The following is a 51,750-nucleotide window of genomic DNA, read 5'->3' as shown; positions in this document are numbered from 1 at the left end:
CGCCTGAAGCAGTCTTGTCTCACCGAGCTTGACACCCTCCGCCGCCGCCCGCCGTGGTCGTCGCCTCAGTTGTCCTCGGTCAGCGTGACGTGCAGCCCGCCCACCAGCCGCGCTGACACGTTGTAGAGGAACGCCCCGATCGTGCTCAGCGCCGTGATCAGGACCGCGTCGACCGCCGCCAGGATCAGCGCGGCGACCATGACCCGCTGCAGCGACAGCACGCTCGACAGGTCGGTGCCCTCGCCGGAGGAGTCGCTCGTGATGTCACCGACGGTGGTCGTGACCGCCTCGAACACGCCCATCTGGTTCAGCACGGACCACAGTGCGAACACCGCGACGACCAGCATGATCCCGAGCGCGATCGAGGCGAGAGCCGCGAGCTTCATCACGGACCACGGGTCGACCCGGGACAGCACCAGCCGCGCCCGGCGTGCGGGGCGAGCGCCCGGGGCCGGCTGCTGCGCCGGCTGCCCTGCGGCGCCACGGCCCAGGAAGCCTCCCGGCCGCCGCTGCTCGGCGCCCGAGGGGCCCGTCTGCTGGCCGGCCTGCTGCTTCGGAGCCGGCGACGCGGCACCGCCGTAGTAGCGGGTCTCGGAGGTGCTCACTCCCCACCGTCCTCGGTCTGCGCGGCGCCCGACGGGTCGGCCGGCTCGTCATTGCGGGCCGCGGTCTCCGGCTCCTCCTCGGCAACGGTACCCTGCGCCGCCCCCGCGAAGCCCGTGGACGCGTCGTCGGGAGCCGTGCTCTCGGCCCCGGCCGTGCCCGCCTCCTCCTCGGCGCGCTCGACCGCGGCGTCCAGCTCGGCCTCGTCCTCGGCGTCCGCCTCGGCGTTCCGGGCAACGGACAGGACGGTCTCGCCGTTCCCGACCGCGACGAGGGTGACCCCCATCGTGTCGCGCCCGGTCGCCCGCAGGTCCGCCACGCGGGTGCGGATGACCGTGCCGCCGCTGGTGATCGCGAACACCTCGTCGCTCTCGTCGACGACGAGGGCGCCGACCAGCACGCCGCGCTCCGACGTCACGCGGTGGGCGCGCAGCCCGAGCCCGCCGCGGCCCTGGATGCGGTACTCACCGACCGGCGTGCGCTTGGCGAACCCGTTCTCCGTCGCGGTCAGGACGTACGCGTCGGCTCCCTCACGCACGACGGACATGCTGAGCAGCTCGTCGTCCTCCCGGAAGCGCATGCCGGTGACGCCGCTCGTCGCGCGGCCCATCGGGCGGAGCGCGGAGTCCTCGTTGCGGAAGCGCACGGCCATCGCGCCGCGGCTGACGAGCAGCAGGTCGTCGTCGGCCGACGCCAGCGCCGCGCTGATGAGCTCGTCGTCCTCGCGCAGGTTGATCGCGATGACGCCGCCGGCGCGCGGGGAGTCGTACTCGGTGAGCCGCGTCTTCTTCACCATGCCGGTCTTGGTGGCGAGGACGAGGTACGGCGACACGTCGTAGTCGCGCAGGTCGAGCACCTGCGCGATCCGCTCGTCGGGCTGGAACGCGAGCAGGTTCGCCACGTGCTGGCCGCGGGCGTCGCGGGCCGCCTCCGGCAGCTCGTACGCCTTCACCCGGTAGACCCGGCCCTTGTTGGTGAAGAACAGGATCCAGTGGTGCGTCGTCGTCACGAAGAAGTGCTCGACGATGTCGTCCTCGCGCAGCTGGGCACCGCGCACGCCACGGCCGCCACGCCGCTGGGAGCGGTAGAGCTGGGCCTGGGTGCGCTTGGCGTACCCGCCGCGGGTGATCGTGACGACCACCGGCTCCTCGGCGATGAGGTCCTCCATCGACATCTCGCCCTCGGCCGCCACCACCTGCGTGCGCCGCTCGTCGCCGTACTTGTCGACGATCTCGCGCAGCTCGTCGCCCACGATCTGGCGCTGGCGCTCCTCGCTGGCGAGGATCGCGCGGTACTCGGCGATCTCGGCCTCGATCTCGGCGAGCTCGTCGAAGATCTTCTGCCGCTCGAGGGCCGCGAGCCGGCGCAGCTGCATGCCGAGGATCGCGTCGGCCTGCTCGGTGTCGACGTCGAGCAGCTCCATGAGGCCGGTCCGCGCGGCGTCCGCGGAGGCGCTGGCCCGGATGAGGGCGATGACCTCGTCGAGGTGGTCGAGCGCCTTGACCAGGCCGCGCAACAGGTGCGCGCGCTCCTCGGCCTTGCGCAGCCGGTAGCGCGTCCGCCGGACGACGACCTCGATCTGGTGCGCGACGTAGTGCTTGACGAACTCGTCGAGCCGCAGCGTGCGCGGGACGCCGTCGACCAGCGCGAGCATGTTCGCGCCGAACGTCTCCTGCAGCTGGGTGTGCTTGTAGAGGTTGTTGAGCACGACCTTCGCGACGGCGTCCCGCTTGAGCACGATGACCAGGCGCTGGCCGAGCCGCTCGTTGCCCTCGTCGCGCACGTCGGCGATGCCCTGGACACGGCCGTCCTTGACGAGCTCGGCGATCTTCTGCGCGAGGTTGTCCGGGTTGACCTGGTAGGGCAGCTCGGTGACGACGAGGCAGGTGCGGTTGTTGATCTCCTCGACGTTCACCACCGCGCGCATCGTGATCGAGCCGCGCCCGGTGCGGTACGCGTCCTCGATGCCGCGGCGGCCGACCACCAGTCCGCGGGTGGGGAAGTCCGGGCCCTTGATGCGCTGCATCAGCGCCTCGAGCAGCTCGTCGCTCGTGGCCTCCGGGTTGGCCAGCGCCCACTGCACGCCGTCGGCGACCTCGCGCAGGTTGTGCGGCGGGATGTTGGTCGCCATGCCGACCGCGATGCCCGCACTGCCGTTCACCAACAGGTTGGGGAAACGGCTGGGGAGAACGTCGGGCTCCTGCGTGCGCCCGTCGTAGTTCGGCGACATGTCGACGGTGTCCTCGTCGATGTCGCGCACCATCTGCATGGCGAGCGGCGCCATGCGGCACTCGGTGTAGCGCATGGCGGCCGCCGGGTCGTTGCCGGGCGAGCCGAAGTTGCCGTTGCCGTCGACGAGCGGGTAGCGCAGTGACCAGGACTGGGCGAGCCGGACGAGGGTGTCGTAGATCGCCGAGTCGCCGTGGGGGTGGTACTGCCCCATGACGTCCCCGACGACGCGCGAGCACTTGGAGTAGCCGCGGTCGGGCCGGTAGCCCCCGTCGTACATCGCGTAGAGCACGCGGCGGTGCACGGGCTTGAGCCCGTCGCGCACGTCGGGCAGCGCACGCCCGACGATGACGCTCATCGCGTAGTCGAGGTACGACTGCTGCATCTCGACGTTGATGTCGCGCAGCTCGATCCGGTCGCCGGGCGGCGGCGTCGTCGGCGTCTCAGTCACCAGAAGTCCTTCTCACGAGTACGACTGCAGCTATGGGAATCGCGCGGCCGTACGCGCTAGATGTCGAGGAAGCGGACGTCCTTGGCGTTGCGCTGGATGAAGGAACGTCGCTGCTCGACGTCCTCGCCCATCAGGACGGAGAAGAGCTCGTCGGCCGCGGCCGCGTCGTCCAGCGTCACCTGCAGCAGGACGCGGGCGTCCGGGTCCATCGTGGTCTCCCACAGCTCCTTGGCCGGCATCTCGCCGAGGCCCTTGAAGCGCTGGATGCCCTCCTCCTTGGGCAGCCGCTTGCCCGACTCCTGCCCGAGCTTGATGAGGCCGTCGCGCTCGCGGTCGGAGTAGGCGTACTGCACCGGCTCCTTGCCCGCCCACTTGATCTTGTAGAGCGGTGGCTGTGCGAGGTAGACGTGGCCGGCCTCGACCAGCGGCCGCATGAACCGGAAGAAGAACGTCAGAAGCAGGGTGCGGATGTGCTGGCCGTCGACGTCGGCGTCCGCCATGAGGATGATCTTGTGGTAGCGGAGCTTCTCGAGGTCGAAGTCGTCGTGGATCCCGGTGCCCGCCGCGGAGATGAGCGCCTGCACCTCGTTGTTCTGCAGGATGCGGTCGATCCGCGCCTTCTCGACGTTGAGGATCTTGCCGCGGATGGGCAGGATCGCCTGGAAGCGGGAGTCGCGGCCGCCCTTGGCCGAGCCGCCGGCCGAGTCCCCCTCCACGATGTAGAGCTCGCACTTGTCCGGCTCGCGCCACTGGCAGTCGGCCAGCTTGCCCGGAAGGCCTCCGGACTCGAGCAGCCCCTTGCGGTTGCGGGCCAGCTCGCGGGCCTTGCGCGCGGCGACGCGCGCCGTCTGGGCCGAGATCGCCTTGCGGACGATGTCCTTGCCCTCGTTGGGGTTCTTCTCGAACCACTCGCCGAGCCGGTCGTTGCACACGGTCTGCACGAAGGACCGGGCCTCGGTGTTGCCGAGCTTGGTCTTCGTCTGCCCCTCGAACTGCGGCTCGCCCAGCTTGATCGAGACGATCGCCGTCAGGCCCTCGCGAATGTCGTCACCGGTGAGGTTGGTGTCCTTGTCCTTGAGCAGGTTCCACTGCCGCGCGAACTTGTTGACCGTCGAGGTCAGCGCGGACCGGAAGCCTTCTTCGTGCGTCCCGCCCTCGTGGGTGTTGATGGTGTTGGCGAAGGTGTAGACCGACTCGGTGTAGGTCGGGTTCCACTGCATCGCGACCTCGAGCGAGAGCTTCTTCTCCGTGTCCTCGGACTCGAAGTCGATGACCGTGCGGTGCACCTCGCCCTTGCTCGAGTTGAGGTGCGTCACGAAGTCGATCAGGCCACCCTCGTAGAAGTAGGTGACGTTGCGCTGCTCGGCGACCTGCTCGGCCACCTCTTCGCTGTCGGTCTCGACCGGGCGCTCGTCGCGCAGGCGGAGGGTGAGCCCCTTGTTCAGGAACGCCATCTCCCGGAAGCGCGCCGACAGCGTCTCGAACGAGTAGTCCGTCGTCTCGAAGATCTCGTCGTCGGCCCAGAAGGTGACGGTCGTGCCGGTCCGGTCGGTCTGCTCGCCGCGCTCAAGGTCGGCGACGGGGGCGCCGCGCAGGAAGGCCTGGCGCCACACGTATCCGTCGCGGTGCACCTCCACCTCGACCCGCGTCGACAGCGCGTTGACGACGGAGACGCCGACGCCGTGCAGGCCACCGGAGACCGCGTAGCCGCCACCGCCGAACTTGCCGCCCGCGTGCAGGACGGTGAGGACGACGGTGACCGCCGGCTTGCCCTCCGAGGCGACGATGTCGACCGGGATGCCGCGGCCGTTGTCCTCCACGCGCACCCCGCCGTCCGGCAGCAGGGCGACCTTGATCGTGTCGCAGTAGCCGGCCAGTGCCTCGTCGACGGAGTTGTCGACGACCTCGTAGACCAGGTGGTGCAGGCCGCGCTCGCCGGTGGAGCCGATGTACATGCCCGGGCGCTTGCGCACCGCCTCGAGGCCCTCGAGCACGGTGATGGCGCTGGCGTCGTACGCCACCGCGTCCCCCGTGCCCGGCGTGGCGCTGCCGCCGGCGGAGCCGGTGCCGACGGCGGGCCCGTTGCTCGCGGCGGCGCCGTCATCGCCGGCGAGGGCCGGCCCCGGGTTGCTTCCGTTGTCCTGCGCGGTGGGCTGGATGTCGGTCACGAGCACCCTTCGGGGGCACGCGGCACCGTTCCCGGGGAGGGACCGGACGGCCGCTGTCGAGCGGAGCCCGGGAGCGGAGCTAGCACCCCCGGGCGGAACCGGACCAGTCTACCCGTCTCCGCCTTCTGCAGGGGCTCGTGCACGCCCCTGGGACGCGCTCTGGCGCCGGAACGGAGGTGGGGACAGGTCCCCCCACACGACGCAGGGCGTCACCGGGCCTCGTAGCGGGCCAGGGAGGTGGACGCGGGCGCCCGTCCGAGGCCCGGGCGGGGGTCAGCCGTAGGTGTCGCGCGGGCCGCGGCCGCGGACCGACAGCGGGCCGCGCCGCCACGACGGGGCGGCCGGGCCCTGCACCGAGATCGCCCGGCAGACGCCCCGGCCGAGCTCGGCGTCGATGCGCGCGCGCAGCGCCGGGACGAGCAGCCGTAGCTGGGTGGCCCAGGCCGTGGAGTCCGCCCTGACCACGAGGACGCCGTCGTCGAAGCGCTCCGGGGTCGCGTGCGCCGCCACCTCCGGGCCGACCAGCTCGGGCCAGCGGCCGAGCAGCCCGCTGACCGCGGCCTCGACCTCCCACCCGCGCTCGGCCAGCAGCCGCCGCACCGCCGAGCCCACCGGCTGCGGGTCCCGGTCGTCGGGCCCGGGGCCGCTGCGCAGCTCCTCGCCACGGGCGTACGCACGCCTGCTGCCCGGCGTCGCCGGCTCGCCGCGCATCCCGACAGGACGCGCTCCGCCGCGTCGCGCGGCCAGGCGGGCCGCCGCGAGCGCCTCCCGGGCGATCTCGACGCCCGTACGCCGGGGCGCGGCCGCCTCCCCGGGGCGGTCCGCCGCGCTCGGCTCCTCGGTCACCGGCCTGTCACCGCACCCGACGGGCCGAGCCCTCGGCGACGTCGAACCGGGCGCCGGCCAGCGCCTCCGGCACGTCACCGGGGACGGCCGCGGTGACGAGCACCTGCTCGGCGGGGGCGATCCGGGCCGCGAGCCGCTCGCGCCGGTCGGTGTCGAGCTCGGCGAACACGTCGTCCAGCACCAGCACCGGCTCACCGCCGTCGGCGCGCAGCAGGTCGTACGAGGCCAGCCGCAGGGCCAGCGCGTACGACCAGGACTCACCGTGGCTCGCGTAGCCCTTGGCGGGGGCGGCGCCCAGCCGCAGGACGAGGTCGTCGCGGTGCGGCCCGACCAGTGACACCCCGCGCTCGAGCTCGGAGCGGCGCAGCCGGCGTACGGCCTCCAGCAGCGCCTCGGCCAGGGTCTCTCGGTCCTGAGCCGGGACCTCCTGGCCCAGTGCGCCCTCCAGCGACGAGCGGTAGTCCAGACCCGTCGGCCCCTTGCCGCGGGAGACCTCGTCGTAGGCCTTGTCGACGAGCGGGCGCAGCGCGTCGACCAGCTCGAGGCGTGCGGCGAGCAGGTCGGCGCCGGTGCGGGCCAGGTGGGCGTCCCACACGTCGAGCGTGGCGACGTCCCCGCCCCCGGACCGGACCTTGGCCCCCGCGGACTTCAGCAGCGCGTTGCGCTGCTTGAGCACCCGCTCGTAGTCGGCGCGTACCCCGGCGAAACGGGGGGCTCGGGAGACGAGCAGGTCGTCGAGGAAGCGCCGCCTCTCACCGGGGTCGCCCTTGACGAGCGCGAGGTCCTCCGGGGCGAACAGGACCGTGCGCAGCAGCCCCAGCACCTCGCGCGGGCGGGGGACGGGGGAGCGGTTGATGCGGGCGCGGTTGGCGCGGCCCGGGTTGACCTCGATCTCCACCAGGACCGGGCGGCCCTCGCGGACCACGCTGGCGCGGACCACCGCCCGCTCGGCGCCGATGCGCACCAGCGGCGCGTCGGCCGGCACCCGGTGCGAGCCCAGCGTCGCGACGTAGCCGACGGCCTCGACGAGGTTGGTCTTGCCCTGCCCGTTGGGGCCCACGAAGGCCGTGGTCCCGGGCTCGAGGGGCACCTCGACCTCCGGGTAGGACCGGAAGTCGGTGAGCGAGAGGTGCGCGACGTGCACGCTGCAGGGTACGGCGCCTCCGGGCCGGGGCGCAGGCAGCGACACCGGCCCGGACGCGACGGGGCCTTCGGGGAGCGGCTAGGCCGGGGCCTCGGCCTCGCCCTTGGCGATGGACTTGACGGCGTGGCCGCCGAACTGGTTGCGCAGCGCCGCGACGGCCTTCATGGCGGGGGAGTCGTCCTGCCGGGAGACGAACCGGGCGAACAGCGAGGCGGCGATCACCGGCGTCGCGACGCGGTGGTTGATGGCCTCCTCGACCGTCCAGCGCCCCTCGCCCGAGTCCTCGACGTAGCCGGTGATCTCGGCGAGCTCGGGGTCCTCCTCCAGCGCGCGCACGAGCAGGTCCAGCAGCCAGGAGCGGATGACCGTGCCCTGGGTCCAGGACTTGATGACACCGGGGACGTCCTGCACCACGTCGGAGGCCGCGAGCAGCTCGTAGCCCTCGGCGTACGCCTGCATCATCCCGTACTCGATGCCGTTGTGGACCATCTTGGCGAAGTGGCCGGCGCCGACCGGGCCGGCGTGGACGAAGCCCGCCTCGCCCTCGGGCTTGAGCGTGTCGAAGACCGGCTGGACCTTGGCGACGTCGTCCTTGTCGCCGCCGACCATGAGGGCGTAGCCGTTCTCCAGCCCCCAGACGCCGCCGGAGACGCCGGCGTCGACGTAGCCGATCCCCTTCTGGCCGAGCAGCTCGGCGTGGACCAGGTCGTCGGTGTAGCGCGAGTTGCCGCCGTCGATGACGACGTCGCCCTCGGAGAGCAGGTCCCCCAGCTCACGGACGGTCGCCCGCGTCGGGTCGCCGGCCGGCACCATCACCCAGACCGCCCGGGGGGCGCTCAGCCGCTCGACGAGCTCGCCGAGGCTGGAGACGTCGCGCGCCGACTGCGGCCCCTGGTCGTAGCCGACGACGGTGTGGCCGCCGCGCCGCAGGCGCTCGGCCATGTTGCCGCCCATCTTGCCCAGGCCGATGATGCCGATCTCCATGCGCCCCTCCCGGGGGATAGCTCTGTTGTGCGACTGATGTGGTGTCTGTGCCGACGTAGCGGCTTATGCCCGAACGAGGCGGGTCATGCCCCCGAGAGCCGCACGGGCATCAGCAGGTAGCGGTAGTCCCCGCTGGGCTCGGTGTCGGCCGTGGCCCGGCCGGTCACGACGGCCGGCTTGGTCGAGGTCGTGAACGACAGCTGGGCGTACGGCGCGTCGATCGCCTGCAGGCCGTCGAGGAGGTACTGGGGGTTGAAGGCGATCGCGATGTCGTCGCCCTCGAGCGCCGCGTCGATGGACTCCGAGGCCGAGGCCTCCTCGCCGCTGCCGGCCTCCAGCGTCAGCGAGCCGTCGGTGAACGACAGCCGGATGGGGGTGTTGCGCTCGGCGACGAGCGCGACGCGCTTGACGGCGTCCACGAACGGGCCGGTCTCGACGACCGCGATGCTGGCCGAGGTGGTCGGCAGCAGCGACTGGTACTTCGGGAACTCCCCGTCCAGCAGCCGGGTCGTGGTCCGGCGGCGGCCGCCCTCGAACCCGACCAGCCCCTCGCCGGCCCCGCCCGACGCGAGCGCGACGACGACCTTCTCGCCGGCCTGCAGCGAGCGGGCGCTCTCGGACAGCGTGCGAGCCGGCACCAGGGCCACGGCGGACAGCCCGGCCTCCTCCGGCGTCCAGGCCAGCTCGCGCACCGCGAGCCGGTAGCGGTCGGTCGCCGCGAGGACGACCTTCTCGCCGTCGATCTCGACGCGTACGCCGGTCAGCACCGGAAGCGTGTCGTCGCGCCCGGCGGCCAGCGACACCTGGGCCACGGCGGCGGCGAAGACGTCACCGGGCAGCGACCCGGACGCGGTCGGCATCACCGGCAGCGCGGGGTACTCCTCGACGGGCAGCGTGAGCAGCGTGAACCGGGCGCTGCCGCAGCGGACGACGACCTTGGCCCCGTCGGTGGCGATCTCCACCGGCTGCGGCGGCAGGCTGCGGCAGATGTCGGCGAGCAGGCGGCCGCTGACCAGGACGCGCCCGGGCTCGACGACCTCGGCGTCCAGGCCCACCCGGGCGCTGACCTCGTAGTCGAAGCCGGCCAGGACCACGCCGTCGTCGCCGGCCTCGACCAGCAGGCCGGCCAGCACGGGCACCGGAGGCCGCGCGGGCAGGCTCCGTGCGGCCCACGCCACGGCCTCGGCCAGGACCTCTCGCTGAACCCGGAACCTCACGGCCACCCGCCCTTCACGTCCGCGCACCTACCCGTGTCGGGGTGCCGCGTCTCTCGATCGTTCCCGCCGCGCCGTCCGCCGCGCCCTGGCCCGACGCAGTCGAGCCGGCCGGGCGAGGAGGGCCGACGGCCCACCCGAGCATGTCAGGCCGACGCTAGCGGGCGGGTGTGACCGTACCGCTCCCGGCGGCTCTCCACAGTGGCCCGGGGGCCCTTGCTCGTGCGTTGGAGAAGGAGAGAGAGAACTCTGGGGGTCGTAGTAGGGGCTGTGGGCCCTGTGGGCCCGCGCCCTGCGACCACGCCGGCTCGTGTCATTCCCACAGGTCACCGGCGGTCGGCCGCGCCCGGTCGGGGCCCGGCGCGGGCCCACATCGGCGTGGGGACGGGCCCGGGGACGGGCGCACCGACCTGGGGGCCCGGCGGGGTTGTCCCGGCAACCCCACCGTCCTTCCCCGCGGGGCCCCCAACAATCCACAGGGTTGTCCCCATCTTGTGTACGCAGGGGTCGCGGGTGTAGGCGGCGCTTTCCCGGTGCTTCCGGCAGGCCGCTGGCGTCCTGGGGCCGAGGTGCGGCTGGGCGGGCCGTGGTGGTGCGGGCCTCCCCTGCACGGCAGCGGCGGGGCAGCGCCGGCAGGGGCGCGTACGGGAACGGGCGGTAGGCCTGGGCGCGTGCCCCGGCCTGCCGCCCGTCCGGAGCGCCAGGAGCCTGCTCAGCCCTTGCGGGACTGGCTCTTGATGCGGTTGGTCAGCTCGTGGACCTGGTTGTAGAGCGACCGGCGCTCCCCGAGCTGCTGGCGGATCTTGCGGTCGGCGTGCATGACCGTCGTGTGGTCGCGGCCGCCGAACTGCTGGCCGATCTTGGGCAGCGAGAGGTCGGTGAGCTCGCGGCAGAGGTACATCGCGATCTGCCGGGCCTGCACGAGGACCCGTGAGCGCGACTGGCCGCACAGGTCGTCCATCGTCAGCCCGAAGTACGCCGCGGTCTGGGCCATGATCGTCGCGGCGGTGATCTCGGGCCCCGAGTCGTCGGGGATGAGGTCCTTGAGGACGATCTCGGCCAGCGCCAGGTCGACACCCTGGCGGTTGAGGCTGGCGAACGCCGTGACCCGGATCAGCGCGCCCTCGAGCTCGCGGATGTTGGTCGAGATCTTGCTGGCGATGTACTCCAGCACCTCCGGCGGGGCCGCCAGGCCGTCCTGAGCCGCCTTCTTGCGCAGGATCGCGATCCGCGTCTCAAGGTCCGGCGGCTGGACGTCGGTGATGAGGCCCCACTCGAAGCGGCTGCGCAGCCGGTCCTCCAGCGTGACCAGCTGCTTGGGCGGCCGGTCACTGGACAGCACGATCTGCTTGCTCGCGTTGTAGAGAGTGTTGAAGGTGTGGAAGAACTCTTCCTGGGTCCCTTCCTTGTTCTCCAGGAACTGGATGTCGTCGACGAGCAGGATGTCCACGTCGCGGTAGCGATCACGGAAGGCCGACTGCCGGTCGTCGCGGATCGAGTTGATGAAGTCGTTGGTGAACTCCTCGGAGCTCACGTAGCGCACGCGGACGCCGGGGTAGAGGTGCGGGGCGTAGTGCCCGATCGCGTGCAGCAGGTGGGTCTTGCCGAGCCCGGACTCCCCGTAGACGAAGAGCGGGTTGTACGCCTTGGCCGGCGCTTCGGCGACCGCGACGGCAGCCGCGTGGGCGAAGCGGTTGCTCGCGCCGATGACGAAGGTCTCGAAGACGTAGCGCGGGTTCAGCCGTGGGGGCTCGGCCTCGCGGCGCACGCCCGGCTCGCGCCCGGTGCCGGGCCGGAAGGGGTCCGGGGGGATCGGCCCGGCCACCGCGCCGGGGCCGGGCGCCGGTGTGCCCGACGCGTTGCGGCCCTCGTGGCCGACGACGCCGTTGTGCCGGTCCGCGGGGGCGGGGACGGCGACCGGTGGCGCGGGCATGCCCGTGGAGTCCGCAGGCTCGGGGTAGGGCGGCGCGAGGGGGCCGTCGGCCGTGGCGTCGCCGGGCTCGCCGTCCTCGCCCAGGGTGAGGTCCGGGTCCACCGTCACCGCCACGCGCACGTCCTGGCCGAGCGCGCGGGCCAGGGTGGTCGCGAGCAGGCCGCGCAGCTCGGTCTCGAGCTGGTGCTTGGTGAAGTCGTTGGGCGCCGCGATCAGGGCGGTGCCGTCCAGCAGCCCGACCGCGCGGGTGAGCCGCAGGAAGGAGCGCGACCGCGGGGCGAGATCGGCCTCGACGACCAGCTCTTCCAGGGCCCGTCGCCACACAGCGGCCAGGTTCAGCGACTCGTCGGCCACCGGTCCTCCTCGTCATCCTGCACGCCCGGTAGCGCGCCGGCCGGCGTCCCTGTTTCCACAGCCGTGTCCACAGGTTGGGGACGGGCGGTACGGCGGACGACGCTAACAACGCGGGGCGGGTCGTTCAACCGCTCCTGGTCATCGGCGTCCGTCCGGGTGGCGGCGCTTCCTGCCCATGTCCAGCCCCTCGTTCCCGAGGAATCGTGCCCCGCTCCCAGCGTGTCGCCGGGGCGGTGCGGACCGTGCCGGGAGAGACTATGCGGCTGCCGTCGTCGCCGTGCGGCCGGTCCCCCTGTGGAGGACCGGTTTGACCGGCTGCGAGCAGCCCCCGTACCGTGGGTAGGTCGAGCAGTGCCTGACGGCTGCCCGAATCCTTCCGCTGTCCCGACGTTCTCGTCGGGTGCCGCGGGTGGACAGCTCCACCCGTCAGGCATCGGCCTTCCCCGGATCGGACGCAGGAGCCTCTACCCGTGAGCAAGCGCACGTACCAGCCGAACAACCGGCGCCGCAGCAAGACCCATGGCTTCCGGCTGCGCATGCGCACCCGTGCGGGGCGCGCGATCCTCGCCGCGCGGCGCGCCAAGGGCCGCGAGCGTCTCTCCGCCTGACGAGCCGTAGCGCCCGTCCGTGCTTCCGGCCGCTGCGCGTCTGCGCTCCCGCTCCGACTTCGCCCTCGCCCTGAGGCGCGGGCCCGGCAGTGGGCGCGGCGCGAGCCGCTGTGTCGTCGTCCACGTCCGGCTCCCGGACGCGGAGACGGCCGCGGCCGGCCCTGCGGACGCGTCCCGCGCGGTCGAGCATCCCAGCCAGCCGACGAGCGATGCGCTCGTCGGCTTCGCTGTGTCCAAGGCCGTGGGCAACGCCGTCGTCCGCAACGGCGTACGCCGGCGGCTGCGCGCGCTCGTCCGCGACCGGCTCGAGACGCTCCCGCAGGGGTCGCGCGTGGTCGTGCGCGCCCTGCCGGCCGCCGCGGCCGTGCGCTTCTCCGTGCTGGCCGAGGAGCTGGACCGGGCGCTGGGCCAGGCGATCCGGTCGGCGGGCCGCCCGGCACGGAGCGTCACGTGAGGACGTTGCTGCTGGGGGCGGTGCGGTTCTATCAGCGGTGGGTCTCGCCGATGACTCCGCCGCAGTGCCGCTACTACCCCTCGTGCTCCAACTACGCTTACACCGCTGTCGCGACCCACGGCGCACTGCGCGGGTCGTGGCTCGCAGCACGGCGCCTGGGCCGGTGCCATCCGTTCACGTCGGGGGGGTACGACCCGGTGCCGCCACGCTCGGCGGTGTCGCAGGACGCTCCGGCCTGACGGCCGGCACCGCACGCCCTCCCGCAGCCCCGACCCGCGCCAGCGCGCGATAGCCACCAGGAGACCCAGCACGTGGGCCAGATCCTCGCCCCGCTCGAGTACGTCGTCTCGAAGATCCTTCAGGCGTGGCACTCGGTGCTCACCGCCGCCGGGCTGCCCGAGGCGTCCGGTGTCACCTGGGCGCTGTCGATCGTCGGGCTCGTGATCGTCATGCGGATCCTGCTGATCCCGCTCTTCGTGCGCCAGATCAAGGCCCAGCGCGGCCTCCAGGTGCTGCAGCCGGAGATCAAGAAGATCCAGGAGAAGTACAAGAACGACCGCGAGCGGCAGAGCAAGGAGCTCATGGAGCTCTACAAGCGCACGGGCACGAACCCGTTCGCGAGCTGCCTGCCGATCCTGCTGCAGGCCCCCATCTTCTTCTCGCTGTTCCGGGTGCTGAACGGTGTCGCCCACGAGAACACGCCGCCGGGCTTCCCGCCCGAGCTGGTGGAGCCGGCGTACAACGCGGCGCTCTTCGGTGCCCGCATCTCCGACACCTTCCTCGGCACGAGCGACGCCTCGTCGCGGGTCCTGACCATCGTCCTGATCGTGCTCATGTCGGTGACGACGTTCCTGACCCAGCGCCAGGTCATGACGAAGAACATGCCGCCGTCGAGCATGGACAGCCCGTTCGCGCAGCAGCAGAAGATCCTGCTCTACGTCTTCCCGCTGGTCTTCGCCGTCTCCGGCGTCAACTTCCCGATCGGCGTGCTCATCTACTGGCTCACGACCAACGTGTGGTCGCTGGGGCAGCAGCTCTACGTGATCCAGCGCAACCCGACCCCCGGCTCGCCGGCCGCCATCGCCCTGGAGAAGCGCCGGGCCGAGCACGCCGGCCGAGCGACGGGCCCGTTCGGCTGGATCGGGCGGTTGTTCGGCCGTGGCCGCGACGAGGCGCCGTCCCTGCGCAAGGGGCCGGACGACGGCGGGTCGAGCGTCCCGGGCACGCCGGGGTCCCCGGCTCCGGCCGGTGGGCCTGCCGCCGGCGGTGCGAGCCGGACGGGCCAGCGACAGCAGCCGAAGCGCAACCAGCCCAAGCGGCAGCCGCGCAACAAGCGTTGATCCGGCGCCTTCGGCCGGCATCGGAAGAACTGGGAGCTTCTACGTGACCGAGACCACCAGCCCGACGGCGGGCGCCTCCGACGTCGAGGCGCAGCCCACCGACGACCGCGACCCGGCAGCGCCGGTCGGGCAGGACCGCCCGCGGTCCCTCGTGGAGCGCCTCGAGGAGGAGGGGGACATCGCCGCCGACTACCTCGAGGGCCTGCTGGACATCGCCGACCTGGACGGCGACATCGACATGGACGTGGAGGCGGACCGTGCCTCCGTGGCGATCGTCGGCCAGGACCTCGAGCACCTCATCGGCCGGGACGGCAAGGTCCTCGACGCACTGCAGGAGCTGACCCGGCTCGCGGTGCAGACGCGGACCGGGGACCGGAGCAGGCTGCTGCTCGACATCGGCAGCTACCGCGCCAAGCGGCGCGAGGAGCTCACCCAGGTGGGCAAGGAGGCTGCGGAGCGGGCCCGGTCCACCGGCCAGCGAGTCGCCCTTCCGGCGATGTCACCCTTCGAGCGCAAGGTGGTGCACGACGCCGTCGCCGCTGCCGGGCTCAGCTCCGAGTCGGAGGGCGTCGAGCCTGCGCGGCACGTGGTCGTCCTGCCGCTGGGCGCGTGAGCTCCCCGTCGGACGGTCTCACGTCGGCGCCCGTTCCACGTGGAACGGGCGCTCCCGTTTGGGCCGAGGGCGTCTTCGGGGAGCGCTTGGCGCTGGCCGCGCGGTACGTGGATCTGCTGGTCGGGCCCGGGATCGAGCGCGGCCTGCTCGGCCCGCGGGAAGCCGACCGGGTCTGGGACCGTCACGTCGGCAACTCGGCCCTCGTCGCCGACGTGCTGCCGACGACAGGTCGCCTGGTGGATATCGGCTCGGGCGCCGGCCTGCCGGGGCTGCCCATCGCGCTGCGCCGTCCCGATCTCGAGGTCGTCCTGCTGGAGCCGCTGCTCCGCCGCTCCCAGTTCCTCACCGAGGTCGTGACGGACCTCGGGCTGGCCAACGTGGTGGTGCTGCGCGGACGCGCCGAGGAGCAGAAGAAGCGGACGTACGACCTGGCAACCGCGCGTGCAGTGGCCCCGCTCGCAAAGCTCTCCCAATGGGCGCTCCCCCTTCTGCGCCGCGGTGGTGAGCTGGTGGCCCTGAAGGGGCAGTCCGCCGCGGAGGAGGTCGAGCAGGCCGGGTCGGTACTGACCCGGCTCGGCGCCACGGGATGGACGATCGAGCAGCTCGGTCAGCCGGAGGGCGACCTCGCGGCAACGGTGGTCCGGGTACGTAAGGGGGACCCGGGCGGCCCGTCGGGAAGCGAGAAGCGGGAGGAGCGCGCATGACGAGGCAGACCGGCCTGGGCTGGCCTTCCGCCGGCACCGGCACTACCGCGACTCCCGGGCTCGGCTGGCCCGTCCTGCTGGCCGCCGAGGCCGAGCTGCCGCCCAGCGGCGCGGCGGCATCGGGCGCGGAGGCACCGGGCGTGGAGTTCGCCGGCGAGGTAGCGGGCGCGGAGTTCGCTGGCGCGGAAGCGGCCGGGTCAGCCGCTGAGCCTGCTACCGCCCCCGAAGCGCACGACGAGGATGCCGGCACCGGCCCGCCGGTGGGGAGCGGGTCCCGGGCAGGTGACCCGTTGCGCGAGGAGACCGCCACCGTCGTCGAGGACGCTGCGGTCGACGCCGTGCCGCTCGGTGTCGTTTCGGTGGAGACGGGAAGGGCGCAGCCGCGCATCGGCCAGTCGACCGGGCGACTGCCCCGTGGTGGGCAGCCCGCCGTCGCCGGGGCGTCTGCTCAGCCCGAAGGGGATCCCTTTGGGGTTTCCCTCGCGGCAGAGCCGGCCGTTCCACGTGAAACTGAGAGCGAGGACGAGGACAGCACGGTGGAGGACCTGGAGTCGGTACCGCTCTACGCGGAGCTGGAGGCGGAGCGGCGGGGCAAGACGCCCTCGAAGCCTCCGCTGTACGGCGCCCCGCTGCCGTCGCCACCGAAGACCCGTGTCCTGACCATCGCCAACCAGAAGGGCGGGGTCGGCAAGACGACCTCCACGGTGAACCTGGCCGCGGCGCTCGCCTCCCAGGGCCTCGCCGTGGTCGTTCTCGACCTGGACCCGCAGGGGAACGCATCCACCGCTCTCGGTGTCGACCACCGGGCCGACGTCCCGAGCATCTACGACGTCCTGATCGAGGACCGCCCGCTGGCCGAGGTCGTCGTTCCGGTGGCCGAGATCCCGACCCTGCTCTGCGCGCCGGCGACCATCGACCTCGCCGGTGCCGAGATCGAGCTCGTCTCCCTCGTCGCGCGCGAGTCGCGGCTGCGCCGTGCCCTCGACGCGTACCTCGAGGCCCGCGCCGCCGCCGGTGCCCGGGTGGACTACGTGCTCATCGACTGCCCACCGAGCCTGGGTCTGCTCACCGTCAACGCGCTCGTCGCCGCCCGCGAGGTGCTCATCCCGATCCAGTGCGAGTACTACGCACTGGAGGGGCTCGGCATGCTGCTGCGGAACGTCGAGCTGATCCAGGCCCACCTGAACCCGACGCTCCACGTGTCGACGATCCTGCTGACGATGTACGACGGTCGTACCCGTCTCGCCGCCCAGGTGGCGGACGAGGTGCGCAAGCACTTCGAGGCACTGGTACTCGACACCGCGATCCCGCGCTCGGTGCGCATCTCCGAGGCCCCCAGCTACGGGCAGACGGTGCTGACCTACGATCCGGGGTCGAGCGGAGCACTCGCCTACCTCGAGGCGGCCCGAGAGGTCGCCCGGCGGGCTGCGCGACAGGAGGAGTCTGCGTGAGCGACCGTCGTCGCGGTCTCGGGCGAGGTCTGGGCGCGCTGATCCCCACGTCGGCACGACCGGAGCCGGTTGCCGCCGGCTCCGGCGAGTCCCCCGGCCCGCCCACGGACGGGTCCGCGCCCTCCGGGGCCGGCGTGGGCACGCCGGACGCCGCGGGTGGAGCCTCGGAGGGGAAGCCAGGCCGGCCAGCGGCTCCCGCCGACCCGCAGGCGGGTGAGCAGGCCAGCTCGCGGCCCGCTGGAACGGCCGAGGACGGCCAGCAGGAGCCTGACGCGACCGGTGCCCACTATGCCGAGCTGCCGATCTCCTCGATCAGCCCCAACCCGCGTCAGCCCCGACAGGTCTTCGACGAGGACGAGCTGGCCGAGCTGGCCGAGTCGATCTCGGTCGTCGGCCTGCTGCAGCCGGTCGTGGTACGCCCCGTGGGCGACGGGCGCTACGAGCTGGTCATGGGCGAGCGCCGGTGGCGGGCGTCCCAGCGCGCCGGTGTCGACGCGATCCCGGCGATCGTGCGCACGACCTCCGACGGCGATTTGCTGCGGGACGCCCTGCTCGAGAACCTGCACCGCAGCCAGCTGAACCCGCTGGAGGAGGCGGCGGCGTACGGCCAGCTGCTCGAGGACTTCGGGTGCACCCACGAGGAGCTGTCGAAGCGGCTCGGCCGCTCGCGCCCGCAGATCTCCAACACCCTGCGCCTGCTCAAGCTGCCGGCGGTGGTGCAGCGGCGCGTCGCCGCCGGGGTGCTCAGCGCCGGGCACGCTCGTGCGCTGCTCGGGCTCAGCGACCCAGCCGCGCAGGAGCGGCTGGCCCAGCGCATCGTCGCGGAGGGCTTGTCCGTGCGTGCGGTGGAGGAGATCGTCGCGCTCGGCAAGCGGGAGCCGGAGACGACGCCGCGGCGACGGCTCCGTCAGCCGGTCTCCCCGCGGCTCAGCGAGCTCAGCGACCGGCTGTCGGACAAGTTCGAGACCCGGGTCCGTGTCGACCTGGGTCGGCGCAAGGGCAAGATCGTGCTGGAGTTCGCCTCGCTCGACGACCTCGAGCGGATCGTGGGGATCCTGGAGCCAGGGGCGGAGTCCCCGCCAGGAGGCTGAGAAGGGGCGCGTGTCCGCTGCTGCGGCGGGCGCGCGCGAGCTGGACGGACGGAGTGCTTTCGTCGATGACGTACGTACTGCGCACCATGGCCACGGGCTCGTCGGTCACCGCCTGCCCTGTCCTCCCGCTCGTCGGGGGGAGGTGAGCCGATGTCCCGTCGCCTCGTCGCCGTCACGCTGGACAACCTCGACGACCTGCCGCTGCGCTGCCGGTCTTGCGTCTTCTGGGAGCTGGACCCGGTGGCCGCCGAGCGTGCCGTCCACTCGGGGGACACCGGGCTGGAGAAGGAGGCATGGGTGTCCGCGGCGCTGCTCGAGTGGGGCTCCTGCGGGAAGATCCTGTACGTCGACTCGGTCCCGGCCGGGTTCGCGCTGTACGCCCCGCCCGCCTACGTCCCGCGCTCCGTGGCCTTCCCGACCTCGCCCGTCTCGGCCGACGCGGTGCTGCTGGCCTCGGCCTTCGTGCTGCCGGAGTTCAGTGGCGGGGGGCTGGGCCGGATGCTCGTGCAGGGGGTGGCCAAGGACGTGGCCCGCCGCGGCGTACGCGCGATCGAGGCGTTCGGGGACGCCCGTCACGAGGGGCCGCACTGCCTGATCCCCGCCGACTTCCTGCTGTCGGTCGGGTTCAAGACGGTCCGCCCGCACCCGCGCTTCCCCCGGCTGCGCCTGGAGCTGCGCAACGCGCTCTCGTGGCGCGAGGACGTCGAAGTGGCTCTGGAGCGGCTGCTCGGGTCGATGGCGCCGGAGCCGGCCTTCCGCCCCGTCTAGCGGGGCGCCCCCCGCTCAGGCGGAGGCGGAGCCGAGCAGCTCGTCCAGGCGGAGGGTGCCGGTCGGGGCGTCGTCCTCCTGCGCCAGGTAGAGGCGCTGGACGGCGACCACGACGGCTTCGGCCACGGCGTCGCGGAAGGCGGGGTCGGAGAGCCGGGCCGCGTCGCCCGGGTTGCTGAGGTAGCCGACCTCGATGCGGACCGCCGGCATGCGCGTGAGCCGCAGCAGGTCCCAGGTCTTCGCGTGGGCGCGGCAGTCGAGCAGGTCGGTGCGGGCGACGATCTCGCGCTGCACGAGCCCGGCGAAGCGCTCGCCGACGGCGGAGAACGAGCCGCCGTGGGCGACGCCGTAGTAGTAGGTCGCGACGCCGGACGCCAGCGGGTTGCGCGCGGAGTCCACGTGGAGCGAGATGAGCAGGTCGGCCTGCAGCCCGTTCGCGAACGCCGCCCGGCCCGCCTCGTCGACCTCCCAGTCGACGCCGCGGGAGAGGTAGGCCACCACTCCGGTGGCGGTGAGCCGGCCCTCGATGCGCGCCGCGAGGTCCTCGACCACGGTCGCCTCGTCCAGTGCACCGGCGGAGGCGCCGCGGTCGGCACCGCCGTGGCCCGGGTCGATGACGACGACCTTCCCGGAGAGCCGGGGGCCGCGCGCCGCGATGTCGAGGTCCTCTCGCAGCGCGTCCGGCCGTCCCCCGCGGACCGTGCGGCTGAGCCGGTCGAGCGCCTTGAACGTCTTGGGCCCGCACGTGCCGTCGGGGACGAGCCCGACGTTGCGCTGGAACTCCCGCAGGGCGGCCTCGGTGCGCCGTCCGAAGATGCCGTCGACACGGCCGCAGTCGAACCCGAGCTCGAGCAGGCGCTGCTGCAGGGTCACGACGTCGTCGCCGGCGAGCAGGTGGCTGACGGCGTGGGTCAGGATGCGGTCCCCGAGCCGCCACCGCGCCTCGTCCAGGGCGCGGTAGGTCTGCGGGCCGACGATCCCGTCGACCGTGACGCCGCGCTGCTGCTGGAACGCGCGGACCGCGGCGTCGACCGCGCCGTCGAAGCGGGCGGACTCGAGGTCCGCCAGCCGGCCCTCGGCGCCGGGGGCCGGGGCCCCGGTGTCGGAGAGGAGGCCCAGCAGGGTGAGCTTGTGCCGGATCTCGGCGACCGCCGGCCCCGTGCTCCCCAGACGCAGCAGCGAACTCATACACGGCTCCGAAGGTCTCGCCGAAGGCATGTGCCTGCGGGGGAAAGCGGCATCCTAACCGGGGGCAGCAGGGGTCCTCGGGGTGCACACGCCGCGGTCGCGCGACCGTTCGGCGGCGCGCACTACCGGCGCACATCTGCGTACGCAGTGCTGCCGGAACGGGCGTCAGCGGCCGCCTGCGGGCGGCAGCGCCGCACAGACGACGGCGCCCCTTCCCCCCAGGGAAGAGGCGCCGCGGGCACAGGGGGAGGTCAGATGACGCCCTCGAGGTCCTTGAGGAGCAGGCGCTTCGGCTTCGCCCCCACGATGGTCTTGACGACCTCGCCGCCGGCGTAGACGTTCATCGTCGGGATCGAGACGATCCCGTACTGCGCCGCGATCGCAGGGTTCTCGTCGATGTTGAGCTTGACGACCTCGATCTTGTCGGCGTACTCCGTCGCGATCTCCTCGAGGATCGGGGCGACCTGGCGGCACGGCCCGCACCACTCGGCCCAGAAGTCGACGAGCACCGGCTTGTCGCTGCCGAGTACGTCGGTGGCGAAGGACGCGTCGGTGACGGTCTTCGTGGCGTTGCCCATAGGAGTCCTCCAGAAGGAATGTGCGGAAGCGGGCTCAGAAGGTGACGACGGCCTGCGCCGGGTCACCGGTCAGCTCGGCGTCCTCGAGGGACGTCAGGTAGCGCTCGGCGTCCAGCGCGGCGGCACAGCCGGAGCCGGCGGCCGTGATCGCCTGGCGGTAGGTGTGGTCGACGAGGTCGCCGCAGGCGAAGACGCCGGGCAGGTTGGTCCGGGTGGACCGGCCCTCGACCAGGACGTAGCCGTCCTCGTCGAGGCGGACCTGGCCGCGCAGCAGCTCGCTCCGCGGGTCGTGGCCGATCGCGACGAACACGCCGGTGACGTCGAGGGTGCGCTCGGCGCCGGTCTGGGTGTCGCGCAGCCGCACGCCCGAGACCTTGTCCTCGCCCAGGATGTCCACGACCTCGGAGTTGAGCGCCCACACGATCTTCTCGTTGCTGCGCGCCCGCTCCTGCATGATCTTGCTGGCCCGCAGCTCGGACCGCCGGTGCACGAGCGTCACGGTGCGCGCGAAGCGGGTGAGGAACGTCGCCTCCTCCATCGCGGAGTCGCCGCCGCCCACGACCACGATGTCCTGGTCCTTGAAGAAGAACCCGTCACACGTGGCACACCAGGACACGCCGTGCCCGGAGAGCCGCTTCTCGTTGGCCAGCCCGATCTCCCGGTAGCCGGAACCGGTGGCGAGGATGACCGCGCGCGCCCGGTGCTCGAGGCCCTCGCCGTCCACGACGGTCTTGATCTGCCCGGTGAGGTCGACCGAGACGGCGTCCTCGAGCTTGAGCTCGGCGCCGAACCGCTCGGCCTGCTTCTGCAGCATCTGCATCAGGTCCGGGCCCTGCACCCCGTCGGGGAAGCCGGGGTAGTTCTCGACCTCGGTCGTGTTCATCAGCGCGCCGCCCTGGGTCACGGCGCCCTCGAGCACGAGGGGCTTCAGCCCGGCGCGGGCCGCGTAGATCGCGGCCGTGTAGCCGGACGGGCCCGACCCGATGATGATGACGTCCCGCACGTCGCCCACAGTCTTCCGCCCCTCGTTCGTCCTCGCGCCGCGGCCACGCCGCGGAACGGGCCCCACGGCGTCGCCGGGAGGCTCTTGCTCGAACTGATCGTAGGGCTGGAGCATTCCCGGGGGTGCGCGCTCCCGCACGGCGTGGTGACGGGATCACTGGTCGATCGGCACGCTCAGCAACGGAGTGCGTACGGCCGACGGGGTGCACGGGGCGGCGACGACCGTCCCGGCCAGCCCGCCGGAGGACCGGGTCACGACGAGGAGCGCGGGACGGCCCTGCCACGTCCCCTCGTCGACCGCGACCACGGCGTTCCCGGCGGTGAGCATGGCGACGCACTCGGCGGACGGGGCGCGGCGCAGGGCCGCCTCCGGCAGGGTGCCGGCGGCGAGCTGCGGGGCCAGCCGGCGTACGCGCTGCTCGGTGTAGGCGGCGCCCGAGACGGTCGTGCGGCCGAGCGGCGCCGGTCCGGGCACCGCGGCGGCCACGTCCTCCCCACCCCCCGCCGAGTCGCGCGGGCCGTCGGGCGCCGTGCCCGCCGCTGCGCTCGGCGCGCCCGGCGCGGCGAGCGTCCCGGCGGGCCCGGTGGCACGTGCCTCCTGATCGGCCTTGAGCTGGGCCTGCGTCTGCGGGGCGACCGCCGAGCCCGCGTCGTCGCTGCCGCCGCCGCCCGGCGAGAGCACGGTCCCGAGGGCGAGCACGGCGACGGCGGCCACGCCCGCGGCGGCGGCCAGCGCGCCGACCCGCTGCCGGGAGGGCCGTGGGCGGCCCGGGCGCGCCGTCCCTGTCCGGCCGGCCGCGCGGTGCCGCCCTCGGGCCTGCAGCGGGACCGCGGCCGGCTCCTCGCCCGCGAGCGGGCCCGCGGCCTCGGCGGCGAGCGCCGCGTCGAGGCGGGCGGCCACGCCGGGCGGCATCTCCACCTCGGCGCCCAGCGCGTGCAGCCCCGTGTCGACCGCGGCCAGCTGCTCCTGTCGCTGCCGGCACGTCGCGCAGCCGGCCAGGTGGGACGAGGCGTACGCCGCCTGCTCCGCCTCGAGCAGCCCGGCGTCGAGGTCGGCGAGGTCGTTCAGGCCCAGGTGCCCGGGCCGTCGTTCGGTCGTCACCTGGCCCTCTCCTCCTCGACGTGGTCGCTCGTGCTTCTCTGGGACGCGGCGGGTGGTGCCGTCGTTCCGTCCCTGCCCGGTCCGGCGTCCGCGCTCCGGCCCGGCGCCAGCAGCACGGCGAGCCGGGCCCGCCCGCGCGAGCACCGGCTCTTCACCGTCCCCTCCGCGACGCCGAGCAGCTCGGCCGCGTCGCGGACGGCGATGCCCTGCACGTCGACCAGCACGATGGCGGCCCGCTGGTCCGGTGGGAGGGTCGCCAGCGCGGTGGCGATGTCGACCGCGTCCTCGCGCGCCCCCACCGGGTCTCCGGGCGCGGGGACGAGGTCCTCGCCGCTCTCCGCCGTGGGGAGCGGGACGGTGTCGCGGGCCCGGCGGCGGCGCGCCCGGTCCAGGCAGGCGTTCACGACGACCCGGTGCAGCCAGGTCGTGACCGCGGCTTCCCCGCGGTAGCCGCTCGCGCTCGATCCGCGCCCGGCGCGGAAGGCGGACACCAGGGCGTCCTGCAGCGCGTCGGCGGCCTCCTCCGGGTCGCCGGCGGTGCGCAGCGCGACCGCCCAGAGCCGGTTGCGGTGCCGGCGGACGACCTCGCCGAAGGCGTCCGGGTCGCCCTGACGGTGCCGGTCGAGCAGCTCCCGGTCGCTGGGTGCGTCGAGGACGTCGTCCGGGCTGCTGCCGGGGGTGTTGCCGGGGCCCACGGCCGCCTCCTCTCGTCTGCCCCATCCCACCAGGGCGGCGCCTGCTCGGCACCCGCCTTCGGCGGAACGCTCAGCCCGGCGGCCCGCTCGCCCCGGCGGCGACGGGCCAGCCGGTCACGGTCACCTCGCGGACGACGCCCCGGTAGTTCGTCGGGTCCTCGGCGGCGGGAGGCAGCCGGGTCAGCCATAGCAGGACGTAGCGGGCCGGGGGCGAGCCCGCGACCTCGACCGTGAGCCGCTCGCCGGCGCCCGTCACGGCGGCCACCGGCTCATCGACGGGCTCCTGCGCGGGCGGCTCCTCGGCGAAGAGGAAGACCTCGACGTCGGCCCCGGGCGCCAGGTCGGCCACGACCCGGGCGACCCGGGCGGGCGTTCCCAGGTCGACGAGGAGCCCGACACCGGGCTTGAGCCCGCCGAGGTCCGGGCGGCGGAAGTACGTCGCGGTGTCCCACGTCGTGTCCGGGTCCCCGTCGACCGCCCGGCTGCCGACCCCCTCGACCCCGTCACCGAGCGGGTCGAACCCGGAGGCGCCGGCTGCGCGCAGCAGGACCGGGGTGGGGGTGGGTGACGGCTCCGGTGGCGCCGCCCGTCGCGGGGCCGGCGGCGGGTCCGAGCGGGCGAGGTCCACGACCTGCCAGCCGAGCAGGGCCAGCCCGGCCGCGAGGACGGCCGCCGGGGCCAGGCGCAGGGCACGCACCCACCGGCTCGGCCGGTCGGGGGCGTGCGCCGGCCCTGCAGCGGGCAGGGCAGGCACGTCGAGGCCGGGCGCGTGGATGGTGTGCAGCGCGGCGACGACCTCGTCGGCCGAACGCAGCGGGGGCGCCCCGCGCCGGCCCGGAGGCAGCCCCAGCGCCCGGCAGGCCACGTCGTCCAGGTCCGGGGAGAGCCCGGCCCTGACCTGCCGGGGCGCCCACGCGGCTCCGTCGGCCGCCGGGGCGCGTTCGAGCCCGACGTCCTCGGGCCCGGGCCAGCGGGCGGTCAGGGCGGCGTAGAGCAGCGCCCCGCACACCTGGGCGGCGGTCGGCGAGCCCCCGGCGTGCGCCCGCGGGTCGGCCGCGGCCCAGTGGGCGTCGAGGCGTACGCGGGTCCCGCCCTCGGCGGGCAGCAGCACATCGGCCGGGCGCAGCGCGGGGACGGGGAGGCCGGCCGCCTCGACGGCGCGCAGCGCCTCGGCCACCCCGCTGGCGAGCCGGCCGGCGGCCTCGTCGGCGAGCGGCCCGCTGGCGAGCACCGCGTCGAGCCCGTCGGCCTCGACCCACTCGACGACCACGACGGCAGGGGCCTGACCCTCGGGGAAGGATGCGCCCGGCTGCCCCCACGCGACGGCCGGCTCGAGCACGTCGAGCACCCGGACGACGTGCGGGTCGACGACGGACGCGGTCGCCCGGGCCCCGCGCAGCAGCCGCTCGCTCGCGGAGCCGGCCGGCAGCAGGTGGACGACGACCGGGCGCGCCAGCACCTCGTCGATGGCCCGCCAGCGGCGCGCAGTGTCGGGGCGCCGGTGCCGGGCCGGCCGGGCGGGCGGCTCGTGCGTCGACGACGCGTCGGCGGCGGTGGGCATGGCCTCGCCGCCCAGGGCGTCCTCGAGGCGGTAGCGCTCCGCGACGAGGGTCCCGGACGGGACGGCAGGCGGCCGCACCGCCACATGCTAGGCGCGGGGGCGCGCCGGGACCGCGTCCTGCGACGGGTGTCGCTGCCCGATCAGCGCCGATGGCGGCCGCGGCCCTGCGGGCGGCCGCGCCGCCCCCCGGGCAACGAGCCCAGCAGCTGATCCAGCTCGCTGACCCGCATGCGGCGGGCGGCGAGCGCGAAGACCGCGACGAGCACGACGGTGACGGCGAGGGTCTGCACCACGGCGGCCGGGAGCGCGGACCCGATGGCCCAGCGCAGCGCCACCAGCACGGCCGCCCCGGCCGCGGCGGCCACCAGCACCGCGAGGACCAGCCGCACGTACGTCCGCACCACCCGGGCGCCGTCGATGCCGTCGAGCCTGCGGCGGGCCGACGCCGCCGTCACCGCGAGGGCGATCCAGTACGTCGCGGCGTAGGCGCCGGCCAGCCCGACCGTCTTCCAGCGCACCGGCAGGGCGGGCACGACGGCGAGGGCCAGCACGATGTTGGTCACCGTGACGATGCAGGCGATCTTGAACGGGGTCCTGGTGTCCTCGTAGGCGTAGAAGGCCCGCAGCAGCACGTGGTGCGCGCTGAAGGGGATCAGCCCGAGGGCGAAGGTGGCGACGAGCAGCCCGATGTAGGCGCCGGCGTCGGTCGTGAGGTTGTCCCCGACGCTGAACAGCACCGTGGTGACCACCGGACCGACGAGGACCAGCAGGGCGGCGGCGGGCACCAGCGCCGTGCCGATGAGGCGCAGCCCTTGTGACAGCTGGCGGCGGACCTCCCCGACCCGGCCGTCGGCCGCCGCCCCGGACATCGCCGGGAGCATCGCGGTGACGACCGAGACCGTGATCACCGAATGCGGAAGCATGAAGAAGAGGTATGCGTTCTGGTATGCGTTGTAGCCGACGCCGTAGTCGATGCCGGCCTCCTTCGCGGCGGAGTCCACGCCGGTGGCCAGCTGCGTCACCACGACGTAGGAAGCCTGGTTGACCAGCACGAACCCGATGGTCCACTTGGCCAGGCTCAGCGCGTGGCCGAGCCCGTGGCCGCGGAAGTCGAAGCGCGGGCGGTAGCGGTAGCCCGCCGCCCGCAGCGCCGGCAGCAGCACCAGAGCCTGCACTACTACGCCGATCGTCGTCCCCGCACCCAGGAACGCGATTTCCCCCGTCGAGAGGCTGTCCGTGTCGACGACGTCGACGCTGCCGAAGACCAGGAAGGCCAGCGCCATCGCGATGACGACGATGTTGTTGGCCACCGGGGCCCACATCATCGGGCCGAAGCTGCGTCGCGAGTTCAGGACCTGCCCGAGCATGGTGTAGACGCCGTAGAAGAGGATCTGGGGCAGGCACCAGTAGGCGAAGGCCACTGCGACGGCCTTGTCGCGGCTGCTCCAGCCCGTCGACGCGTAGGCGTCGATGAGCAACGGGGCGGCGAGCGTGGCGACCACCGTGATGACGAGCAGGCAGAGGGCGGTCAGCGTGAGCAGCCGGTCCGTGTAGGCCTGCCCCCCGTCCGGGTCCTCCTTGGCCGACCGGACGAGCTGCGGCACGAACACGGAGTTGATCACCCCGCCGATGAGCAGCAGGTAGACGATGTTCGGCACGGTGTTGGCCACCGAGTAGGTCGTGCCGACCAGCGCGGTGCCGATCGCCGTGGCGATGACGATCGAGCGGACGAAGCCGAGCAGCCGGGACGCGACCGTCCCGACCACCATCACGCTGCTGGACCGGACCAGCCCTCCGCCGCTCACGTGTCTCCTCCAGGGCGTTCGGGCGTGGTCACGCGCTCCTGCGCGGGCTGCGGGCTGACCCCGGCGTCCTCGTCGGCGACGGCGTGGTCGGGGGCAGAGTCGTCGGGAGCCGGGTCAGGTCCACCGGGGGCCCGGGCACCTCCGCGCCGGCGGCGCACGAGCCGCAGCACCGCCATGAGCACGAGCAGGGCCGTGGCCGCGACCACGACCACCGTCGCCGCGCCGCGGGCACCCCGGACCGACACGGTCACCAGCGCGGGCTCGCCGACGACCTGGCCGCGCGGGGTGATCAGGCGGACCGTGACCCGGACGTTGCCGTTGGCGTAGACCTCGGCGGGGACCTGGACGGTGGCGGTCTGCCCGGCCGCCACCCGGACCACCGGGGTGTTCCCCATGCGCAGCCGGGGCGGGCTGGCGGTGAAGGTGAGCGCCACCCGGACGGTGTCGGGCAGGTCGTTGACGACGGTGATCGGGACGTTCTGCGACCCGGGCAGCGAGATCCGCCGGTTGACGACGACGTGCACCTGGCCCGCCCGGGCCTCGAGCGTGCCGCGGGCGCGCCGGACGAGCGCGGGGCCGACCGCCCCCGCCGACACGGACTCCAGGCCCAGCCGCTCGCGCCGGTAGCGCCGCTCCGCCTTCTGCACCTCGTCCGTGCTCGCCAGCATCGACGCGAGCCTGGCCCCCTGGGCGCCGAGCGCGGTCACCGTCTCGAGGTAGCCGGGGTCGAGCTCGGCCGCCCTCGCCCGCCGCGGGTACGCCAGCGCCAGCTCCCCGGCCGCGTAGTCGCCGTCCGGGTCCTCGGCCGCGAGGTCGGCGAGCGGCGCCCGGGTGATCCAGCCGGCCGAGCGGACCGCGGAGTTCAGCGCCTCCAGCAGCCGGGCGTCCGGGGACCAGCCCCGGGCCGGCGCGATGAGCATGGTGCGGGCCGCGTTGGGCCGCTCGGCGGACTGCACCGCGGTCTCGGCGAGCAGCCGCTGCACGGCGAGGACGCGCTGGCCCGGGGTCGAGCCGCGCGCGCCGGCGACGCCCGTGGACGAGAGCAGCCGGTCCGCGAGCAGCAGCCCCTGGCCGGTGGAGGCCGTGCCCGTGGCCGTCGCCCGCGCGCTGGGGGTGTAGCTCGCCTCCGGGTCCTGCTCGACCGCGTCGGTGGAGACCACGAGGGTGCGCGCGCCCGCCGCGGCGTACGCGTCGGCCGTCGCGGTGTCGACCGCGCTGCGGGCCGGCCAGGCGACCGTCGAGGGGACGGCCGAGCCGAGCACGGCCGCGGCGGTGACGGCTCCCTCGGCCATGGCCGTCTCGAGCTCCCCGCCCTTGCCCGCGTGCACGAGAGAGGCCGCGTCGACGTCGCCGTACGGCAGCAGCAGCACCGAGCCGGCGTCGGCCCGCCGGCGCATCTCGGCGAGCCACGCGACGGCCGCGCTGCTCGCCGGGCGCATCACCCGCTGGCCGACGACGGCGTACGGCGCGGTGAGGGCCTGCACCTCCTCCAGCAGCATCGGGTCGACCGCGACGGTCCACCCGGCGGAGGCGTCGAGCAGGCGGCGCAGCCGGCCCGGCCGCCCGTCGGCGTTGTTGCCGACGGACGCAGCGAGCCGGTCGTCGAGGAAGGTGCCGTCCGCGGTGCGGTGCGGGACGTCGGTGAGCGGCCAGAGCCACGCGAGCCGGGTCGCGGCGGGCGTGGCCCCGGGGGGCGCCCAGGGGACGAAGGTGGTGACGAAGCCGAGCCGGTCCGGGCCGGTGGGCTCCGCGGTGTCGGTGCGCGTGCCCCGGGCCTCCACCGACAGCGCCCGGGCCCCGAACTCCCCGTCTCCCTCGAGCGCCGCTGCGGGCACCCGCAGGCTGAACCGGGCGGTCGCGCCGGCGGCGAGCCGCTCGGCCACGGGCGCCTCGGTGCCGGCGACGGGAGCCCCCTGCGGCTCGCCGGCCCCGGCGGCGTTGGCCAGCTGGACGCGGGCCACGAGCGGGACCGCGCCGGACCGGACCGTCGCCCGCACGGTGACGTCCTGTGCGGGCACCCGGGCCACGACGTACCCGCTGAGGGTGACGTCCCGGCCCGGGCCGGACACCGACGGCGTGACCGCGCTCAGCGTGACCGTGGCCTCCGCCTCGGCGGCCGGGGTCGCGCTCGGCTCGGCGGAGGGCTCCACGAGCGGTGCGGCGGCCCGCTCGGCCGCCGTGGGCGCGGCAGCGGTGGGGGCGGCCGGCAGCGTGGGGACGAGCAGGAGGACGGCGGCGGCCAGGGCGCGGGGGATCGCGGCGCCCGCCCACCGGCGGGAGGAACGGGGGCGTGCGGGGCGGGCGGCGGTCGGGCGGGAGGCCGTACGACGTCGCGAACCCCTCACGCGCTGTCCGCGAGCAACTGCTCGGCCGCGTCGACGAGCCGGCGCTCGCCGTCGTAGGCGAGCCGCTCCCGCAGCTCCTCGAGCGGGACCCACGCCACCTCGGTCACCTCGACGTCGGCGTCGGAGAGCTCACCGCCGCGCGCCTCGAGCAGGAAGTGGTGGACCGTCTTGTGGATCCGGCGGTCCTCGGCCACGAACCAGAAGTCGACGGTGCCCAGCGGGGCCAGGACGCGCCCGCGGATGCCGGTCTCCTCCTCGACCTCGCGCACGGCGGCGTCCTCGGTGGTCTCGCCGGCCTCGACGTGCCCCTTGGGAAGCGACCAGAGCAGCCGGCCGCGCCGGTCCAGCCGGCCGATGAGCGCGGCCTGCCGGCGCGGGCCCTGCAGGTCCACGACGAGCCCTCCGGCGGACGTCTCCTCCACCCGGGTGAGCCGCCGGCGCCCGGTGCGGCTCCCTCCGTCGCCGTCGGTCCTGCCGCCGCTCGCGGCGGCCCTGCCGGCGCGCGCGGCCCGGCGGCCACCGGCCTTGTCCTTGGGTGCGCCGTCCTTGGATGCGCCGTCCTTGGGTGCGCCGCTGTCGCTCGGCGTGGTGGCGCCGTCGCGCGGAGCGGTGCCGCGCGGGGAGGGCTCGTCCCCCGACCGGCCTCCCGACCTGCGGGCAGCACGGCTCCCCGCGGCGGCGCGGGACCCTCCCGCCCGCCGCGACCGCTCGTCGTCGCCCGGCGCCCGCGCCATGGATCGATGCTAACCGCGCTTCGGGCCGCTGGCCTGCGTCGGGAGCGCGCGTCGCCCTCTAGGCTTGAGCCCCGTGCCAGTGGCCCCACCGAATCTGCCGTCGGACCAGCCCGCCTCGTCCGCCGCCGGATCCGCCTCCCGCTCCGCCGCGGCGCCCGCCGGCGACCCCCGTCGACAGGCGGTCGCGGCGTTGCTGCGGGCCGCCCCCGTGACCGAGGAGCTCGGCCGGCGGTTCGCCGACGCCGGGCACCAGCTCGCGCTCGTCGGCGGGTCGGTCCGGGACGCGCTGCTCGGCCGGCTCGGGCACGACCTGGACTTCACCACCGACGCCCGCCCGGAGCAGGTGCTCCGCATCGTCAAGCCCTGGGCCGACGCCACCTGGGACGTGGGGATCGCCTTCGGCACGGTCGGCGCCCGCAAGGGCGGGTGGGACTGCGAGATCACGACCTACCGGGCCGAGAAGTACGACCGGGAGTCCCGCAAGCCCGAGGTCGCGTACGGCGACTCGCTCGAGGACGACCTGGCCCGGCGCGACTTCACGGTCAACGCGATGGCGGTCGCCCTGCCCGGCGCGCGCTTCGTCGACCCGTTCGGCGGCATCCAGGACCTCGAACGACGGGTGCTGCGCACGCCCGGCCGGGCCGAGGACTCCTTCGACGACGACCCGCTGCGGATGCTGCGAGCCGCCCGGTTCGCCTCCCAGCTGGGCTTCGGCGTCGACCCCGAGGCCGTCCGGGCCATGCGGGACATGGCCGAGCGGCTCCGCATCGTGTCGGCCGAGCGGGTCCAGGTCGAGCTGTCCAAGCTCGTGCTCGGCGCCCACCCGCGCCGCGGGCTCGCGCTGCTGGTGGAGAGCGGGCTCGCGGACGTCGTGCTGCCCGAGCTGCCCGCGCTGCAGCTGGAGATCGACGAGCACGCGCACCACAAGGACGTCTACGAGCACACCCTGACGGTGCTCGAGCAGGCGATCGCGCTGGAGGAGCGCTACGTCGGCGGCGGCCCCGACCTGGTCCTGCGGCTCGCCGCGCTGCTGCACGACATCGGCAAGCCCAGGACACGGCGGTTCGAGCCCGACGGCAAGGTGAGCTTCCACTTCCACGAGGTGGTCGGGGCCAAGCTGACCAAGGCCCGGCTCAAGGAGCTGCGGTTCGACAAGGCGACGATCGAGGACGTCTCCCGCCTGGTCGAGCTGCACCTGCGCTTCCACGGCTACTCCGGCGGCGAGTGGACCGACTCCGCGGTCCGCCGCTACGTCCGCGACGCCGGGCCCCTGCTCGGCCGGCTGCACGCCCTGACCCGCTCGGACTCCACCACCCGCAACAAGCGCAAGGCGGCGGCGCTGCAGGTGGCGTACGACTCGCTCGAGCAGCGGATCGAGCAGCTGCGCCAGCAGGAGGAGATCGACGCGATCCGCCCGGACCTGGACGGGACGCAGATCATGCAGATCCTCGGGATCGCGCCCGGGCCGCTGGTGGGCAAGGCCTACAAGCACCTGCTCGAGCTGCGCATGGACAACGGGCCGATGGAGCACGACGCCGCGGTGGCGGAGCTGATCAGGTGGCACCGCGAGCAGCAGCAGCCGCAGGGCTGACCCCGGCGATCCGGCCCTCGACGGGGTCCGGGCGGCGCGTGGTGACGGCGCCGTACCACCCGGCGGCGAGCAGGTAGCCGGCGCCGAGCCCCGCGGTCAGCAGTGCGGACCGGCCCGAGGTGGGGACGGCCGCGGCGGCGAAGGCGGCGGCCGAGACGAAGCAGACGTTGAAGACCGTGTCGTAGACGGAGAACACGCGGCCGCGGAACTCGTCGCTCACGGCCTCCTGGACCATCGAGTCGACGCAGATCTTCACCCCCTGCGCGGCCAGCCCGAGCAGCAGTGCCGAGCCGATGACCGTCCCCTCCCGCATTGGCAGGGCGAGCAGCGTGAGCTGGGTCAGCCCGGCCACCGCGAGAAGCGTCGTCACCCACGTGCTCTTGCGGGCGTGCGCCGTCACCTCGGGGGTCGCCAGCGCGGCGAGGAAATAGCCGGCCCCGCTGGCGCCGACCACCGTGGCCAGGCCGGCGATGGCGGCGTCGGTGTCGCCGGGGTCGTGCAGCGTGTTGCGGTAGAGCAGCAGCGTCGCGACCGTCCACAGCCCGTAGACCAGCCGGTGGGCCGCGATCGCCGTCAGGGCGCGGCGGGCCGCCGTGCGCTCGCGGATGTGCCGCCCGCCCTCGGCCATGCCGCGCGCGACCCCGTGCAGGGCCTCCTGCAGGTGCGGGGCCGGGCCGTCGAGGTCCGGGCCGAGCAGGTCGCGCTCCATGCGGGCGGCCAGCGCGGCTGCCCCGGTGGACGTGAGCGCCGAGGCCACGAGGACGCCCGCCGTCGCCGCCGTGCCGTCGCCCAGCACGGCCCGGATCGCGAAGGCCAGGGCCGCGCCGAGCAGCGAGCTGACCGTCCCCGACGTGGTCGAGACGCTGTTGGCCATGACCAGCTCGCGCCCGGGCACCACGTGGGGGAGGGCGGCCGACAGCGCCGACAGGTAGAACCTGTTGACCGACAGCACGAGCAGGCCGACGGCGTAGAAGCCGGCGCCGGCGTAGTCCAGCGCGACCAGGGCCGCGAGCACGAGCACCAGCAGCGCCTTGAGCAGGCTGGCCACGACGAGGATCTGCCGGCGGCGCCACCGGTCGAGCAGCACACCGGCGAACGGCCCGACCAGGCTGTACGGCAGCAGCGTCACCGCGAACGCGGTCGCCACGTCCCCCGCCGTGGCCTGGCGCTCGGGGGAGAAGAAGACGAACGAGGTGAGGGCCACGGTCGTGGCGCCGTCGGCCGCCTGCGCACAGAGCCGCGTCGCGTAGAGCTTGCGGAAGCGCGGCCCCTCGAGCACGTCGACGAGGTCGCCGACGAACGAGCCCGGCCGTGGCATCGGGCCACGATAGGTGACACGGCGGACGCCGAACGGCCCGGCTCCACAGGGGGAGCCGGGCCGTTGCGGTCGAGCGCCGGGACGCGGATGCGGTGCTGGCGTCAGCCGATCGACAGAACCCGCGCCGCCTCCGGCGCGTCCGTGCCGGTGGGGGTCGGCGTGCCGGTCGGGGCCGTGGTGAACGCCGCCGGCTTCAGCCGCCAGACCGCGCCGTCGCTGCCCGGCAGGCCCATGCCCTCGGCGGTCGCGATGCCGAAGGCCGAGGTGTAGACGTCGCCGTTGGGGGACACCGCGACGCCGGCGGCGAACGGGACGGCGGCGACCGTGCGGGTGCCGTTCGGCGCCAGCTTCGTCACCTGGCCGGGGAAGGCGTGGGAGCCGCCGAAGAGCTCCGCGGCGTAGATCGAGCCGTCGGCGCCCACCGCCACGCCGGTGATGGTGGTGAAGCCGCCGTACGTCTGCAGCAGCGTGCCGGTCGGGCTGTACTTGCGGACGCTCGCGTTGCCGGGCACCTCGCCACCGAGGTCGCCGACGTACACGTTGCCGGCCGCGTCCTGCGCGATGGAGGTCGGGACGCTGTCGAGGCCGGGGGCGTACTCCGGGATGACCGCGAACGTCGTGACCTTGCCGGCGGGCGACACCGAGAGCACGGTGTTGCCGGCCGCGTCGACCACGAGCGTGCGGTTGGCCTGGGCGAGGACCGCGTACGGGTTGGACTCGACCCCGTCGCCGTCGGGGTCGTTGGCGACCTCGTAGGCCGTGACGTCCGCGAGCTGCTTGTAGTTGCCGCTGCTGCCGTGGCCGGAGAAGAGCTTGCCCAGCTGCGGGGCGAACGGGGCGGGGGTGATCTCCGGCGGGGCGAACGTCGTCGCGAACCAGACCTTGCTGTTGATCGCGGCGACGCCGTCCACGCCCACGGCGCCGGAGCCGTCGCGGCCGGCCACCGAGACGATGCCGTCGATGACGCGGTCCGGCGTGCCGTTCACGGTCTTCTCGGGGCGCTTGATGCGGATGATCGAGCCGGTCTCGCCGAGGCAGGTCGCCGTCTCGCCCTCGCCGATGCACTCGTCGCCACCGCGGCCGGCCTCGGCGACGTACATCTCGCCGCGGCCGTCCCAGCTGATCTGGCGGGGGTTGTCCAGGCCGCCGAGAACGACCTCGTGGTCGGCCCACGGTGCCTGCGGCTCGTCCTCGGCCGCGGCCGAGGCGGCCGTGCCGGTGACGGCGGCGAGAGCGGACAAGGCACTGATCGTCGCGATCGCGGCCTTGCGGTGACGATATGTCATGAGCGTTCTCCAAGGACTTCTGCGGCGGGCTCTCCGCCCCTACCGGGGTGCCTGCGTCGGCACCCGCACGGGGGAAGTGAGGGGATCATGCCCCGCCAGATACGCCGTCGGGTCGGCGAATGCGTGGAAGTGGTACCAGCACCACCCGCAATTGCCGGCAAGGGTGACGCCTCGGGAAAAGCGGGCATTGCGTGGCGTTGGCCGACGGTGACGATGCGCTGTCCTCGGGAACCGTGGCTCATGAGCCCGGGGCCCCGTGGAGAGTTGTGCTCGCCGGAGCGAGCACGGCTTCCCACGGCCTGCCGCCGCCGACCGGGACGCGCCGAGGCCCGGCACCCCTAGGGGTACCGGGCCTCGCGGGCGGTGTCTCAGCGCTCGACGTTCCCCAGGATGAAGTCCTCCACCTGCGCACGCGCCACGTCGTCGGCGTACTGCACCGGCGGCGACTTCATGAAGTACGACGCCGCGGACAGGATCGGGCCGCCGACGCCCCGGTCGAGGGCGATCTTCGCCGCGCGGACGGCGTCGATGATGATGCCGGCCGAGTTCGGGGAGTCCCAGACCTCGAGCTTGTACTCGAGGTTCAGCGGGACGTCGCCGAAGGCGCGGCCCTCGAGGCGGACGTACGCCCACTTGCGGTCGTCGAGCCACTGCACGTAGTCCGACGGGCCGATGTGCACGTTGCGCGCGCCGAGGTCGTGCTGCAGGTTCGAGGTGACGGCCTGCGTCTTGGAGATCTTCTTGGACTCCAGGCGCTCGCGCTCGAGCATGTTCTTGAAGTCCATGTTGCCGCCGACGTTCAGCTGGTACGTCCGGTCGAGCTGGACGCCGCGGTCCTCGAACAGCTTGGCGAGCACGCGGTGCGTGATCGTCGCGCCGACCTGGGACTTGATGTCGTCGCCGACGATCGGGACGCCGGCGTCGGCGAACTTCTGCGCCCACTCCGGGTCCGAGGCGATGAAGACCGGCAGCGCGTTGACGAAGGCGACCTTCGCGTCGATCGCGCACTGGGCGTAGAACTTGTCCGCGTCCTCGGAGCCCACGGGCAGGTACGACACGAGCACGTCGACCTTGGCGTCCTTGAGCGCCTGGACGACGTCCACCGGCTCCTCGTCGGACTCGGTGATCGTCTGCGTGTAGTACTTGCCGAGGCCGTCGAGCGTGTGGCCGCGCTGCACGGTCACGCCGGTCGGCGGGACGTCGGAGATCTTGATGGTGTTGTTCTCGCTCGCGAAGATCGCGTGGGCGAGGTCCTGGCCGACCTTCTTGGCGTCGACGTCGAACGCGGCGACGAACTCGACGTCACGCACGTGGTACGGGCCGAACTGCACATGCATGAGGCCGGGGACGCGCGCCTGAGGGTCGGCGTCCTTGTAGTACTCCACGCCCTGCACGAGCGAGGCGGCGCAGTTGCCGACCCCGACGATCGCTACGCGTACGGAACCCACGCTGATCTCCTAGTTCTTGGTGCCCGCGCCGGACGGGGAGCCGGTCACGTCGTTGTGTGAGTGGATGTCGAGCTTCTGCAGGCTGTCCGGCACTGCAGCCCCGTCGACGGGGGGAAGCGTCGTGGGCGGCGCCCCTTCGCGCTCGCCGTCGATCAGCTCGTTGAGCCACCGGACCTCGCGCTCCACGGACTCGAGCCCGTGGTTCTGCAGCGCGAGAGTGTAGGAGTCGAGCCGCTCACGGGTGCGGGCGAGTGACCCGCGGACCCGCTCACGGCGCTCCTCCAGCCGGGAACGCCGGCCCTCGAGCACACGCAGCCGCGTCGCCGCGTCCGTGTGCCGGAAGAACGCCAGGTGGACGCCGAACCGCTCGTCCTCCCACGTGTCCGGCCCCGCCTCGGCCAGGAGCTGCTGGAACTGCTCCTTGCCCTCCGCGGTGATGCGGTAGACGATCCGCGCGCGCTTGCCCGCGAGAGCCGGGCTCGGCGCCGACCCGTCGGAGCCCGCGCCCTCGGGCGTGTCCTCCGCGATCAGGCCGGAGTCGAGCATCTTGCGCAGCGCGGGGTACAGCGAGCCGTAGGAGAACGCCCGGAAGGTCCCCAGCAGGGCGTTGAGCCGCTTGCGCAGCTCGTAGCCGTGCATCGGCCCCTCGTGCAGCAGGCCGAGGACGGCGAGCTCGAGCACGCCGCTGCTCCTCGTGGCCATCGTCGCTCCTGCCCGGTCTGGATGCTGCCGCTGGGTGGCTCGTCCGGCGCTGGTCTGCACCGGGCGGGCCCGTGTCCGTACGCCTACAGCCCGTACGAGATGCTGGGCCGCCGCTCGTGGACCTATCGCGTGGACGTATCGAACCGTCCTGTCGACTCGATGTATCGAGCCGATACATCTGGACGATAGCTCTCAGGTGACGAAGGGGCAAACGGAACACGCCGGGAACGACCGTCAGCCGTACGCTGTTGTCCCGTGCAGTTGCAGAGCGTGCTGGCGGTCCGGCACGTCTGCGCCCGCCCGCAGCTCCGACCGGGACCCCCCGGGAGCGTGTGGCGGGCAGCCACGTCCGCCGTCGGCCTACCCCCGAGGACTCCTCCGTGACCCTGCCCGGTCATCTCGACCCGCGCGGCCGGCACGGCAAGCGCCGCGCCACCAGTGCCCCGCAGCGGTCGCGCCTGATCGACTACCCGCGCAGCCACCGCCGCGGGGTGCTCAAGCTGCTGCCGTCCTGGCGGCAGGTGCTGCTGCTCGGCGTGATGGGCGCGCTGACCCTCGTCGGCGCGTTCGCCTGGGTGTACGCCCAGACGACCATCCCGGAGGCGAGCTCGGCGGCGCTGGCCCAGTCCTCGGCGGTCTACTACTCCGACGGCAAGACGCTGCTCGGGCGGCTGTCCGGCGAGCAGAACCGGACGAGCGTGCCGATCGAGAAGGTCCCCGAGTCGGTCAAGGACGCGGTGCTCGCCGCGGAGGACCGGTCGTTCTACAGCAACAGCGGCGTGTCCCCGAAGGCCATCGTGCGCGCCTTCTGGAGCAACCTCAGCAGCGACAGCCGGGGCCAGGGCGGGTCCACCATCACCCAGCAGTACGTCCGCAACTACTACAGCGACGTCGGCTCGCAGAAGACGTACCAGCGCAAGCTGCGCGAGGCCGTGCTGGCGATCAAGATCAACAAGCAGAAGTCCAAGGACGAGATCCTGCAGGACTACCTCAACACGATCTGGTGGGGCCGGCGGTCGTACGGCCTGAACGCCGCCGCGCAGGCGTGGTTCCCGCGCGGGCAGAACAGCTACCAGAAGCTGACGGTCAGCCAGGCGGCGTTCCTCGCCGGCATCATCCAGGCCCCGGACACGTTCGACTTCCAGAAGCAGGGCCTGTCCAAGGCCCAGGTGGCCGACCGCAAGGCCGCGGCCCAGCGGCGGTGGAACTACGTGCTCGACGGCATGCTCGAGCAGGGCTGGATCACCCAGGAGCAGCGCTCGCGCGCGAAGTTCCCGCTGATCGCCAGGCCGACGAAGGTCAACGCGTACAAGGGCCCGCAGGGCTACCTGCTCGACTACGTCAACGACGAGCTGCTCGCCTCGGGCCGCACCGAGCAGGAGATCGAGGGCGGGGGCCTGCGCGTCGTCACGACCTTCGACAAGGACGCCCAGGCGGCGGCGGTCAAGGCGATGGACCCCGAGGAGGGCGAGTACCCCGCGACCGACGCCGAGGGGGTGCACGCGGGCCTGGTCAGCATCGACACGCGCACCGGCGCGATCAAGGCCATGTACGGCGGGCGCGACTACCTCGACCGCCAGTTCAACGACGCGACCGCGAAGGTCCAGCCCGGCTCAACGTTCAAGCCGTTCGCCCTGGCCGCCGCGCTCGAGGACGGCAAGAGCCTCTACAGCACCTACGAGGGCAACAGCCCGATGTCGCTGCCCGGCGGCGGGTCCGTGCGCAACGAGTTCAACCAGTCGTACGGCTCCAACGTCAGCCTCCTCTCCGGGCTGCGCAGCTCGGTCAACACGGTGTTCGTCGACGAGGCGATCGACGTCGGGCCGGCCAAGGTCCGCCAGGCGATCGTGGCGTCCGGCATCCCGGACGACGCCCCCGGGCTGGAGACGAACGCCCGCATCCCGTTGGGGATCGCGTCGGTCTCCCCGCTGCAGATGGCGCTCGGCTACTCCACGTTCGCCGGGGAGGGCATGCGGCCGAAGAAGGCGTACAGCGTCCAGAAGGTGTGGGCGGTCGACGACCCCGACCGGGTCCTGATCCAGGCGCCGAAGCAGCCGGACCGCGTGCGGGTCTTCTCCCGCGACATCGCCCGTGACGTGACGTACGCGATGGAGCAGGTCGTCCGCGACGGCACCGGCACCGAGGCCCAGGGCGTGGGCACCGACGTGGCGGGCAAGACCGGGACGCACGGCGTCGACGACAAGACGCTCACCGCGTGGTTCGTCGGCTTCACGCCGGAGCTCTCGACCGCCGTGTCGTTCTACCGGGGCGAGGAGACGCAGGAGGACCTCGACGGTGTGGGCGGCCAGGACACTGCGGCATTCTTCGGAGGTGGTTATCCCGCCCGCATCTGGACCGCGTACATGAGCGCCGCCGTCGAGCTGCCCGGCTACGACGGGAACACGGACTTCCCTGATCCTGCCTACGTGAATGCGCGTTCCTGGGACCGCGACGACGACAACGGCTCCAGCGGCAGCTCGGAGTCGGGGTCCGAGCCCACCCCCACCCCGTCCAGCTCGCCGGAGCCCGCGGACGAGCCGACGCCGACGCCGTCCTCGACGCCCACCGCGCAGGAGCCGGCCCCGGCCCCGACGCCGAGCTCGGGCGGCGTGCAGCCGCCGGCGCAGTCGCCGCCGGTGGTGGAGGGTGCGGTGCCGCCGGCCGACCCGGTCGTCGGGGCCGTCCCGCCCGCAGCCGGGCAGGGCGCGCCATGACCCGGGCGGCCGAGGACGGCCTCGTCCTGCCGAGCGTGGAGGACCCGGTCGTCCGGGCCGCCAGCACGGCCATCGGCGGCCCGGCCGGCCGTCGGATGCTCAGCGAGCGGCGCTGGCTGACGCCCGTACGCGTCCTGCTGCTGCTCGCGGTGGTGACCGCGCTGCTCGCCGTGGCGGGCAAGCAGCACTGCCGGGCCGAGGGCTGGACGAGCAGCAACATGTACTTCCACGCCTGCTACAGCGACGTCCCGGCGCTCTACAGCGGCCGTGGCATGGACCAGGGGATCTTCCCCTACCTCGACGAGGCGCTGCCCGAGGGCGTGCAGCAGGTCGAGTACCCGGTGCTGACCGGGCTGCTCATGTGGCTGGAGGCGAAGCTCGTCCCGGACGGCGTGGCCGACCGGGCCACGACGTACTTCGACATCAACCTGCTCTTCGCGGTCGGCTTCCTCTTCGCCACGGTCGCCCTGACCGCGTGGACGGCCGGCCGGCGCAGGCCCTGGGACGCGGCGATGGTCGCGCTCTGCCCGGCGGCCGCGCTCGCGATGACGGTCAACTGGGACATGCTCGCCGTGGCGCTGCTGGCGGGCGGGATGTGGGCCTGGGCGCGCGACCGCCCGGCGCTGGCCGGCGTCCTCATCGGCCTCGGCACGTCGGCGAAGCTCTACCCGGCGCTGCTGCTGCTGCCGATCCTGCTGCTGGCGGTCCGCACCGGGCGCTGGCGCCCCGCGCTGCTCGCGGGCGGGACGGCAGCCTTCGTCTGGCTCGACGTCAACGTCCCGTTCATGATCGCGAACTGGGACGGCTGGTTCCGCTTCTTCAAGTTCAGCCAGGAGCGGCAGGAGGGCTTCAGCTCGATCTGGTACGCCCTCCAGCTGGCCGGCTACCCGGTTCCCGGCCTCAACGCCGTCGCCAGTGGGCTGACGGTGCTGCTCTTCGCCGCGATCGCCTGGCTCGCCCTGGCCGCGCCGCGCCGCCCGCGCCTGGCGCAGCTGACGTTCCTGGTCGTCGCCGCCTTCGTGCTGACCAACAAGGTCTACTCGCCGCAGTTCCTGCTCTGGCTCGTCCCGCTCGCGGCGCTCGCCCGCCCGCGGTGGAGGGACTACCTCGTCTGGCAGGCCGGCGAGCTCGTCCACTTCGTCGGCATCTGGCTCTACCTCGGCGCTTACGTCGACGCCGACCGAGGCCTCGGCGACAAGGCCTACATCTGGACGATCGTCGCGCACCTGGCCGGCACGCTCTGGCTGGTGGCGGTCGTCGTCCGCGACATCCTCAAGCCCGCCGACGACCCGGTGCGCGCCGACGGCATCGACGACGACCCGGGCGGCGGCACGTTCGACAAGGCCCCCGACGTCTTCGCCCTGGGGCCCGCCCCCGCTGACGCCGAGGCCCGCCCGCCGGCGCTGACCGCCCCGAGATGAGCGCAGTAGAGGACCGCGACGAGGCGTCCGCGCAGCCCGCGGGTGCCTCGGTCGCGGCCCGGCGCCGGCTCTGGCGCCCGGTGCCCGTGGGTGACCCGGTGGCGCTGCGGGAGGCGTCCGTGTCGGCCCTCTGGGTCTGGGTGGCGACCCGGCTCGGCACCTTCCTGCTCGGCTGGGTCGCGGTCTACCACTTCGTCGAGAACGAGCCGCTCGGCTCGTACGTCCGGCGCTGGGCCCAGTGGGACTGGCACCACTTCGAGTACATCGCCCGCAACGGCTACGACTCGCGGTTCGACCCGAACATCGAGGCATTCTTCCCCGGCCTGCCGCTGGTGCTGCGCGCCGTCCACGCGGTCGGCGTCGACGGGGCCCTGGCCGGGCTGCTGGTGTCCCTCGTCGCCGGGGCGTTCGCGTCGGTGGCGCTGGCCCAGCTCGGCGAGCTGGACGGGCCGCGCGGCACGGGTGAGCGCGCGGTCCTGCTGCTGACGCTGAGCCCTGCAGCGGTCTTCCTGGCAGCCGGCTACACCGAAGCGCTCTTCCTTGGATTCGCGTTGCCTGCATGGCTGTGCGCACGTCGCGGCCAGTGGTGGGCGGCGGGGCTGCTCGGCGCGGCGGCGTCGACGACGCGCGTCACCGGCCTCTTCCTCGCCGCCGCGCTCGTCGTCCAGTTCGTCACCGACCGGCCGCGCCGCGACTGGGGCCAGGCGCCCGCGCTGGTGCTCCCGTTCCTGCCGGTCCTCGGCTACATGGCCTACCTGCGCAACCTGCGCGGCCCGTGCACCCCGACGAGCGACGAGGTCTGCGGCTGGCTCGCCTGGCAGCGGGCGCAGGAGCGGGGCTGGGGCCGCAGCTTCGAGTGGCCCTGGACCGTCTTCTCGAACACCTGGGACGCCGCCTTCGGCCAGTCCCAGGCCATCGCCTTCCGCATGGACTTCCGGCTCGAGCTGCTCGCCATGGCCGTCGGGGTCGCGCTCACGGTCTACCTGCTCGTGCGCCGCGAGTGGGGCGAGGCGACGTACGTCGGGCTCAGCGTCGTGGCCCTCGGCACCTCGACGTGGTACTTCTCCACGCCGCGCGCGTCACTGCTCTGGTTCCCGCTGTGGATCGCCCTGGCCCGCGCCACCGTCCGCCGGCCGAAGCTCCTCGTGCTCTACCTCGCGGCCGTCGCCCCGCTGGCCGCGCACTGGACGATCCTCTTCGTCGACGGCCGCTGGGCCGGCTGACGCCGCGCCGCGCCACCCGGCCGGGCAGACCGGCCGCCCGCGCCCTCACCGCCCGCGCCTGGCCCTCCGCGGTGATCTTGCACGGCCGCGTCCGTTGCCCGCAGCCCCTGGGTCAGAGCCCCTCGACGACGTCGAAGCTCGTCGCGGTCATGCGGACGTCGAGGTCGACGCGGTCGCCGATGGCGGGCGGGCGCACGGAGTCGGGCAGCAGCACGAGCGAGGCCTGCATGTGCGGCGGCTCGGCGAACCAGCGCTGGCGCCCCTGCACGACGTACGGCGACAGCGTGCGGCCGCCGGCACTCAGCAGGCCGACCGCGGCCAGCTTGGCGCGCGGCAGCAGGCCGCGTACGGATCGGGGGGCCTCGAGCCCGACGCCGTGCCCGGTCCCGCCGGAGAGCACCAGCAGGTACCCGTCGCGCGTCATCCGCCGCTGGCGGTAGCCGTACGGCGTCCCGCGCCGCAGGCGGTGGATGTCGAGCACGGTGGCCGACGCGCGGAAGGCCTTGCGGTCGCCGAGCCACAGCGCCGTGCCCACCCGCGGGCGCAGCCGCACCCCGGCAGCCTTGCGGTGCAGGGACTGCAGCTTTGCGTCGAGCACGTGACTGACCCATACGGTCTCGTCCCGGCCGCTTACCCCGGCGGCCCCGAGCACGCGGGCCGCCTCGGCGACCGTGTCACCGGCCAGCGGCAGGTGCAGCGCCAAGCCGGCGCTCGGTAGCCGGCGCAGGGCATCGCGCGCCTGCTCGAGCTGGACGGCATCCAGCCCGGAGCGGTTCATCGCGGTCCGCAGCTCGACCACCACCCGGTGGTTGGAGCCGGACAGCGCCTGCACGGCCTCGACGTGCGCGACCGTGCGCAGCAGCTTCGGGTCGGGCTCGAACGGCCCGAGGCGCGGATGCCATGGGGCGAGGACGAGGACCTGCCCGGAGAAGCGCTCCCGGACCTTCTCGACCTCGGCCGGCTCCCCCACGGCGACCGTGTCGACGCCGAGACGCTGGGCCTCGGCCGCCAGCCGGGCCACCCCGAAGCCGTACCCGTTGCCCTTGATGACGGGCACCAGGCCCGGGTTGCGCTCGACGACGGTGCGCAGGTGACGCCGCCAGCGGTCCGCGTCGATGGTCAGTGCCAGGGTCACCGGGTCAGCCTCGCCGCCGGAGGTACAGGTCAAACGCCGCGTACAGCGGGCGGTTGAGCGGCAGGTCCCACTCGCCGAGGTACTCGACCGCCTCGCCGCCGGTGCCGAGCTTGAACTGGATGAGCCCGAAGTGCGGGTCCTGCGGGTCGAGCGTGTCGGTGATCCCGCGCAGGTCGTAGACGTCGCACCCGGACTCCGACGCCATCCGCATCATCTGCCACTGCACCGCGTTGCTGGGCCGGACGTCTCGTCCCTGCGTCGAGGAGGCGCCGTACGAGTACCAGGAGTGCCGGCCCACCCGCACCAGCGTCGTCGCGGCGAGGAGCCGGCCCTCGTGCCGGGCCAGCAGGAGCGCGATCCGCTCCGGGTCCTCGGCCGACATCGCGCGCCACATGCGCTGGAAGTACGGCAGCGGCCGCGGGGTGAAGCCGTCGCGCTGCGCGGTCTCGACGTACAGGGTGTGGAAGGCTGGCAGGTCCTCCAGGCCGCCCAGCTCGACGGTGACGCCCGCCTTCTCCGCCTTCCTCACGTTGCGCCGCCACAGCTGGTTGAAGCCCCTGAGCAGGTCGGCCTCGGACTTGCCGGCGAGCGGCAGCTGGAAGACGTACTGCGGCTGACCGGCGGCGAAGCCCCCCTCCGCTCGTGGCGGGCGCCAGCCCTGCCCGCGGAGCGCCGCGGCGAGCTTCGCGCCGGTCGCGGTCGTCTCGTCGGCGGGGACGGCATCCAGCTTCGTCGCCTGCCCCGTCGCGACCGCGGCCTTGAGCGTCTCCGACCCCCAGCGCCGGGTGACCACCGGCGGCCCCATGCGTACGCCGAAGGCCCCCTCGCGCCGGAGCCCGCGTACCAGCGGGTCGAGCCACTCGCCGGGAGCGTCGGCGACGGCGTCCCAGTCCAGCAGGGGCCCTTCCGGCAGGTAGGCGAGGGACCGCTTCACCCGGGGCAGCTGCCGGTAGAGGACGAGCCCGGCCCCGACGAGATGTTCCCCGTGAAACCAGCCGAGGGACTGGCCGCGCCACTCTGCCTTGACCTGCGCCCAGGACGGGGTCTGGAGAAAGCTCGCGCTGCCGCGCCGGGCGATGAACTCGAGGTGCTGCTTCGCGTCGATCGGGCGTACGTGCACGGGTGGCGACACTACCCACCCGTGCACGTCACCCGAGCTCAGCCGACGGCGACGGACACCGGGCCGTTGTAGTAGTAGCGGCCGTCGGGACCGATGACCGAGACGTTGACCATGGACGACGGGGCGACGGCGAACGAGTGCGTGGCGAACACGGCCGGGCGGCCGGCAGGCCCCGCGACGACGCCCGGCGACGTCGTGCCGTCGCCCCAGTCGATCACCGCCGACAGGCTGCTCACCGGGACGCCCGGCGCGTCGACGGTCGCGACCACGGCCGAGAGCGGACGGCCCTGCGGGAAGCGCAGGCCGGTGACCGGGGTGACCGCGACCGCTGCGGGCCCGGCGGCTGCCGGCACCGAGTAGTAGATGCTGTTCGAGGTCAGCGGCTGCGCGAGCCCGGCCGGCGTGAACCGCGCCCAGAGCCGGTGGTTGCCGGCGGCCAGGGTGACCGGGAGCGACACCGTGCCGCGCGGAAGGGCGACCTGCGTGCTCGCGACCTCGGTGTCTCCGGCGTAGAAGCGCAGTGTCCCCGCGGCGAACGGCCACTCGCCGGTGGCCTCGAGGGTGACCGGCCCGCCCAACGGGGCGGTCGTTGGCGTCACGTCGAGCCGCAGCGGATAGGGCAGCACCGTGACCGGGCGCGGAGCGGACGCCGAGGGCGTGTAGGCCGCGTCGCTCGGCGCGAACTCCGCGACGACCTCCCAGAAGCCCTGCGGGAACGACCCGGACAGGGACGCGCGGCCGTCGTCCACGGCTGCGGTGCCGAGGAGGTACCGCTATCCGGAAGACTGCCGGTAGAACGAGACCGTGCCGGCCACGCCCGGTGTGACGGCCGCCGTGACCGCCACGGCGGTCCCGAGGTACGTCGCGTAGACCGGGCTCGGCGTGACCGGCGCCAGCTCAACGGTCGTGGGTGTCGCCGCCGTGGCGGTCGGCGCGACGAGGAGCGCGCCTCCCAGCGCCAGCAGTGGAAGAAGCAGGCGAACGAGCGTCCGGTGCATGAGTTCCCCCCCGGGAATCGGCCGGGGATGCGGCGGTGGGCGGCATCCTCCGGATTGTCAGGACGAGGGGGACGCTAGACCCGATGCACCGGTTTGCACTGTTCGCCCGGTGACACTTGCGGCCGGTCGGGCCCGCTGTGCCGGTTCAGCCTGCGAGCCCTCCGCGCAGCAGCTCGATGTCGGCCGCCTGGCCCTCCACGCCGTTCGGGGTCTCCACGACGACGGGCGCCCCGGCGGCCGCGACCACCGCGACGATGGCCTCCGCGTCGATCCGCCCCGCGCCGAGATTGGCGTGGCGGTCGGCGCCGGAGCCGAAGTCGTCACGGCTGTCGTTGGCGTGCACGAGGTCGATCCGGCCGGTGATCGCCTTCACCCGGTCGACGATGCCGAGCAGCTCCTCCCCGGCGGCGTGCGCGTGGCAGGTGTCGAGGCAGAAGCCGACCCGGTCCATGTCGCAGCGGTCCGCGAGCCGCTCCCAGAGCCGGCCCAGCCGGTCGAAGGTGCGCGCCATCGCGTTGTCCCCGCCGGCGGTGTTCTCGATGAGGACCGGGATCTGCAGCTCCATGCGCTCGAACGTCTTCACCCAGTTCTCGAACCCGAGCTCGGGGTCGTCGGCCTTGAGCACGTGGCCGCCGTGCACGACGAGCGCCTTGGCCCCGACCTCTGCGGCCGCCGTCATGTGCTGGGTGAGCAGCTTGCGGCTCGGGATGCGGATCCGGTTGTTGCTCGTCGCGACGTTGATGACGTACGGCGAGTGCACGTAGAGGTCCAGCTGCGCCGCAGCGGCGGCGGCCTTGAGCGCCTCGGCGCCCCCGGCGTACCGGACCTCCGGGCCCTTCCACCCCTGCGGGTCGCCGAGGAAGAACTGCGCCAGCCCGGCCTTGCGGTCCAGGGCCGCCGCGACCGGGTCCTCCTGGTCGACATGGGCGCCGATGCGCAGCTCGCTCATGCGCCCACGGTACGGCTCGCCCCTGACGGCCTCCACCGCTCGCGCGGGGCTGTGGGCGCGCCCGGCAGCCACTCGCTGGGAGTCCACGCGCTGTGCAGAACCGGGGAGCCCGGGCGGCCGGGCCGGTACTCTGGACGCACTGCTGACGCAGTAGCCCTCCTGCCACGGAGAGACCGTGGCCGCCCGAGTCCAAAGGAGGTGGGTACCGCATGCGTCGTTACGAGCTCATGGTCATCCTCGACCCCGACCTCGAAGAGCGCACGATCGCCCCGTCGCTCGACCAGTTCCTCAACGTCATCCGTCAGGGTGGCGGCACCGTGGAGAAGGTCGACATCTGGGGCCGTCGCCGGCTCTCGTACGAGATCAAGAAGAAGCCCGAGGGCATCTACGCGGTCGTCGACCTGAACGCCGAGCCGGCTGTCGTCAAGGAGCTCGACCGCCAGCTCAACCTCAACGAGTCCGTCCTGCGCACGAAGGTCCTGCGGACCGACGCGCGCTGAGCCTGAGCCTCGCTCAGGCCCGTCCACTCCCGATCCCGAAGGAGCGCTGCCCATGGCAGGCGACACCGTCGTCACGATCGTCGGCAACCTGACCGGCGACCCCGAGCTGCGCTTCACCCCGTCCGGGGCGGCCGTGGCCAACTTCCGCGTCGCCTCGACGCCGCGGCAGTTCGACCGGCAGTCGGGTGAGTGGAAGGACATGGAGACGCTGTTCATGCAGTGCTCCGTCTGGCGCCAGGCGGCGGAGAACGTCGCCGAGTCCCTCCAGCGCGGCATGCGGGTGATCGTCACGGGCCGGCTCAAGAGCCGGACGTACGACACCAAGGAGGGCGAGAAGCGCACCGTCATCGAGCTCGAGGTCGACGAGGTCGGCCCGTCCCTTCGCTCGGCCACGGCCAAGGTCAACCGGACCAGCCGCGGCGGCGAGGGCGGCGGCGGCGGCTTCGGCGGCGGTCAGGGCGGCGGTGGCGGCTACGGCGGAGGTGGCGGCGGCTACGGCGGCGGGCAGCAGTCCGGCCCGTCCGACGACCCGTGGGCCAGCCCGCAGCAGTCCTCCGGCGGCAACGCCGGCGGTGGCGGCGGCTGGGGTGGCGGCGGGGGCGGCTCCTACAACGACGAGCCTCCCTTCTAGTCCCGCTCGCTGCTCGCAGCACCCGCTCCTGCCGCCCTGGCGGCGGGGGCAGGGCACCGCTCCGGCGGCGCCCGACGTTCGACAGGCCCTCCCGGCACAGCGCCGGGCTACCACGATGCCCGCACCAGCGGGCACGAGATGGAGCACCACGATGGCCAAGCCACCGATTCGCAAGCCGAAGAAGAAGAGCAACCCGCTCAAGGTCGCCGGCATCGAGTACGTCGACTACAAGGACACCGCGCTCCTGCGCAAGTTCATCTCCGACCGCGGCAAGATCCGCGCCCGTCGAGTGACCGGTGTCTCCGTGCAGCAGCAGCGCCAGATCGCGATCGCGATCAAGAACGCCCGCGAGATGGCGCTCCTGCCCTACACCAGCACCGCTCGCTGAGGGGAGACGACGAGATGAAGCTCATCCTCACGCAGGAGGTCTCGAACCTCGGCGCCGCCGGCGACGTGGTCGAGGTCAAGGACGGCTACGGCCGCAACTACCTGGTTCCCCAGGGCTTCGCGATGCGCTGGACGCGCGGCGCGGAGAAGCAGATCGAGGCGATCCAGCGCTCGCGCGCTGCCCGCGAGATCCGCGACCGCAGCCACGCGCAGGAGATCAAGGCCCAGCTCGAGGCGCTCAGCGTCCGGCTCTCCGCTCGTGCGGGCGCCGGCGGCCGTCTCTTCGGCTCGGTCACCGTCGCCGACGTGGTGGACGCCGTCCGCGCCGCCGGCGGCCCCGCCCTCGACAAGCGCCGCGTCGAGATCGGCACGCCGATCAAGACGGCCGGCAAGCACTCGGTCTCGGTCCGCCTGCACCCCGAGGTGTCGGCGACCGTCCCGGTCGAGGTCGTCGCGGGCTGACGCCCGTAGCGCCGTTCGAGGCCCCGTCCCCGCCACGTGCGGGGGCGGGGCCTCGTCGTCGTGCGCGCGGGCTCTCGAGCTGGAGGCTTCAACCGTCCGCGCCGTGCCTTCCCCCTCGTGGTGGCTGCCTCTGAGGAGTCAGTTGGCTGGGTTGGCTGCCCGGACGACCGCCTCGCACAACCGAGTCGCCGTCGCCGGGTGCCGGGGCGTTGCGGTGTGGTGGTGCGGCAGTCGCGGCCCGCTCGGTCCAGCCGGTCCGCGGCATGCGGCGCTGGCTGTCGTGCCGGCGGCAGTGGGCGCCGCGGCCTCGCCCGGGGTGGCGCCGCGAAGGAGTCGGTCGGCCCCGGTGGCTGCTCCACGACCTCCATGGCCGGACGATCACCGCCCTGCGCCGAGCACCATCCACCGCTCCCCGCGCGCCCGCAGGACCAGCGTGACGAGCCGCGCGCCCATGAACGCCCCGAACGCCCACCACAGGGGCACCAGCCCGCCGTCGGCCGCGAGCACCGCGAGCGCCAGCGGGGCGTACACGACGAGCGTCACGACCCCGGCCACCGCGAGGTAGCGCCCGTCCCCGGCGCCGATGAGCACCCCGTCGAGGACGAAGACGAGGGCGGCGACGGGCTGGAGCAGGGCCACGACGACCAGGGCCGAGGACAGCGCGTCCTGCACCGCGGGGTCGGAGCTGAAGACCGGGACGTACGCCCCGCGCAGCGCGAGCGCGGCGGCCCCCAGCACGACCCCGGAGACGAGCCCCCACTCGAGCGTCCGGCGCAGCACCCGGCGGGCGCGGGCGGGGTCGCCGGAGCCCAGGGCGTGCCCCACGAGCGCCTGGGCCGCGATGGCCAGGGCGTCGAGGGCGAACGCCAGGAAGCTCCACACGCTGCCGGCCACCTGGTGCGCCGCGAGCGCGACGTCGCCGCGGGGGGTGCGAGCGGCGACGTACGTCCCCAGCAGCAGGGCCGCCCGCAGGGTCAGCGTCCGGACGAGCAGCGGCACGCCGGCGGCCGCCGAGCGGCCCAGGCCGGCGGGGTGCGGCCGCAGGGGCACGTCGTGGCGGCGGGCCGCGCGCACGACGGGCAGGGCCAGGGCGGCTCCCATGGCGGTCTGGGTGAGCACGGTGCCGAGCGCGGACCCGGGAAGGCCGAGGCCGGCCGGGTAGACCAGGAGGTAGTTGAGGACCGCGTTGAGCACCCCGCCCGCCGAGGCCACGAGGAGCGGCGTGCGGGTGTCCTGGACGCCGCGCAGGACCCCCGTGGCGGCCAGCACGAGGAGCATCCCGGGCAGGCCGGTGAGGCCGATCCGCAGGTACGTGGTGGCGCCGGGGGCGACCGCCTCCGATGCGCCCAGCGCGGCGACCGCCCAGGGCGCCACGGCCTGCCCGGCGACCGCGCAGACCGCCCCGATGGCGCCGGCGAGCCAGAGCCCGTCCATGCCCTGGGCCACGGCGCCGCGCAGGTCCCCGGCGCCGGCCTGCCGGGCGACGGCGGCGGTGGTGGCGTACGCGAGGAAGACGCAGAGGCTGACGACGACGGTGAGGGCGGCCCCGGCGATGCCGAGCGCGGCGAGCGGGACGGTGCCGAGCCGGCCCACGATGGCGGAGTCGACGAGCAGGAACAGCGGCTCGGCCACCAGCGCGACGAAGGCGGGGACGGCCAGCCGGACCAGCTGGCGCTCGAGGCTCGGCTCCCCGGCGTCGCGGTCCGGGCCGGGCACGTACTGCACCAGTGCAGCCTAGGGACGGGCCTGTGCGGGAGGCGCGCGGCTCCGATTCACCGGAACGAGTTGCCGTCCACATGCGGTGAACTGGCGTCTGCGCAGGTGGGGCTCGGCGTGTCGGCTGCGGTTATCCACATATCCCCAGGGTTTTCCCCAGCCGTTGCACATTCGTGACGCGGCCTCGTCCCCAGCTGGTCCACAACCTGTGCACAGGGGCGGTTGGACCCGGAGGCGATCGTTCCCTAGCTTGTGCGTCGCTCGTCGCGGTGCTGCCGGAAGCCGTCAGCGGGGGCCGATAGTATTCGAACACACGTTCGAGCTGCTCGTCAGGGAGGTCGTCACCGGATGTCGGTCGCGGAGATCTACCCTCCGGACGAGGAGCGCTCCGGACGGCCGGCCGACCGCCTCCCCCCGCAGGACGTCGCCGCCGAGCAGTCGGTGCTCGGCGCGATGCTGCTGAGCAAGGACGCCATCGCCGACGTCGTCGAGCTGCTGCGCGGCACGGACTTCTACCGGCCGGCCCACGAGCTCATCTACGACGCGGTCCTCGACCTCTACGGCAAGGGCGAGCCGGCCGACGCGGTCACCGTCTCGGCGGAGCTGACCCGGCGCGGCGAGATCGCCCAGGTGGGCGGGGCTGCGTACCTCCACACGCTGATCTCGATGGTGCCCACCGCCGCCAACGCCGGCTACTACGCGAGCATCGTGCGCGAGCGGGCGATCCTGCGCCGGCTCGTCGAGGCCGGGACCAAGATCGTGCAGATGGGGTACGCCGGCGAGGGCGGCACCGCGGACGAGATCGTCGACGCGGCCCAGGCCGAGGTCTACGGAGTCACGGACAAGCGCACGAGCGAGGACTACGTCCCGCTGGCCGACATCATGGAGGGCGCGCTCGACGAGATCGAGGCCATCGGCTCCCGGGGCGGGGCGATGGTCGGGGTGCCGACGGGGTTCGCTGACCTGGACGAGCTGACCAACGGCCTGCACGGCGGGCAGATGATCATCATCGCGGCACGTCCGGCGATGGGGAAGTCGACGCTCGCCCTGGACTTCGCGCGGGCCGCGTCCATCAAGTCCGGGCTGACGTCGGCCTTCTTCTCCCTGGAGATGGGGCGCAACGAGATCACCATGCGCCTGCTGTCGGCGGAGGCGCGCGTGCCGCTGCACCACATGCGCACGGGCACGATGACCGACGACGACTGGAACCGGCTCGCGCGGCGCATGGGCGAGGTCTCCGAGGCGCCGATGTTCATCGACGACTCGCCGAACATGACGATGATGGAGATCCGGGCGAAGTGCCGGCGGCTGAAGCAGCGGCACGACCTCAAGCTCGTCATCGTCGACTACCTGCAGCTCATGCAGTCGGGCAAGCGCGTCGAGTCCCGCCAGCAGGAGGTCTCCGAGTTCTCCCGGTCGATGAAGCTGCTGGCCAAGGAGCTCGACGTCCCCGTCATCGCGCTCTCGCAGCTCAACCGAGGGCCGGAGCAGCGCACCGACAAGAAGCCGATGATGAGCGACCTGCGTGAGTCCGGCTCGCTCGAGCAGGACGCCGACATGGTCATGCTGCTGCACCGCGAGGACGTCTACGAGAAGGAGTCCCCGCGCGCCGGAGAGGCCGACATCATCGTGGCCAAGCACCGCAACGGCCCGACGGCGACGATCACGGTGGCGTTCCAGGGGCACTACTCGCGGTTCGTGGACATGGCGCAGGCGTAGCTGTCGACGTTGTGTTCGGCGTGCGCTTACTTGAGAAAGCGGCTCGCTCGTGAGAACGCTTGAGAATCTAGCTCACTTCCCCGCCGAACGTGCGAACGGTTGCCTGAGGGCAGCCTGTCGTACGGTCTTCAATGGAGGGACGTGCGGACGGCTGTTGTCGGCGTTTGTGGAAACTAGACGGCGGCGACTTGTCTCAGATGGTTGTCCGGTATGCCTGGTTAGCCGTCGTCCTGGAGCGGCGAGAGCACGGGGTGGAGGCCGGCCGGGACAGTCGCGGGTGGAGGAGGGAAGCGGCGTGACGAGTGGATACTGGCCGACCCGGCTCCCGACTTCAGACGGAGCGATGCGTTGCGTCGAATGAGCGGACGCGCGACCTGCGGCTACTTGTTCTATGGACGGACGGCTCGGGCCTGGCCAGGCTGGGTCGAGGTGTCCGGCGGGTCGCTCTTCTAGCGGCTGCCCACT

45 protein-coding genes are annotated in these 51,750 nt (G+C 73.6%); 18 read left to right on the top strand and 27 right to left on the bottom strand.

All coding sequences use genetic code 11. The features are described from left to right. Positions 1-65 precede the first annotated feature (65 nt). The 8 genes from G9H72_RS19285 to dnaA all read right to left on the bottom strand — a co-directional run bounded on the left by G9H72_RS19285 (position 66) and on the right by dnaA (position 11,905). Positions 66-605 carry a DUF3566 domain-containing protein gene (locus G9H72_RS19285; protein WP_331272435.1) on the bottom strand — a complete coding sequence of 180 codons (540 nt, stop codon included), beginning with the start codon at positions 603-605 and terminating at the stop codon, positions 66-68. Then, complete coding sequence (gene gyrA, locus G9H72_RS19280; RefSeq protein WP_456238353.1) at positions 602-3,286, bottom strand: DNA gyrase subunit A; 2,685 nt, start codon at positions 3,284-3,286, stop codon at positions 602-604. Before gyrA ends, G9H72_RS19285 begins: the two co-directional genes overlap by 4 nt. A gap of 53 nt (positions 3,287-3,339) precedes the next feature. Beyond that, a complete protein-coding gene (gene gyrB, locus G9H72_RS19275; RefSeq protein ID WP_166174209.1) occupies positions 3,340-5,304 on the bottom strand; it encodes a DNA topoisomerase (ATP-hydrolyzing) subunit B in 1,965 nt (654 codons plus the stop codon). Between the two features lie 420 nt (positions 5,305-5,724). After that, a complete protein-coding gene (locus G9H72_RS19270; protein WP_331272433.1) occupies positions 5,725-6,297 on the bottom strand; it encodes a DUF721 domain-containing protein in 573 nt (190 codons plus the stop codon). Between the two features lie 7 nt (positions 6,298-6,304). Beyond that, entirely contained in the window at positions 6,305-7,441 is a 1,137-nt protein-coding gene (gene recF / locus G9H72_RS19265; RefSeq protein ID WP_166174195.1) for a DNA replication/repair protein RecF, read from the bottom strand. A 78-nt stretch (positions 7,442-7,519) separates the two neighbouring features. After that, a complete protein-coding gene (gnd, locus tag G9H72_RS19260) occupies positions 7,520-8,425 on the bottom strand; it encodes a phosphogluconate dehydrogenase (NAD(+)-dependent, decarboxylating) (RefSeq protein WP_166174193.1) in 906 nt (301 codons plus the stop codon). Positions 8,426-8,508: 83 nt separating this feature from the next. Next, positions 8,509-9,642: a DNA polymerase III subunit beta gene (gene dnaN, locus G9H72_RS19255; RefSeq protein ID WP_166174191.1), complete on the bottom strand. Its 1,134-nt coding sequence runs from the start codon at positions 9,640-9,642 to the stop codon at positions 8,509-8,511. 709 nt (positions 9,643-10,351) lie between these two features. After that, a complete protein-coding gene (gene dnaA / locus G9H72_RS19250; RefSeq protein WP_166174205.1) occupies positions 10,352-11,905 on the bottom strand; it encodes a chromosomal replication initiator protein DnaA in 1,554 nt (517 codons plus the stop codon). Between the two features lie 491 nt (positions 11,906-12,396). On the opposite strand from dnaA, the gene rpmH reads away from it, so the two are divergent. The 9 genes from rpmH (at position 12,397) to G9H72_RS19205 (ending at position 18,955) form a co-directional block, all read left to right on the top strand. Next, complete coding sequence (gene rpmH, locus G9H72_RS19245) at positions 12,397-12,534, top strand: 50S ribosomal protein L34 (RefSeq protein ID WP_166174189.1); 138 nt, start codon at positions 12,397-12,399, stop codon at positions 12,532-12,534. A 19-nt stretch (positions 12,535-12,553) separates the two neighbouring features. Further along, a complete protein-coding gene (gene rnpA / locus G9H72_RS22040) occupies positions 12,554-12,988 on the top strand; it encodes a ribonuclease P protein component (RefSeq protein ID WP_166174187.1) in 435 nt (144 codons plus the stop codon). Continuing rightward, positions 12,985-13,227 carry a membrane protein insertion efficiency factor YidD gene (yidD, locus tag G9H72_RS22035; RefSeq protein WP_166174185.1) on the top strand — a complete coding sequence of 81 codons (243 nt, stop codon included), beginning with the start codon at positions 12,985-12,987 and terminating at the stop codon, positions 13,225-13,227. The genes rnpA and yidD overlap by 4 nt, the downstream gene beginning before the upstream one ends. A gap of 72 nt (positions 13,228-13,299) precedes the next feature. Beyond that, on the top strand, positions 13,300-14,328 hold the full coding sequence (gene yidC, locus G9H72_RS19230; protein ID WP_166174183.1) for a membrane protein insertase YidC: 1,029 nt from the start codon (positions 13,300-13,302) through the stop codon (positions 14,326-14,328). Positions 14,329-14,479: 151 nt separating this feature from the next. Next, positions 14,480-14,941: a Jag family protein gene (locus G9H72_RS22680; protein WP_407939610.1), complete on the top strand. Its 462-nt coding sequence runs from the start codon at positions 14,480-14,482 to the stop codon at positions 14,939-14,941. After that, a complete protein-coding gene (gene rsmG / locus G9H72_RS19220; protein ID WP_166174179.1) occupies positions 14,938-15,645 on the top strand; it encodes a 16S rRNA (guanine(527)-N(7))-methyltransferase RsmG in 708 nt (235 codons plus the stop codon). The genes G9H72_RS22680 and rsmG overlap by 4 nt, the downstream gene beginning before the upstream one ends. A gap of 407 nt (positions 15,646-16,052) precedes the next feature. Further along, positions 16,053-17,096 carry a ParA family protein gene (locus G9H72_RS23240; protein WP_407939609.1) on the top strand — a complete coding sequence of 348 codons (1,044 nt, stop codon included), beginning with the start codon at positions 16,053-16,055 and terminating at the stop codon, positions 17,094-17,096. Further along, complete coding sequence (locus tag G9H72_RS19210; RefSeq protein ID WP_166174177.1) at positions 17,093-18,187, top strand: ParB/RepB/Spo0J family partition protein; 1,095 nt, start codon at positions 17,093-17,095, stop codon at positions 18,185-18,187. The genes G9H72_RS23240 and G9H72_RS19210 overlap by 4 nt, the downstream gene beginning before the upstream one ends. 150 nt (positions 18,188-18,337) lie before the next feature. Beyond that, positions 18,338-18,955, top strand: a complete 618-nt coding sequence (locus G9H72_RS19205; protein ID WP_166174175.1) for a GNAT family N-acetyltransferase — start codon at positions 18,338-18,340, stop codon at positions 18,953-18,955. A 15-nt stretch (positions 18,956-18,970) separates the two neighbouring features. Here G9H72_RS19205 and G9H72_RS19200 read toward each other — a convergent pair whose 3' ends face one another. The 9 genes from G9H72_RS19200 to G9H72_RS23515 all read right to left on the bottom strand — a co-directional run bounded on the left by G9H72_RS19200 (position 18,971) and on the right by G9H72_RS23515 (position 29,653). After that, a complete protein-coding gene (locus G9H72_RS19200) occupies positions 18,971-20,143 on the bottom strand; it encodes an N-acetylmuramoyl-L-alanine amidase (protein WP_166174173.1) in 1,173 nt (390 codons plus the stop codon). 251 nt (positions 20,144-20,394) lie between these two features. Continuing rightward, the gene (gene trxA, locus G9H72_RS19195; protein ID WP_166174171.1) at positions 20,395-20,721 is read right to left on the bottom strand and encodes a thioredoxin; all 327 of its coding nucleotides are present in this window, start codon (positions 20,719-20,721) and stop codon (positions 20,395-20,397) included. 34 nt (positions 20,722-20,755) lie between these two features. Further along, positions 20,756-21,733 carry a thioredoxin-disulfide reductase gene (gene trxB, locus G9H72_RS19190; RefSeq protein ID WP_407939607.1) on the bottom strand — a complete coding sequence of 326 codons (978 nt, stop codon included), beginning with the start codon at positions 21,731-21,733 and terminating at the stop codon, positions 20,756-20,758. Positions 21,734-21,877: 144 nt separating this feature from the next. Further along, positions 21,878-22,825 carry a hypothetical protein gene (locus G9H72_RS19185; protein ID WP_166174167.1) on the bottom strand — a complete coding sequence of 316 codons (948 nt, stop codon included), beginning with the start codon at positions 22,823-22,825 and terminating at the stop codon, positions 21,878-21,880. Continuing rightward, the gene (gene sigM, locus G9H72_RS19180; protein WP_166174165.1) at positions 22,822-23,520 is read right to left on the bottom strand and encodes an RNA polymerase sigma factor SigM; all 699 of its coding nucleotides are present in this window, start codon (positions 23,518-23,520) and stop codon (positions 22,822-22,824) included. The genes G9H72_RS19185 and sigM overlap by 4 nt, the downstream gene beginning before the upstream one ends. 70 nt (positions 23,521-23,590) lie before the next feature. After that, entirely contained in the window at positions 23,591-25,159 is a 1,569-nt protein-coding gene (locus G9H72_RS19175; RefSeq protein WP_166174163.1) for a protein kinase family protein, read from the bottom strand. Between the two features lie 62 nt (positions 25,160-25,221). Continuing rightward, complete coding sequence (murJ, locus tag G9H72_RS19170) at positions 25,222-26,886, bottom strand: murein biosynthesis integral membrane protein MurJ (protein WP_166174161.1); 1,665 nt, start codon at positions 26,884-26,886, stop codon at positions 25,222-25,224. Continuing rightward, positions 26,883-29,231, bottom strand: a complete 2,349-nt coding sequence (locus G9H72_RS19165; protein WP_166174159.1) for a DUF6049 family protein — start codon at positions 29,229-29,231, stop codon at positions 26,883-26,885. The genes murJ and G9H72_RS19165 overlap by 4 nt, the downstream gene beginning before the upstream one ends. Next, positions 29,228-29,653 carry an NUDIX hydrolase gene (locus G9H72_RS23515; RefSeq protein ID WP_407939608.1) on the bottom strand — a complete coding sequence of 142 codons (426 nt, stop codon included), beginning with the start codon at positions 29,651-29,653 and terminating at the stop codon, positions 29,228-29,230. The genes G9H72_RS19165 and G9H72_RS23515 overlap by 4 nt, the downstream gene beginning before the upstream one ends. Positions 29,654-30,155: 502 nt before the next feature. On the opposite strand from G9H72_RS23515, the gene G9H72_RS19155 reads away from it, so the two are divergent. Next, positions 30,156-31,556 (top strand): CCA tRNA nucleotidyltransferase, encoded by a 1,401-nt coding sequence (locus tag G9H72_RS19155; protein WP_231127524.1) that lies wholly within the window; start codon positions 30,156-30,158, stop codon positions 31,554-31,556. On the opposite strand, the gene G9H72_RS19150 is transcribed toward G9H72_RS19155, so the two are convergent. The 4 genes from G9H72_RS19150 to G9H72_RS19135 all read right to left on the bottom strand — a co-directional run bounded on the left by G9H72_RS19150 (position 31,519) and on the right by G9H72_RS19135 (position 36,310). Continuing rightward, positions 31,519-32,874 (bottom strand): MFS transporter, encoded by a 1,356-nt coding sequence (locus G9H72_RS19150; RefSeq protein ID WP_166174155.1) that lies wholly within the window; start codon positions 32,872-32,874, stop codon positions 31,519-31,521. The genes G9H72_RS19155 and G9H72_RS19150 overlap by 38 nt on opposite strands. A 101-nt stretch (positions 32,875-32,975) precedes the next feature. Continuing rightward, positions 32,976-34,160 carry a ScyD/ScyE family protein gene (locus G9H72_RS19145; protein ID WP_166174153.1) on the bottom strand — a complete coding sequence of 395 codons (1,185 nt, stop codon included), beginning with the start codon at positions 34,158-34,160 and terminating at the stop codon, positions 32,976-32,978. A gap of 368 nt (positions 34,161-34,528) precedes the next feature. After that, positions 34,529-35,608 carry an inositol-3-phosphate synthase gene (locus G9H72_RS19140; RefSeq protein WP_166174151.1) on the bottom strand — a complete coding sequence of 360 codons (1,080 nt, stop codon included), beginning with the start codon at positions 35,606-35,608 and terminating at the stop codon, positions 34,529-34,531. A gap of 9 nt (positions 35,609-35,617) precedes the next feature. After that, positions 35,618-36,310, bottom strand: coding sequence for a PadR family transcriptional regulator (locus G9H72_RS19135; protein WP_166174149.1), 693 nt, complete (start codon positions 36,308-36,310; stop codon positions 35,618-35,620). A 380-nt stretch (positions 36,311-36,690) separates the two neighbouring features. Here G9H72_RS19135 and G9H72_RS19130 point away from each other — a divergent pair, with 380 nt between their 5' ends. From G9H72_RS19130 to G9H72_RS19120, 3 genes are read left to right on the top strand one after another with little or no spacing between them, the layout of a single operon-like run. Next, a complete protein-coding gene (locus G9H72_RS19130; protein ID WP_166174147.1) occupies positions 36,691-39,024 on the top strand; it encodes a transglycosylase domain-containing protein in 2,334 nt (777 codons plus the stop codon). Then, on the top strand, positions 39,021-40,445 hold the full coding sequence (locus G9H72_RS19125) for a glycosyltransferase family 87 protein (protein WP_166174145.1): 1,425 nt from the start codon (positions 39,021-39,023) through the stop codon (positions 40,443-40,445). Before G9H72_RS19130 ends, G9H72_RS19125 begins: the two co-directional genes overlap by 4 nt. Beyond that, positions 40,442-41,668 carry a mannosyltransferase family protein gene (locus G9H72_RS19120; protein WP_166174143.1) on the top strand — a complete coding sequence of 409 codons (1,227 nt, stop codon included), beginning with the start codon at positions 40,442-40,444 and terminating at the stop codon, positions 41,666-41,668. Before G9H72_RS19125 ends, G9H72_RS19120 begins: the two co-directional genes overlap by 4 nt. Before the next feature lie 112 nt (positions 41,669-41,780). Here the strand turns inward: G9H72_RS19120 and G9H72_RS19115 are convergent, their stop codons facing one another. The 5 genes from G9H72_RS19115 to G9H72_RS19095 form a co-directional block, all read right to left on the bottom strand. Then, on the bottom strand, positions 41,781-42,803 hold the full coding sequence (locus G9H72_RS19115; RefSeq protein WP_166174141.1) for an alanine racemase: 1,023 nt from the start codon (positions 42,801-42,803) through the stop codon (positions 41,781-41,783). Positions 42,804-42,807: 4 nt separating this feature from the next. Next, positions 42,808-43,923, bottom strand: coding sequence for a lipid II:glycine glycyltransferase FemX (locus G9H72_RS19110; RefSeq protein WP_166174139.1), 1,116 nt, complete (start codon positions 43,921-43,923; stop codon positions 42,808-42,810). Between the two features lie 38 nt (positions 43,924-43,961). Next, the gene (locus tag G9H72_RS19105; protein WP_166174137.1) at positions 43,962-44,672 is read right to left on the bottom strand and encodes an Ig-like domain-containing protein; all 711 of its coding nucleotides are present in this window, start codon (positions 44,670-44,672) and stop codon (positions 43,962-43,964) included. A 24-nt stretch (positions 44,673-44,696) separates the two neighbouring features. Next, a complete protein-coding gene (locus G9H72_RS19100; protein WP_166174135.1) occupies positions 44,697-44,921 on the bottom strand; it encodes a hypothetical protein in 225 nt (74 codons plus the stop codon). A 145-nt stretch (positions 44,922-45,066) separates the two neighbouring features. Continuing rightward, positions 45,067-45,870: a deoxyribonuclease IV gene (locus G9H72_RS19095; RefSeq protein ID WP_166174133.1), complete on the bottom strand. Its 804-nt coding sequence runs from the start codon at positions 45,868-45,870 to the stop codon at positions 45,067-45,069. Positions 45,871-46,079: 209 nt separating this feature from the next. Here G9H72_RS19095 and rpsF point away from each other — a divergent pair, with 209 nt between their 5' ends. From rpsF to rplI, 4 genes are all read left to right on the top strand, one after another. Beyond that, positions 46,080-46,370, top strand: a complete 291-nt coding sequence (gene rpsF, locus G9H72_RS19090) for a 30S ribosomal protein S6 (RefSeq protein ID WP_166174131.1) — start codon at positions 46,080-46,082, stop codon at positions 46,368-46,370. A gap of 52 nt (positions 46,371-46,422) precedes the next feature. After that, a complete protein-coding gene (locus G9H72_RS19085; protein WP_166174129.1) occupies positions 46,423-47,001 on the top strand; it encodes a single-stranded DNA-binding protein in 579 nt (192 codons plus the stop codon). Positions 47,002-47,152: 151 nt separating this feature from the next. Continuing rightward, a complete protein-coding gene (rpsR, locus tag G9H72_RS19080; protein WP_166174127.1) occupies positions 47,153-47,389 on the top strand; it encodes a 30S ribosomal protein S18 in 237 nt (78 codons plus the stop codon). A gap of 14 nt (positions 47,390-47,403) precedes the next feature. After that, positions 47,404-47,850, top strand: coding sequence for a 50S ribosomal protein L9 (gene rplI, locus G9H72_RS19075; protein WP_166174125.1), 447 nt, complete (start codon positions 47,404-47,406; stop codon positions 47,848-47,850). A 378-nt stretch (positions 47,851-48,228) separates the two neighbouring features. On the opposite strand, the gene G9H72_RS19070 is transcribed toward rplI, so the two are convergent. Further along, positions 48,229-49,575 carry an MATE family efflux transporter gene (locus tag G9H72_RS19070; RefSeq protein WP_331272428.1) on the bottom strand — a complete coding sequence of 449 codons (1,347 nt, stop codon included), beginning with the start codon at positions 49,573-49,575 and terminating at the stop codon, positions 48,229-48,231. A 339-nt stretch (positions 49,576-49,914) separates the two neighbouring features. Here G9H72_RS19070 and dnaB point away from each other — a divergent pair, with 339 nt between their 5' ends. Further along, positions 49,915-51,285, top strand: a complete 1,371-nt coding sequence (dnaB, locus tag G9H72_RS19065; RefSeq protein WP_166174123.1) for a replicative DNA helicase — start codon at positions 49,915-49,917, stop codon at positions 51,283-51,285. The last annotated feature ends 465 nt before the right edge of the window (positions 51,286-51,750 follow it).

This window comes from Motilibacter aurantiacus (genome assembly GCF_011250645.1).
In the GTDB taxonomy this organism is placed as follows: Bacteria; Actinomycetota; Actinomycetes; order Motilibacterales; family Motilibacteraceae; genus Motilibacter_A; species Motilibacter_A aurantiacus.
The sequence above is the reverse complement of the archived record's forward strand: the minus strand, read 5'-3'. Positions and strand labels throughout refer to the sequence as shown.

What these genes read in the sequence shown, in the direction of transcription:
- gnd (WP_166174193.1), bottom strand. Translation starts at nt 8,425, where the DNA reads ATGGAGATCGGCATCATCGGCCTGGGCAAGATGGGCGGCAACATGGCC.
- G9H72_RS19205 (WP_166174175.1), top strand. Translation starts at nt 18,338, where the DNA reads ATGTCCCGTCGCCTCGTCGCCGTCACGCTGGACAACCTCGACGACCTG.
- G9H72_RS19200 (WP_166174173.1), bottom strand. Translation starts at nt 20,143, where the DNA reads ATGAGTTCGCTGCTGCGTCTGGGGAGCACGGGGCCGGCGGTCGCCGAG.
- trxA (WP_166174171.1), bottom strand. Translation starts at nt 20,721, where the DNA reads ATGGGCAACGCCACGAAGACCGTCACCGACGCGTCCTTCGCCACCGAC.
- G9H72_RS19150 (WP_166174155.1), bottom strand. Translation starts at nt 32,874, where the DNA reads ATGCCACGGCCGGGCTCGTTCGTCGGCGACCTCGTCGACGTGCTCGAG.
- G9H72_RS19145 (WP_166174153.1), bottom strand. Translation starts at nt 34,160, where the DNA reads ATGACATATCGTCACCGCAAGGCCGCGATCGCGACGATCAGTGCCTTG.
- G9H72_RS19135 (WP_166174149.1), bottom strand. Translation starts at nt 36,310, where the DNA reads ATGGCCACGAGGAGCAGCGGCGTGCTCGAGCTCGCCGTCCTCGGCCTG.
- G9H72_RS19125 (WP_166174145.1), top strand. Translation starts at nt 39,021, where the DNA reads ATGACCCGGGCGGCCGAGGACGGCCTCGTCCTGCCGAGCGTGGAGGAC.
- G9H72_RS19120 (WP_166174143.1), top strand. Translation starts at nt 40,442, where the DNA reads ATGAGCGCAGTAGAGGACCGCGACGAGGCGTCCGCGCAGCCCGCGGGT.
- G9H72_RS19100 (WP_166174135.1), bottom strand. Translation starts at nt 44,921, where the DNA reads ATGCACCGGACGCTCGTTCGCCTGCTTCTTCCACTGCTGGCGCTGGGA.
- G9H72_RS19095 (WP_166174133.1), bottom strand. Translation starts at nt 45,870, where the DNA reads ATGAGCGAGCTGCGCATCGGCGCCCATGTCGACCAGGAGGACCCGGTC.
- rpsF (WP_166174131.1), top strand. Translation starts at nt 46,080, where the DNA reads ATGCGTCGTTACGAGCTCATGGTCATCCTCGACCCCGACCTCGAAGAG.
- G9H72_RS19085 (WP_166174129.1), top strand. Translation starts at nt 46,423, where the DNA reads ATGGCAGGCGACACCGTCGTCACGATCGTCGGCAACCTGACCGGCGAC.
- rpsR (WP_166174127.1), top strand. Translation starts at nt 47,153, where the DNA reads ATGGCCAAGCCACCGATTCGCAAGCCGAAGAAGAAGAGCAACCCGCTC.
- rplI (WP_166174125.1), top strand. Translation starts at nt 47,404, where the DNA reads ATGAAGCTCATCCTCACGCAGGAGGTCTCGAACCTCGGCGCCGCCGGC.
- dnaB (WP_166174123.1), top strand. Translation starts at nt 49,915, where the DNA reads ATGTCGGTCGCGGAGATCTACCCTCCGGACGAGGAGCGCTCCGGACGG.